Origin of the sequence: Roseovarius sp. A-2 (genome assembly GCF_002072155.1) — a bacterium.
Classification (GTDB): Bacteria; Pseudomonadota; Alphaproteobacteria; order Rhodobacterales; family Rhodobacteraceae; genus Roseovarius.
Window position 1 is genome coordinate 335,909 of the sequence record NZ_BDIY01000002.1, and the last position, 54,052, is coordinate 389,960.

The following is a 54,052-nucleotide window of genomic DNA, read 5'->3' on the forward strand; positions in this document are numbered from 1 at the left end:
AGTTTTCTCGAGCGGCACATTGCCCGCCACGCAGGTCAGCCCCAACACGTCCAGGGTGTCGCGCGCAGCCAGTGCCAGCAGGATCGCCACGGCATCATCCTGCCCAGGATCGGTGTCGATGAGGATCGGTCTGGGGGCCACGCGTCGCTCCGCTTCAATGTGCGCAGACAATGCGGTCTGCGCCCGGCAATGTCCACCGCTTCAGTACCCCGGAACGGCCTCTGCCGAGGGGCGCGAATCATCCCGGTCCTTGCGTGCGTGGCATTGATGCCGCGCCGCAGCACCGGCCTGAGAGCGGGCAGGCCGCCCTGTTTCTGCGCGCCAGGGCGAAATATTACATAGTTTTCCGTCTCTTGGCCCCGGCTTTCTGTTTGGGTTTCGCGCCATTCTGGCTATAGTCGCCCGCAACTGCCAAGCACTCACAAAAATGGCCGGGGGAGACCACCGATGATCCGATCGGAACTGATCCAGAAAATCGCGGACGAAAATCCGCACCTCTATCAGCGCGACGTGGAGCGTATTGTGAACACCATCTTCAGCGAGATCACCGATGCGCTGGCCGGTGGCAACCGGGTCGAGTTGCGCGGCTTCGGCGCGTTCTCGGTAAAGAAGCGTGACGCCCGGGTCGGTCGCAATCCGCGCACCGGCGAAAGCGTGCATGTTGAGGAAAAATTCGTCCCCTTCTTCAAGACCGGCAAGCTGTTGCGTGACCGGCTCAACGGAAACTGATCCATGCGCTATATTCGCTACGCCTCCATCGCTGTCTTCGCCCTTGCCCTCGTGCTCATCGCATTGGCCAATCGCGGGGTGGTCACCCTTCGGGTGCTGCCGGATGAACTGGCAGGCTTTGCCGCGCTCAATCCGACCTATGACGTGCCGCTTTTCGTGGTGATTTTCGGCGGCATCCTCGCGGGGCTGATCGTGGGCTTCATCTGGGAATGGATCCGCGAGGCGGGCGAACGTGCCGCCGCTGCGCGGCAGGCGCGCGAACTGGCCAGTCTGCGCGCCGAGGTCAAGCGGCTGAAGGGCGAGAAGCACAAGGACAAGGACGAGGTTCTGGCGCTTCTCGACCAGGCGAGCTAAACCCCCGCCCATGAGCACAGACATTCGCGTCAAGATCTGCGGGCTGACCACTGCGGCCGACGTGGCCGCTGCCGTTGCGGCGGGTGCGGCCTATGTGGGATTCGTGTTCTTCGAGAAATCACCGCGCCATGTGATGCCAGATGCGGCACGCGCGCTGGCGCTCGACGTGCCGCCGGGCGTGGCCAAGGTGGCGCTGACGGTCAATGCCGACAACGCGGCGCTCGATGCGCTGACGGATCGCGTGCCGCTCGATTTCTTGCAACTGCATGGCGAGGAGAGCCCCACCCGGGTGGCCGAGATCAAGGCGCGCTACGGATTGCCGGTGATGAAGGCTATTGGCGTGGCCGAGGCGGCGGATCTTGGGAAGGTCGACGTCTATGCCGGGGTAGCAGATCAACTGCTGATCGACGCCAAGCCACCACCGGAGGCGACGCGCCCGGGCGGCAATGCGCTGGCATTCGACTGGCGGTTGATCGAGGGGCGGGACTGGCCGCTGCCCTGGCTGCTGGCGGGCGGGCTGACGCCCGATAACGTGGCGCAGGCGGTGGCGTGCACTGGCGCGCGGCAGCTTGACGTGTCCTCGGGTGTGGAGCGCGCGCCGGGGATCAAGGACGCGACACTGATCCGCGATTTCATAGATAATGCGCGCGGTTTAACCACCGCTTAACCAACATCGGGTCTGATGGCAGCCATGATGCGGCAGCCCGATCACCTGAGCCCCGAGACGTGGCTCGCGCAGTTCCTCGACTCACCCGAGGCGCGGCGCGGTGGCGTCGTGAAACGCCAGATTCGCGATGTAGAGCGCATTGCCGGGCGCGACAAGTTCCTGCACGAAGTCGAGAGGCGCGGCTTTCAGGTGATCGAGAACGGGCGGCACTTTGTCGTGTTCTGCAATTCCACGCCCCTGCGCCGGGTGCAGGGGCCAAGGGATTTGCAAATCCCTTGGCCAAGCCGCTTGCAAGCGGCTTGGAACGCGGTTTCCAAACCGCGTTGAAAGGCGTTTGCAAACGCCTTTCCCTTGCCCTCGCCCTGTCCTCGCACTAGGACATGCGGAAGCAAACAAGGGGCGTATCTCATGGCCAACGATCTATTCAACTCCTTCATGACCGGCCCCGACGAGAAAGGCCGGTTCGGCGATTTCGGCGGGCGGTTCGTGTCGGAAACCCTCATGCCGCTTATCCTGGAACTGGAGGAGCAGTACGAGTATGCCAAGACCGACCAGAGCTTCTGGGACGAGATGCATGATCTTTGGACCCATTACGTGGGCCGACCCTCGCCGCTCTATTATGCCGACCGGTTGACGCAGCATCTGGGCGGGGCCAAAATCTACCTCAAGCGCGACGAGCTGAACCATACCGGCGCGCATAAGATCAACAACGTGCTGGGTCAGATCATCCTTGCCCGCCGCATGGGCAAGAGCCGGATTATCGCCGAGACGGGGGCAGGGCAGCACGGCGTCGCGACCGCAACGGTCTGCGCCAAGTTCGGGTTGCAATGCGTGGTCTACATGGGGGCGCATGATGTCGAGAGGCAGGCGCCCAACGTGTTCCGCATGCGCCTGCTCGGGGCCGAGGTGATCCCCGTCACTTCCGGGCGCGGCACGCTTAAGGATGCGATGAACGACGCGCTGCGCGACTGGGTGACCAATGTGCGCGACACGTTCTATTGCATCGGCACGGTGGCGGGTCCGCACCCCTATCCGGCGATGGTGCGCGATTTTCAGTCGATCATCGGCAAGGAAACGCGCGAGCAGATGCAGGCCGCCGAGGGCCGTCTTCCCGACACGCTCGTGGCCGCCATCGGCGGCGGGTCGAACGCCATGGGGCTGTTTTATCCCTTCCTTGACGACAAGGAGGTGAACATCATCGGGGTGGAAGCCGGGGGCCACGGCGTCGACGACCGGATGGAGCATTGTGCAAGCCTGACCGGCGGCCGCCCCGGCGTGCTGCATGGCAACCGCACCTATTTGTTGCAGGATGGCGACGGGCAAATCCTCGAAGGGCATTCGATCTCGGCCGGTCTCGATTACCCGGGTATTGGCCCCGAACATAGCTGGCTGCACGAGACGGGCCGCGCGCAGTATGTCTCGATCACCGACAAGGAGGCATTGGAGGCGTTTCAACTGAGCTGTGCGATGGAGGGGATCATCCCGGCGCTGGAGCCTTCTCATGCGCTTGCCCATGTGATGAAGATCGCCCCCGATCTGCCCCGTGATCACCTGCTGGTGATGAACATGTGCGGGCGTGGCGACAAGGACATCTTCACCGTGGCCAAGCATCTGGGCTTTGACATCGAGACCGGCGGATAAGGCAGGGGTAGGGGTACGGCACCTCAGCGGCCACGCACCCGGCGAAAGCACAGGATGCGCCCGCGTGAGGGGCCGGGATCATAGGTCAGCCCCGAGCCGGACATGCAATCGACGATGCGCTGGATCACCGTGTCGGGATAGCGCCCCGGGTGCAGTTCCATCATCACCGACGTGACATGATCCGGCCAGGGAGCGTCAAAGAGATACGCCTCGGCCCCTTCGATATCCATAATCACCAGATGCGGGCGCGCCCGTTCCAGCAGCGCATCGAGTCCGAGCACTGGCACCTTGACAAGCCGGTCGGGGGCGCTGTCCTCATCCGCGATATGCCCAGCCCAAAAACTGCGCGCGCCGTCAAAGGCGATGGCGGCCTCGGTGCCTGCACGGCCCGTCACCGCGCCGTGCAACAGCGTCGCCGCCTCAGCCCCGTTGCGGTCCAGATTGGCGCGGATCACTGGCAGCATTGCCGGGTTCGCCTCGATCGTGGTGACGTTTTCAGCCCCCGCCACCCGCGCGCAGAGCGTTGCGATATAGCCGATCCCCGCGCCCAGTTCCAGCACCCGCTGGCCCTCGCGCAGGCGCATGCGGGCGGCCGCTGCCTCCTGCCCTTCGTATTTGCCCGAGGCGAGCTTGGCCGCGATCCGGTCATTGAGCAACTTCTCGGGCACATCAAGCGTGAGCCCGTCGATCTCATACTCTGCCATGCCATCCTGTCCCTTGGTTGATTCCGTCAGGCCAAGGCCCTAGACCATCCTAAAGTGACGCAGGAGAAATGGGCAATGCAGCTCTTCGTGGGCCTTGGAAATCCAGGGGCGAAATATGCGGGCAACCGCCACAATATCGGCTTCATGGCCGTCGACCGGATCGCCGAGGATCACGGGTTTGGCCCGTGGCGCGCCAAGTTTCAGGGCCATGTCAGCGAGGGCGTGTTGGAGGGCGAGAAGGTGATCCTTCTCAAGCCCGGGACCTTCATGAATCTCAGTGGGCAATCGGTGGGCGAGGCGATGCGCTTTTACAAGCTGATGCCGGGCGATGTAACGGTGTTTCACGACGAGCTCGACCTCGCCCCCGGCAAGCTGCGGGTCAAGACGGGCGGCGGGCATGCGGGCCATAACGGTCTGCGCTCGATCCACGCCCATATCGGCGACGCCTATGCCCGCGTGCGGCTTGGCATCGGGCATCCGGGGCACAAGGACCGGGTGGCGGGTTATGTCTTGCAGGATTTCGCCAAGGCCGATCAGGATTGGATCGACGACATGATGCGCGGCATTGCCGACGGCGCGCCGTGGTTGGCACAGGGCAAGGCCGATCGGTTTCAGAACGCAGTCGCGCAGCGCATGGCCCCGGCGCGGCCCAAAGCGGAGCGCAGGGCAAAGCCTGCGCCCGCGCCAGAAGCCGAAAGAACGCAAGGTACGCAACAAGACGAGCGCAGCCCATTGCAAAAGCTTGTGGACCGGTTTCGCTAGGTGGCGGGGGCGGGCGGCACTTTTGCGGCGGGTGAAGTGCCTCTTGCCTCTTGAGCCGTTTTGGAACGGCGGATTTGTAATCCGAGAAAACGGGCGCTTTACAACACATTAGGCCCCCAACCTTGCGACATAGTCGGTGATTGCGCGCCTGCTCCGGGGTTGGTAAAACAGTTTTACCAATTTCCGGAGTGCCCCCATGCCCGTCATCACCAATATCGACGATCTCAAGCGGATCTACCGCCGCCGCGTGCCCAAGATGTTCTACGATTATGCGGAGTCGGGCAGTTGGACCGAGCAGACCTTTCGCGATAACACCACCGATTTCGACCGGATCTACCTGAAACAGCGCGTCGCCATCGACATGACCGGGCGCAACCTGTCGACAAAGATGATCGGGCAGGACGTGGCGATGCCGGTGGGGCTCGCCCCCGTGGGCCTCACCGGCATGCAACATGCCGATGGCGAGATCAAGGCGGCGCGCGCCGCCGAAAAATTCGGCGTGCCCTTCACCCTCTCGACCATGTCGATTTGTTCCATCGAGGATGTGGCAGAGAACACCGAAAAGCCGTTCTGGTTTCAGGTCTACACCCTCAAGGACGACGATTTCATGCAGCGGCTGTTCGACCGCGCGCGCGACGCCAAGTGCTCGGCGGCAATGATCACGGTCGATTTGCAAATGTTGGGTCAGCGGCATAAGGACCTCAAGAACGGCCTTTCGGCCCCGCCCAAGCTGACGCCCGCCAGCGTGGCGAATATGATGACCAAGGTCCAGTGGGGGCTGGGAATGCTGGGCACCCGGCGGCGCAGCTTCGGCAATATCGTGGGGCACGCCAAGGGTGTCTCGGATCCCTCTTCGCTCACCACATGGACGGCGGAGGCGTTCGATCAGGCGCTCGACTGGGACCGGATCCGGGTGTTTCGCAAGATGTGGGATGGCCCGCTCATCATCAAGGGCATCATGGACCCGCGCGACGCGCTCGAGGCGCTGAACGTGGGTGCGGATGCGATCATCGTTTCGAACCACGGCGGGCGGCAGCTTGACGGTGCCCTCTCGGCCATTCGCGCCCTGCCCGCGATCATGGATGCCGTGGGCGACAAGATCGAGGTGCATCTCGACAGCGGCATCCGCTCGGGTCAGGACGTGCTCAAGGCGCTCAGCCTCGGCGCGAAAGGCACCTATATCGGGCGTGCCTTCGTCTACGGGTTGGGTGCCATGGGCGAGGCGGGCGTCACCAAGACGCTGGAGGTGATCCAAAAGGAGTTGGACACCACCATGGGCCTCTGCGGGCGGCGCGATGTGAATGAACTCGACCGCGATATTCTAATGGTGCCGAAGGGATTTTCAGGCGAGTGGGAGTGATACCCTCGTGGCAAGCGGCGGAATTTGAGTATTTTGCGAGAAGAAGCCGCAGACCTTGCCGTTTGACCCTTTTCAAGCAAGCCAGCGTGCTCTATAGGCGCAATTTCACGCGGGGCTACAGCCTTGGAGGAGCCCCGCTCTAACCTATGGAGAATTCAAAATGGCTGGAGAAATTCCTGATCTTCACGCCCAGGAACGCACGGGGACGGGCAAGGGCGCCGCTCGTGCGGTGCGCCGTGCGCATCTGGTTCCGGGTATCGTATTTGGTGGCGACAAAGAGCCGCTGCCCATCCAACTGCCCTATAATGCGCTGATCAAGCGCCTGAAGGCGGGACGGTTCAAGTCCACGCTCTTCAACCTCAAGGTTGAGGGCCAGGAGGATGTGCGCGTGATCTGCCGCGACGTGCAGCGCGATATCGTCAAGGACCTGCCGACGCATGTCGATTTCATGCGCCTGCGCCGGACCACCAAGATCAATCTCTTCATCCATGTCGAATTCGAGGGCGAGGAAGAGTGCAAGGCGCTGCGCAAGGGCGGCGTGTTGACCATCGTACGCCCCGAGGTCGAGCTTGTGGTGACAGCAGGGGACATCCCCGAGAAGATCACCGTGGACCTGACAAAGATGGAAAATATCGGTGACACGCTGACCATTTCCATGGTCGACCTGCCGGCCGGTGCCAAGCCGACGATCGACCGCGACTTTGTGATCTGCAACATCTCCGCGCCCTCTGCGCTGCGCAGCCAGGAGGATGATGAGGAAGAGGATCAGGTCGAAGAGACCGGCGAAGAGGCCACCGAAGAGGCGTGACCTCTGGCTCACCTTTTCGAGAACACGGAAACGCGGCCGCCGGAAACGGGGCCGCGTTTTTTCATGGCCACGCAGATCAGGCCGGCGCGTGCTGTTTCAAGACCTTCAGCGGCACGAGATCGAGCGCGCGCTGATGCGTCGCTTCGAGCCGCACCTGTGGCGCGCAACCCTCGTCATGGGCCTGCAGGAAGCGTGCTGCGCACAGGCACCACTGATCGCCGGGCTTGAGCCCGGCAAAGCCGAATTCGGGGCGCGGCGTGCTCAGGTCGTTGCCGACATATTTCGAATAGGCGAGGAATTCGGCGGTCATCAGCGCGCAGACCGTGTGGCTGCCGTGATCCTGCGTGCAGGTGTTGCAATGCCCGTCGCGAAAAAAACCCGTGACCGGGTCGGCAGAACATTGTGCGAGCGTCCCGCCCAGCACATTGACCGATTTCTCCATCTCCATTGCGCGCCCTTCCTGTCTGTCAGTGTTCCTTGAGTACCGTCTCGAAGCCCTCGAACTGTGGCGGTCCCATCAGTGCATCGCGCGTCGTCCGGTTGCCTGCGTCCTTATGCGCCGCACGGAATGCCTCGGATCTGGTCCATGCGTCGAAGGCGTCGCGGCTCTCCCAGATGACGTGGCTGGAATAGAGCCTGTGCCCCTCGCTCTCTGGCCCCTTGAGCAGGCGAAACTCGCGAAAGCCCGGAACCTCGTCGAGATGGCTCTCGCGCTCGGCCCACATGCGCTCAAACTCGGCCTCGTGGCCGGGTTTTACCTGAAAGCGGTTCATCGCGATGAATGTCATGTCGTGCCCTTCTGTCCTGTCTGCGTGAAAGGCTGGCTTTGGTCCTTTGGGCCCAATCGCTTGCAAGGGCACTATAGCGCCATGGGCACGCGCGGCAAGCCGGTCAGAGCGCGGCGGCGATGCGGCGCAGCATGGCGATGTTGCCGGTCTTGACGCCCGGTTCGCGAAAGCCGCGGTCGGCGGAGGTGACCACGATCACCGCGTCGCGTGCCCGGTCGATATAGATGTATTGCCCGTAGATGCCATGGCCGAAGACCTCGCCCGCCTGCGCATCCTCCGGCATCCACCATTGATAGCCATATTGCAACGCGCCCTCTGGCGTGGGCGCGCTCGGGGTGGTCGAGGCTTTGATCCAGTCCTCTGGCACTATCTGTTGTCCCCGGTAGCGGCCCATCTGTTCCACCATCAGGCCGAAGCGGGCATAGTCGCGCGTGGTCACGTTCAGCCCGCCAAGGCTAAAGGCCACCCCCTCGCCATCGCTGAGGTAATAGGGCTCCGCCTCGAAGCCCATAGGCTGGATGATGTGCTCCGACAGAAGCGCGGGCAAGTCGCGACCGGTCGCCCCGCGCAGCACCATGGCGAGAGCATGGGTGTCGATCGAGATGTATTTCCAGCGGGTGCCGGGCGGGGCTGCGCGGGCCGTCAGATCGGCGGCGAACCCGTCCATCGTACCGCCGAGCGCCAGTACCCGGCCCATGCGATTGATGTCGGAATCGTAATCCAGGTAATCTTCGTCGAACTCCAACCCGCTGGTCATCTGCAAAAGCTGGCGAACGGTGGTGCCGTCATAGGCGCTACCCTGCAATTGCTGGGCGTAGCGGGTCACCGGATCTTCAAGCGACCCGATCTGCCCCTCGGCCAGCGCAATGCCGATGAGCGTCGACAGAAAGCTCTTGGCGACCGACCAACTGATCCGCCGGTCCTGCGCCTTGGTGCCCTGAAAGTAGCGTTCATGCACGATGCGACCTTTATGGAGCACCAGAAGCGAGGTGACGCTGCGTTCACTGATCCATGTCTCGACGTCCTCAGGCAGGGTCATCTGGGGGCCCTCGGGCAAGGGCGAGACCGGCAAGTCGCCGCGCGGCACCGGCAGGGTCAGAAAGGCGCGGTTCATGTTAGAGAAATTCGCGACGATCCGGTCCGCGTCAAAGAGCGTGTTGACCGCCCATAACCGCGTGATCGCCTCGCGTTTCCACAGGCCCACGACCGCCATCGCGACGACCAGCGCGAGCAAGATCCGGATCGCCCATTTCACGAATGCGCGCATGACGGGGGCCTCCTTTGGATGAAAACAGAGCCGATCAGAGAACGGAAATCAAGTCTGATGCAGCGGCTAGGTTGATCGGTTGACGCCGCTCGTCCTCAGGACATATGCGCGGCTCATCTCTGAAACCGGCACGGTCCGCATCAGGTTACGTCACGCCCGGTGCGCACCCTCTGCCAGACCGCGCACGAAATCGAGCACGCCCGAGACCGGCGCGCCCTTGGCGATTTCGCCGACAATGGCAGAGCCCACGACACAGCCGTCGGCAACGCTGGCAATCGTTTGTGCGGTTTCGGGGCTGCGGATGCCGAAGCCGACGATCACCGGCAGATCGGTTTGCGCCTTGATGCGGGTCACCTCGGGGCCGACATCCGCCGCCTCTGCTGCCGCCGCCCCGGTGATCCCGGTGATCGAGACGTAATAGACAAAACCGGAGGTGTTCTCGAGCACCTTGGGCAGGCGCCTGTCATCGGTGGTGGGGGTGGCGAGGCGGATGAAGTTGAGCCCGGCCCGTGATGCCGGAATGCACAGCTCGTCGTCTTCCTCGGGGGGCAGGTCGACTACGATCAGGCCGTCGATACCGGCGGTTTTGGCATCGGTCAGGAACCGCTCCACCCCGCGATTGTAGATCGGATTGTAATAGCCCATCAGCACGATCGGTGTCGTGTCGTCCGCCTCGCGGAACTCGCGCGCCATGTGCAGCGTTTTCTCCAGCGTCATGCCGCCTGCAAGCGCGCGCTGACCGGCCAGCTGAATGGTCGGCCCGTCGGCCATCGGATCGGTGAAGGGCACGCCCAGTTCGATGATATCGACACCCGCCTCCGGCAGCCCCTTCATCACCTCGAGCGAGCGTTTGTAATCCGGATCGCCCGCCATGATGTAGGAGACGAACGCCTTTTTACCGGCGGCTTTCAGCTCTGCGAATTTCGCGTCGATACGTGTCATGCGGGCCTGTCCTTCGAATGGGTCCGTGCGGGTTTGGCGCAAAGCGGGGGGGAAATCAATGCCCGGCTTGACCTTGCCCCGCGTAAACCCGTAGATGCGCGCAATTCACCGCAGGAAAGGGGCTGTCATGGGTTTTAAGATGGGAATCGTGGGCCTGCCCAATGTCGGAAAATCCACGCTCTTCAACGCGCTCACCCGGACTGCTGCGGCGCAGGCGGCAAATTTTCCGTTCTGCACGATCGAGCCGAATGTCGGCGAGGTAGCGGTGCCGGATGCGCGGCTCGACAAGCTGGCGGCGATTGCCGGATCGAAGCAGACCATCCCGACGCGAATGACCTTTGTCGATATCGCGGGGCTGGTCAAAGGGGCCTCCAGGGGCGAGGGGCTGGGCAACCAGTTTCTGGCCAATATCCGCGAGGTCGATGCCATCGCCCATGTGCTGCGCTGCTTTGAGGATGGTGACGTGACCCATGTCGAGGGCCGCGTCGATCCGGTAGCGGATGCCGAGGTGATCGAGACGGAGCTGATGCTGGCGGATCTCGATTCTATTGAGAAAAGGCGGGCCGGACTGGTGCGCAAGCTGAAGGGCGGCGACAAGGACGCGGTGCAGGCGGACCGGCTTCTTGCGCTTGCGCAGGCGGTGCTGGAAGAGGGCAAGCCCGCGCGGACCGTCGAGATCGACGACGAGGATCTCAAGGCGTGGAAGATGCTGCAATTGCTGACATCCAAGCCGGTGCTCTATGTCTGCAATGTCGAGGAAAGCAATGCCGCCGAGGGCAACGCCCATAGTCAAGCTGTGGCGGAGATGGCCGCCGCGCAGGGGGCGGGCAGCGTTGTGATTTCTGCCCAGATCGAGGAAGAGATCAGCCAGCTTGAACCGGATGAAGCTTTTGTTTTTCTTGAGGAAATGGGGTTGAAAGAGGCCGGTCTAGACCGGCTGATCCGGGCCGGATACGAGCTGTTGCACCTGGAGACGTACTTTACCGTCGGCCCCAAGGAAGCGCGGGCCTGGACCATTCCCACCGGCACGCCGGCGCCCAAGGCGGCGGGGGTCATTCACGGCGATTTCGAGAAGGGATTTATCCGCGCCGAAACAATCGCTTACGAGGATTTCGTCACCCTTGGCGGCGAGCAGAAGGCCAAGGATGCGGGCAAGATGCGGGCCGAGGGCAAGGCCTATGTCGTCAAGGATGGCGACGTTCTGCACTTCCTCTTTAACACCTGAGCGGGGCGAATTTCGGCGGTCTGTATCACGTCGGTGGGGTGAGCGGGCCTGAAGCGGAGCTTGCATACCTCCCGAAGGTGCCGCGTGATCGCCAGGCCGCGGGACGGTGTCATGCCAGAGGCCTGCCTCTGGCATGACGATCACGCGGCACCTTTGGTGCGTTTCGCGCGGGGTGCCATGCCTCACGCCGGGAGATGGATCCGGAACCGCTCTCGGATCGCACTATCCGTCACCGGGTCGAACCGGGCTGCCGAGCGTTCCGAGAGGATCTTCATCTTTTTCTCGGTGGCTTTCTCGATCAGGTCGGGCTTGCCCAGTTCGTCCCATTCCTTGGGCGAGAAGCGGTTGGCGAGGCTGGGATAGACGTAATCGGTCTGCATCCTTTCAAGGGTTTGCGCCGCCCCAAGATAGTGCCCCGGGCCGCCAATGCAGGCGTTGCGGATCACATCGAGGCTGAGTGTGTCCTCGTCCACCTCGATGCCGCGCGTGCAACGCAGGGCCTGGCCGATCAGGTCATCGCCGAGAATGAGCGATTCGAGGCAGAAACCGAGCAGCGAGGCATGCATGCCCGCCGCCTCGTAGACCATGTTGAGGCCCGAGAGGCCGGCCATGACATTTGACATCGCCTGTTCCCATCCGGCCTGCATGTCGGGCAGCTTGGCATCGGCGATGCCCGCAGCCGCCCCGCCGGGCAGGCCGTAGAATTTGTGCATCTGTGCGCAGCCCGCAGACAGCAGCGCCTGTTCGCCCGACCCGCCCGACATCGCGCCGGTGCGCAGGTCGCTTACGAAGGGCCATGTGCCGAAGATCGCCGGATGCCCCGGCTGGATCGCGTTCACATAGACGAGCCCCGCGAGGCATTCGGCCATGGCCTGCACGATGGCCCCGGCGATGGGGGCGGGGGCGGTGGCCCCGGCCTGGCCCGCCGATAGAAGCAGGACCGGCATGCCGCCGCGAATACATTCCTCCATCACGAGGCAGGATTCGGTGGCGAATTTCATCGGCGGGACAACGAAGCAGTTGGAGTTGCTGACGAAGGGGCGGTCGCGCCATTTATCCTCGCCGCCCGCGATCAGGTGCAGCATCTCCATCGCGTCGCGCACGAAGCCCGGCTCTGTAAAGGACACGCCGACATGTTTCGTGGTGCCCGCGCAGCAGCCATAGAGCGTGTTGAGGTCCATCTCGCGGTTGTCTGGGATGTCGCGGCAGACCATCGGGCGTTGCAGGAAGTGGATATTGTCGAGTTGGTCGACGATGCGGGCGGCATCGTGCAGATCCTGCAGGGTGCTCTCGCGGTAGGTGCGGCCATGGGGCTCGACCAGATGCACGGCGGCACCGGCGGTGCCGTAATGTACGCGGTGGCCCGAGAGGTCGAGATCATGCCGCGCCTCGCGGCCGTGCAGGGTGAGGCTGCGGTTGGCGCGGGCGATCGTGTCCTCGATCAGGGCGCGGGGAAAGCGGATGCGCCCGTCCGCGCCCTCGATGGCACCGGCACCGGTCAGGTAGGCCACGCCCGAGGGGGGCGCATCGGCCAGGCCGATCTGTTCGAGCGCGTCGAGCACGGAAGCGTGAATGCGCTGCATCTGCGTGTCAGAGAGCGGGCGGTAGGTGCCGCCCTCAAGTCCGGCGCGGATCGGGCGCAGGGTGTCGGCGAGCGGGTTGGCACGGGCCGTGCGGCGGGCCTCGCGCCCACCGGCGCGGCGCGTCTTGGTCTGGGTTGTCATGTCGGACACCTTTGAAAGAGATCGGGAAAGGGGGCGGGGTCAGCCCCGGCCCGGTCGCCCGCGTGCCGCAAGGCCACGCACCGCCCCAATCGTGCGAGTGATCAGCGCGATCTTACTGCGTGGATGCATGGGCCGTCCTCCAAGGTCGCTTCAGAAAATGTGATTCCCGTTGGCCTGTCTGTCCTGTTTCCGACGCGTGTCGCAAACGGACCCTTCCCCCGAAACCGGATCAGGGGATCAGGCGCATTGGCGCAGGAAGGCGCGCAACTCGTTGGGATCTAGCGGCTTGTGCAGCACGTCGAGACCGGCCGACGCGCAATGCTCGCGCAACTCGCGCGAGCGGTCGGCGCTGACGATACAGGCCGGGATCGGGCCGTGGATCGCGCGCAGGTCGCGCACCGCGTCGGTGCCGAGGCTGCCATTGTCGAGCTGGTAATCGGCGATGATCGCATCCGGCGCGACGCCGATCTCCTGCAACAGCGCAATCGCCTCGGCCCCGCTGGCGCAGTCGAGCACATGCACACCCCATGTCTCCAGCGTGACGGTGATCGCGTTGCGTAGCGGCGCGTCGTTCTCGATCAGCAGCGCGATGATCGCGCCGAGGTCGGCTTGCGGCGCGGTACCCGGTGGCTCGGGGGCGGGGGCCTTGAGATCGCTTTGCGCAACAAGCGGCAATTCGACCGAAAAACAGGTGCCGAGACCGGGCTCGGACCAGAGCCGCAGCGGGTGCATCAGCAACGAACAGGCGCGTTCGACGATGGCGAGGCCGAGGCCCATCCCCTCGGCGGCGCTGGCGTCAGCGTCGAGGCGGTGGAATTCGCGAAAGATCACATCCTGCTTGTCGGCCGGGATGCCCGGCCCGGTGTCGCGGATCTCGAGCCGGACCTTGCGCGCCTGTCGGCGGAGACCGATCAGCACCCGGCCCGACCCGGTGTAGCGGATCGCGTTCGACAACAAGTTCTGCACGATGCGGCGCAGATAGGTCATGTCGCTGCACACGATGGCCGAGGTGCCGACGACCCGCAGATCGAGCCCCTTTTGCGCGGCTACGGGGCCCAATTCGTCGTGCAGTTGCGCCAGGATAAGCCCGAGCGGGACCGGGGCGACATGCACGGCCGCGTTGCCGGAATCGAGCTTGGAGATGTCGAGCAGCGCCTCGAGGATGTGCTCGACGCTGCCAAGGGCGTTCTGCGCCTTTTCGAGGATGGTTTGGGCGGCGGCATCCGGCACTGCGCCTTGCAGCGCCGCCATGTAGAGCTTTGCCGCCGACAGGGGTTGCAGCAGGTCGTGGCTGGCGGCGGCGACGAAGCGGGACTTGCCGGCATTGGCGCGCTCGGCCTCCTGCAGGGCGGCTTCGAGTGCGCGGGTGCGCTCGGCGACGCGCGCTTCCAGGGTTGCGTTGGCCTCATAGATCGCCTGCACCGCGCGGCGTTCGGCGGTGACATCGGTGAGCGAGATCACGAAGCCATGATCGGGCATGTCCTGACCGAAGAGCGACAGGATCCGGTCGCGCCCGCGCCGGATCTCGAAGGAAAGCGGCGGGCGGGTGCCGTTGCGGGCGACCCAGGTTGCGATGTCTCGCGCGCCGAGGGTGGGATCGCGCAGGGCATCCTCGCGCAGCCGCCCGAACAGGGTCTCAAACTCCGCGCCCGTTCGGAACCGGTGCGCCGGGACGGCCAGCAATTCGCTGGCCAGGCTGTTCCAGCCCACCAGCCGACCGGCGCTGTCGAAGATGCATAGCCCCTGATTGAGGTGTTCGAGCGTGGCGCGGATCAGCCGGGCCTGATCGTCGAGCAGCCGGTCGCGGGCCTGCCGCTCCAGCCGCATGATATCGGTGATGTCGGTTTGCAGCACGACGGTGCCGCCATCGCCGGTGCGATGCTCGGAGACCTGCACCCAACGGTTCTGCGTCATGCCCACGTTAAAGATCACGTGATCGTCGGCATGGCGCTGCATCCGTCGGGCGGCCCATTGCGCGGGTGAGAGCGTCTCGGTCAGCGCGAGATGGCGCGAGCGGCTGACCAGATGGACATAATCGGTAAAGCTCAGACCGGGTTTTAGCCGCTCGCGGATGTCGGGCATGTGCATGCCGAAGCGCGAATTGCACATCACCAGCGCGCCCGCCGGATCGAAGAGCGCAAAGCCTTCCTGCACCGTCTCGATCGCATTGGCGAGGTTCGAGCGCGCGGCCTCGGTCTCGGCATGCGCCTGCGAGAGGCGGGCGTTCGAGTCGTTCAGCAGGTCGAGCGCGCGTTCGAGATCGCGGGTCCGGGCCTGCACCTCCTGTTCGAGCATCGCGGCGCGTTGGAACTGGGCATAGGCGGCGCCCGAGGCATTGGTCGAGTCCTCGACCCGCCGCATCAGCGCGGCGGCGATCTTGAGCAGTTTTTCGATCTGGCGTTCCGGCGGATCGCGCGGGTCGAGCAGCGAGCCGATCATGGCGCGGCCTCTTGCGGGGCCTCGGGGTCGGGCGGGTAGATCGCGACGCCGGTCAGCGTGTGGTTGACATGCATCGAGTTGAGCTGTTCGCCATAGGTCGAAAAGCCGATCACACGATTGGCCGACAGGAGCCGTGACAGCGCGCCGGTCACCTGCTTTTCCTGCGCCTCGAGCCGTCGCAGGATGCAATCGCAGCCCAGGATGATGTCGGGCGGCCCGGGGGCCGCGAGCGTGGCCATCTCTTCGCGCAGATGCGCCACCATCGGGCGCGGCTCGGCCAGGGTCAGCACGAGCCCCTCGTCGATCGCCGAGAAGAACACCAGATCGCCGTTCCCGGCCACTTGCCGGATCGCGCGCACGTGGTGCTGCCCGCCGATCTGCACCACGAGCGGATGGGCGGCGAAGGTGAACGGGGTCAATTGCTCGGGGTCCTTGCCGAGGATGCGGGCATATTCGCGCGCCGCCGGTTCGGCGTTTATCTCGTGGACGATGCGGCGCGCGGGGTCGGCTCCGGTGACGACCATGCGTTTTTCGGTGGGCACGAGGTGATCGGATTTGAACACCCGGACCGGGCAGCGGCTGCGCACCTGGGTCAGGATCGCGGCATGGTCATGGGCGCGCCCGTCATGCAGGATCCGGGTGCGGGCAAAGCGCGTGCCGTCGCCCGCAGAGCCGCCAAAGAGCGGCACAGGCCCCAGCCCGACGGCGAGTTCGGCGGTCAGCGCGTCCTCGCGCGTGGACAGCCCGTCGATCATCAGGAAGGTGAATTCATGCTCCCATCCCGGCGCGTCTTGGGCCATCGCGCTGCGGTTCTGGATCATTCGGTCAATCAGTGCCTGCGCGTCGAGATGCGACAGGTCGGGCACCAGCAGCGTTTCGGCGCGGAAATGCGAGCGGGGCAGGGCGATGGCGACGATCCCGCCCTCGCGATAGCCGGTGTCGGTCAGCTCTCCGGCGGTGGTGCAGCCGATGACCCGGGCGGGCGCGAAGACGCGCTTTGCCTCGGCGATGAGGGGCGCGGCCTCGGCCTCGGGGGTCACGAAGAGGATGATCAGCTCAAAGCCGCGCGCATCGCCCCCAAGCGCCGCGTGAAGCCGCGCGAGCGGGGCCGCGTCTGCGGCCGCCGCGAAAGCGGTGCGCACGATGCCCTGGTGCCAGATCCGGTCGTTGCTCTCAATGGCCACCTGATCCATCGCGCGACCCTCCTCCCGGGATAAGCGATACGGCGTGAGCCTATGCTCTTTCTCCCTCGGCGTGCAAGACGCTCGCAAAGCTGATCTGCCTGGCCAGAAGCACCGCCTGCGTGCGGTTCTGCACGCCGAGCTTGCGCATGATTGCGGTGACATGCGCCTTGACCGTGGTTTCGGCGATCGAGAGGTCATAGGCGATCTGTTTGTTTAACTTGCCCTTGCAGACCAGTTGCAGGATGCGGCTCTGCTGGGTGGTCAGCATGGCGAGCCGTTGCAGGGCATCGGCGGTGTCGGCGGCGATGCCGTCCTCCTGCGGGGCGTGCCCCTCGGGCAGGAACCGCTCGCCCCGGCGCAGCGCGTCGAAGGCGGCGCGGAACACCTCGCGCTGGCTGTGTTTGGGCACGTAGCCCGCAGCGCCCGCGCCGATCACCTGCGCCACCAGACGGCTGTCGGTCATCGAGGAAATCACGATCACCGGCGCGCGTGTCGCGGCCATCAGGCGCACCAACCCGTCTAGCCCGTCGACATCCGGCAGGTTGAGGTCGAGCACCACGATATCGGGGTCGTGACCCTGGCCGAGCAGGGCAAGCGCCCGGTCGAGCCGGGCGGCGGTGGTGATCTCGCCGATATGCGCGACCGCCCGCAGCGTCATGGCGAGCGCATCGCAAAACAGCGGATGATCGTCAACGATGAGCACGGAGGAAAAGTTGCAGCCGTTTTGCTCGGTTCCGGACATTCTACACCGCCTCCCTGATGTCTCCGGTGTCGAGCTTAGCAAATGCGTCCGGCTGCGCCTACTGGCCTTTCGTCGTGCAAGGCTGCGAGGTCGCGGCGCGGATCATGTCCGCGCGTCACCCCGCCTGCTTGATGAAACTGCCGTCGCGCAACTCGCGCATCGCCTGCCGCAACTCGGCCTGCGTGTTCATCACGATCGGGCCGTGCCAGGCCACCGGCTCTTGTAGCGGCGCGCCCGAGATCAGAAGAAAGCGCAGGCCGTTTTCGCCCGCCTGCACGGTAATCTCGTCGCCGGTGCCGAAGCGCACCAGCGTGCGGTCGCCCGACGGGTCGCGCAGGTGCAGTTCGCGGCCCGCCAGTTCCTTTTCCAGCAGCACGCCGGTTGGTTGCGAGGCATCGGCAAAGGCCCCCGACCCGGCGAAGACATAGGCAAAGCTGCGCCGGTAGGTATCGATCCGAAAGGTCTTTCGCACCCCCGGCGGCACCGAGATATCGAGATATTGCGGATCAGCGGCGATGCCATCCACCGGGCCGCGCCTGCCCCAGAACTCGCCCACGATCACCCGCACGCGGGTGCCGTCATCGTCGATGATCTCGGGGATGTCGGGGGATTTCACATCCTGATAGCGAGGCGCGGTCATCTTGAGCGAGGCGGGCAGGTTGGCCCAGAGCTGGAACCCGTGCATCTGTCCGGCAGCATTGCCGCGCGGCATTTCCTGATGCAGGATGCCCGACCCGGCGGTCATCCACTGCACATCGCCCGCGCCAAGCGTGCCCGTGTTGCCGAGGCTGTCGCCATGCGCGACGTCGCCTTCGAGCACATAGGTGATCGTCTCGATGCCGCGATGCGGATGCCAGGGGAAACCCTTGGCATAGCGCGCCGGATCGTCATTGCGGAAATCGTCGAACAGCAGGAACGGGTCAAGCTCCGCCGGGTCGTGAAAGCCGAAGGCACGGTGCAGGTGCACGCCGGCACCCTCCATCGTGGGCTGCGCGAGGCGGGTTTCGAGAACGGGTCTGATCGACATGAGCGGTCTCCTTTCACCGTCTAGATAGGCATGCTCGCCGCGCGGGGGCAGGGGACGGTCTGTTCGCAGGCAAAGGGGCACTGTGCGTTTTTGACGATGCCTCTCGCCAAGTTCGGTCAACCGGGGTAAACGCCCGGGGCAAAGGGAGATGCGCGATGCTGGATGAAGATGTGGAGGTGGTGCTCGCCGCCTCGTCGGGGCGACGGGTGATCGGCGTGGGGTCTGTGGCGATGCTCGGCCTGATCCTGCTCTATCTCGCGCTGGTGCAATCGCCGGGCCTGGGCTGGCAGGTGTTCATGGTGGGGTTCGGCACGCTCGCGCTGTGGCTGGCGCTGCGGATGTGGCGTGCGACGACGCTGCGGCTGGAGCTGTCGCCCGCCGGTCTGCGTTGCAGCGACGGGCGGGTGGTGGCCCCGATGGACGACATCATCGGAGTGGCGCGGGGGGCCTTCGCGTTCAAGCCCTCGAACGGCTTCATGATCAAGATGAGCCGCGCTGCGCCGTTCGCCTGGGAGCCGGGGCTCTGGTGGCGAATCGGGCGGCGCGTGGGGGTCGGTGGCGTGACGCCGGCGACACCGGCCAAGGTGATGGCAGAGATCTTGCAGGACCGGATCAACCTGCGTGGTGTCGACTGATCCGGCCTGCCGGCATGTGCCACCGCGCCAAAGCCGCACGGGTCGAACGTCAGCCCGGCGTGCAGACGCCGACGAAACAGAGCTGCGAGGCGAATCGCAGGGTCATGAACATCCGCGTATTGATCGGCACGTTTTCGGTTATACCATTCGTGACAACCGGCTGGTAGGTCGCGAAATTCTCGACGAAGATCAGATCCTGCCCGTTGACCATGACCGGAAACACGTCATGTGCCTCGCGTACATCGTCGGCGGTTAGCGGAAGCAGGCCGCCACTGCCTCGGGTTTCGGACCAGCGCAGCTCGAACTCGTCGGTCCCGTTGTCCTCGTCGAGGTGATAGCGCACGACCGTGATCCGAAGGTCGTTGGGGCTCTGGTTATCGGTCATCGAGTCAAACAGCCGTTTGGCATTGTCGATATAGGTGTCATCGACGACGGCCGTCTCACGCGAGAGGATGTCGGCCATGGTATAGGTGGCCTTGTCGCGCACGCTTTGGGCGCGAGACATGTCGAAATATTCGTATGCGTAAACGAGGCCCATGATCATGAAGGGCGCGATGATGACCGTCTCGACGGCGACCGTTCCGCGCGGGTCGCGCAGGAACCGGCGCAGCCATCCGAGGGGGTGAAGCATGCGTTGAGAAATGTGTTTCATGTCAGATCGGCTCCTGCACGAAAGCGGTGGAGGCGACAAGCGCAGCCTCGCCACTGTTATCCGTGGAAAATGCGTCCCCCAGAATTGCCCGTGGGAAGAGCGGCTGGAACTTGACGCAGGCGCGCAGCACCATGAGCTCGTTCTGCGCACCTGGAATGAAGGCCCGCAACGGCTTGGTCGGCTCTTCATTGTCGGTGCAGTCGGGCGTCGGGTCGAGCGCTGAGTAGGCGCGCAAGTTATTGGGGCGCATCTCGAGCCGCAGCTTGTTGAGACAGTTGGGAATGATCGCGGCATTGTCGCAGATCGTGGCCTTGGTCGCGTCGTGATCGGGCACGTTGCCGGTGCCGAGCCGGATATCGCGAACCGCGATATCAAGTCCGCGTTCCAGCATCGCGGCACGCAGCGTGACCACGCCCAGTTCGACCGAGAACAGCATCAGTCCGATCAGGAAGGGTGCGAGAATGACGAATTCCACGGAGGCGGTGCCGGACTCGTCGCGCCGGAACCTGCGAACTCCCTTGCTGAATGCGCGGTTCATTGGGTCAGCCTCAGATGCTTGACATTCGCCGCGATCGAGCTGAACGCGCTGCTGATATCGGTGCCCGACGCGCGGTAGTAATGCGAGGGCGAGGTGGCGCATTTGATCAGTTCGCGTTCGGCGGTGCCGTTTCTGGAAACCTCGAAGCCGATGGTGTAGACCACCACATGCTCGTCCTTGGTCGCCTTGCACACCTGCTGCATCAGAACGTTCTTCTGACTGCCGTTGATATATTCGGAGCCGGTGTAATCGTTCCATGCCGACCAGTTCTGCGTTTTGCTGGAATAGTAGTCGACCGACATCAGGCCCCAAGCCGTTTCCCAGGACAGCTGGTTGGTGGAGACGTAGCCTTCGATGGTGTCTTCGAGATTGTTGAACTCCGACGGCGATAGCCAATCGTTTTCCGCGATGCTGTAGTACTGACCGTAGACCGGGCTGTAGAGGTAGTAGACGGATTCCTCCGGGCCGCTTTCCTCGTATTCACATTCCCAGTTGCTATAGTCGCATCGACGCTCTCCGTCCCAGCCGTATTTCTTCCAATCGACATTGTACACGTTATAGGCGTATTTGAACTCGCGATCCTGATAGATGACCTCGTAGAGATCGGAATTCGAACCGCGGAACCTCGCCGGGCTGCGATCGAAGAAATAGGAGGTGGTGTTCGCGCCGTCGCCCATGAAGATGATCACCTTCAGGGTTTCGGGATCGTTGTAGTTCGCCGGCACATGCGCGAGAGAATCGTCGAGACGATCGTTGTCGATCATGTGCGCGGTGACCTCGCGAAAGGTCGGGTCGAGCAGGGCCGCGCCCCAGTTCATGCCCTCGTTGCCGGAGGTGTTGCCATCGGGTTGCAGCGCGTCGATCTTGGCATGCAGGTCTGCCACGCTGGTCGAATAGGGCAGGATGCGCATGTAGTCGTTATTGTAGCACGACCGCCAGCTCTGGGTGAGGTCGTCGAACCCGCCATAGACCGAGGTATAGACCATCTGCTGCGCCGGGATGCCGCTGCTGAGGGACGAGCTGCCGCTGGTCAGCGTCGCGTGATCGTAATCGTTGTCCTTGAACTCCAGGCAGGTGGAGTAGTTATGCGTTTCATCGACCGCGAGCGCCTCAAAGATCGACTCGGGCGGAGAAACCGAAAAGCTGAACGGTACGATCGACAGAACCGCGCTGCCGGGATCGGAATTGCCGACCACGGTGCTCACGAATTGCTTGGCGGCGACCTTGAGGTTGTCGATCTTGGAATTGCTGCCCATCGACCCCGACACGTCGAGCACGAGGATGCCTTCGAGATTGGGGATCCGTACCTCGGCGGTGGAGGCGGCGGCAACGCCGAGCGTGTCAACGCCGCTAAGCTTCATCAGGTAGGTAGAGATGTTTCGCTGGGCGCGTGCGGTGATCGTGGCGCTGTTGAGCGAAGTGGCGATATCGCCCTCTCGTTCGGCGAGAAGGTAGTCGGCCTTGCCCGCCTTGGCGAAATAATCCTCGACGATCTGGCGCGCCTCGGCGTCGCTGCTCGCCGAAGCCCCGGCGAGAACCGCCCGGTCGAGCGTGGCTTGCAGGCTGGCACGTTCGCGTTCGTGGTGCATGGTGTCGAGAGCAAAGCCACCGACCATCAGCATGATGAGGACCATGAAAAACGCGAGCGCCGTTACGGTGCCGTCTTCTTCATGCAGGAATTGCCGGAATGGGCGCGAGGCCAATGCGGTGCCGGCCTTCAGCATGGCAATTGCCCCCGATCTCTTCGGTGTTTCGTTAACGCACATTCCTGATCACCTCTTAATGATAACGCCCCCCCGAGCCTGGCGTCGATCACACTACGCCATCGCTGTTTATCCCCGGGCTTTATGGTGAAATTATGGCGAAACAGGGAGAATAATCAAAGGTTAACTAATTTAAATCAACAATATAGGCCTTTCTCGTGCATCGTCTTGCTGAAGGCGACAATACCCGTCCTCGGAGGATGCAAAATGCAGCCGCCGGACTTATGCAAGTTCCGGGGTGGACAAACGCGGCTCAGACTTTAACCATCGCCGCAGCGGCGTCTGCGCGAACCGGAACGCGCCCATCCCCGTGAGCGCCGCGCAACAGGGAGAGAGAATGCATGACCGCCAAGAGAGAGCCGACATTCCGCGAAAGCGTGGATCTGATGTTCAATCGCGCCGTGGCACTGATGGAGCTGCCGCCGGGGCTGGAGGAGAAGATCCGCGTCTGTAACGCCACATATACCGTGCGGTTCGGGGTGCGGCTGCGCGGGCAGATCCATACCTTCACCGGTTATCGCAGCGTCCATTCCGAGCATATGGAACCCGTCAAGGGCGGCATCCGCTATGCCATGGGGGTCAATCAGGACGAGGTCGAGGCGCTGGCGGCGCTGATGACCTATAAATGCGCGCTGGTCGAAGCCCCGTTCGGCGGCTCCAAGGGGGGATTGCGGATCGACCCGCGCGAATGGGAAGAGCATGAGCTGGAGATGATCACCCGGCGTTTCGCCTATGAGCTGATCAAGCGTGACCTGATCCATCCCGCCCAGAACGTGCCCGCCCCCGACATGGGCACCGGCGAGCGCGAGATGGCCTGGATTGCCGATCAGTACAAGCGCATGGCCACCACCGATATCAACTACCGCGCCTGCGTCACCGGCAAGCCCATTCATGGCGGCGGCATCCAGGGCCGGACCGAGGCGACCGGGCGCGGCGTGCAATACGCGCTGCGCGAGTTCTTTCGTCACCCCGAGGATGTCGCGGCGGCGGGCATGTCGGGCAAGCTCGATGGCAAGCGGGTGGTGGTGCAGGGCCTTGGCAATGTGGGCTATCACGCGGCCAAGTTCCTCAGCGAGGAGGATGGCTGCAAGATCACCGCGATCATCGAGCGTGACGGTGCGCTGATCGACGAGAGCGGCCTTGACGTGGAGGCGGTGCGCAACTGGATTGCCAGACATGGCGGCGTGGATGGCTTTCCGGACGGCACTTATATCGCGGATGGCAGCAAGGCGCTGGAAAACGCGTGCGAAATCCTAATCCCGGCGGCGATGGAAGGGGTGATCAACCTTGAAAATGCCGACCGCATCAAGGCGCCGCTGATCATCGAGGCGGCGAACGGCCCGGTCACCGCCGGGGCCGACGATATCCTGCGCCAGAAGGGCACCGTGATCATTCCCGACATGTATGCCAATGCGGGCGGTGTGACGGTGTCGTATTTCGAATGGGTCAAGAACCTCAGCCATATCCGCTTTGGCCGGATCGGGCGGCGTCAGGAAGAGGCGCGGCATCAGCTGATCGTCGACGAGTTGGAGCGGCTCGACGCGCATCTGGGCGAAAACTGGCAGATGAGCCCACATTTCAAGCAGCAATACCTGCGCGGTGCGGGTGAGCTGGAGCTGGTGCGTTCGGGACTCGACGATACGATGCGCAGCGCCTACCAGGCGATGCGCGAGGTCTGGCACAACCGGCAGGACGTGACCGATCTGCGCACGGCGGCGTATCTTGTGTCTATCGCCAAGGTCGCGGCCAGCTATCGCGCCATGGGTCTGTAACGGGGCTCCGAGGCGCGCAGGTCGCGCATGGGCCGGGAAATGGCGGGAAAGATGGCAGAGCTTTGGCTCTGCCATTGCTATTGAAGATGAGACTTGGTTCAGTCGCATCACATCACGGGCAAGGAGGCAGGCATGCGGTTTTCGGGACTGCGGGTTCTGAAGGAAGGGCTGACCGGCAACACCGGCTGGCAGGCGCATTGGCGCGATGCCGCGCCCAAATCCGACTATGACGTGGTGATCATCGGCGGTGGCGGGCATGGCCTGTCGACCGCGTATTACCTGGCCCGGGATCACGGCATCACCAATGTGGCAGTTCTGGAAAAGGGCTATCTGGGGGGCGGCAATGTGGGCCGCAACACCACCATTGTGCGGGCCAATTATTTTCTGCCGGGCAATTCGGAATTCTACAGCCATTCCCTGAAACTGTGGGAGGGGCTGGAAGAGGATCTGAATTACAACGTCATGCACAGCCAGCGTGGGCAGATCGTGCTGTTTCACTCTGACGGGCAGCGCGACGCCGCAGCACGGCGCGGCAACGCGATGCGCAATCAGGGCGACGACGCGGAGTTGCTGAGCGTGGCGGAGCTCAAACGCATGGTGCCCTATCTCGATTACGAGCAGGCGCGGTTTCCGATCTATGGCGGCCTCTTGCAGCGCCGCGCGGGCACCGCGCGCCATGACGCGGTGGCCTGGGGCTATGCGCGCGGCGCAAGCGACCGGGGTGTGGACCTGATCCAGAATTGCGAGGTCACGGGCATCGACATCGAAAACGGCCGGGTGCGCGGCGTGCAGACCACGCGCGGGGCCATTCGCGCCAGGAAACTGGCGGTCGTGGTGGCCGGGCGCTCGTCTCAGGTGGCGGCGATGGCGGGGATGCGCCTGCCGATCGAGAGCCATGTGTTGCAGGCCTTTGTCACCGAGGGGCTGAAACCCTGCATCGACCATGTGATCAGCTTCGGCATGGGGCATTTCTATATCAGCCAGTCCGACAAGGGCGGGCTGGTTTTTGGTGGCGATCTGGACATGTATGCCTCTTACGCCGCGCGCGGAAACCTGCCGCTGGCCGAGCATGTGATGGAGGCGGGCATGACGCTGATGCCGATGATCGGCAATGCCCGCGTGCTGCGCAGCTGGGGCGGGATCATGGACATGTCGCCCGATGGCTCACCTGTGATCGACCATGCCGGGATTGACGGCCTCTATCTCAATTGCGGCTGGTGCTATGGCGGGTTCAAGGCGGTGCCGGGCTCGGGGAATGCGATGGCGCATCTGATCGCCACCGATCGACTGCATCCGGCGGCCACCGGGTTTCGGCTGGACCGGTTTCGCACCGGTCGGGGGCTGATGGATGAGGAAGGCACCGGCGCGCAGCACAACCTGCATTGAGCCAGGCAGAGAGGGCGGGATTTTGAGTACTTATGGAACGATGAAAGTGCGGGTGCGATGAGACTGGGCTGTCCGGTTTGCGGTGAGCGGGATCGTCGCGAGTTCTATTATCAGGGCGCGGCAGTGGCGCGGCCCGAGGGGGACGCGTGGGGGCTGGATTGGGACGACTACCTGCATAACCGCGATAACCCGGCGGGGGTGACGCGCGATCTGTGGCAGCATGAGCAGGGCTGCGGGGCCTGGCTGATCGTGACGCGCGATACGGTTAGCCATGAGGTTCTGGACGTGGCGCTGGCGGCGGAGGCGGGCGCATGAGGGTTGCGGGCAAGGGGCTGATCGACCGCGCGTGCCCGGTTGCGTTCCATTTCGACGGGCGGGCGTATGAAGGGTTTGCGGGCGATACGCTGGCCTCGGCGCTGTTGGCCAATGGCGTGCGGATGGTGGCGCGGTCGTTCAAGTATCACCGCCCGCGCGGCGTGATGACCGCAGGCAGCGAGGAGCCGAATGCGCTGGTGACATTGGGGCTGGGGGCGGCGCAGGAGCCCAACCTGCGCGCGACCACGGTCGAGTTGCATGAGGGGCTTTGGGCACGCAGTCAGAACCGGTGGCCGACTCTGGGCTTCGATCTGCTGGCGGCGAATGACCTTCTTGCGCCCTTTCTAGGGGCGGGGTTCTATTACAAGACCTTCATGTGGCCGCGCGCGTTCTGGGAGCGGGTCTATGAGCCGGTGATCCGTCGCGCCGCCGGGCTGGGCGCGCTGTCGGGCGAGGCCGCGCAGGACCGTTATGAGCGCGCCTTTGCCCATTGCGATCTGCTGGTGATTGGCGGCGGGCCTGCCGGGCTGATGGCGGCGCGCGCGGCGGCGGAGGCAGGGGCGGATGTGATCCTTGCCGAAGAGGACATGCGGCTTGGCGGGCGGTTGCTGGCCGAGAGCGAGGAGGTGGGCGGAGTGCCTGCCGTGGAGTGGGTGGCGGAGATCGCGTCCGAGTTGGCCGCGATGCCCAACGTGCGGATCATGACGCGCATGGCCGTGACCGGGGCCTATGATCAGGGCACGTATGGGGCGTTGGAACGGTTGGCCCCGGATGTGGCGGATCGCGCCCACGCGCCAAAGGGCGCGTTCTGGCGGATCGTGGCGCGGCGCACGGTGCTGGCGGCGGGGGCGCTGGAGCGGCCGGTGGCATTCGCGGGCAACGACCGGCCCGGGGTGATGATGGCGGGCGCGGTGCGCGCCTATCTCAATCGCTGGGGTGTTGCGCCAGGGCAGAGCACGGTGGTCTTTGGCAATAATGACAGCGCGCATCGCACCGTGGCCGATTTGCAGAAGGCGGGGGTGCATGTGGCGGCGCTGGTCGATTCGCGGCATTATGCGCGCTGCGATCTCGACGTGGCGTTCTATGCGGGCGCGCAGGTTTGCGGGACGGCGGGGCGGCGCGGGCTGGAAGCGGTGACGATTGCCACGACCAAGGGAGAGGAAAGGATTGCCGCCGACTGTCTGGCGGTGTCGGGTGGGTGGAACCCGTCGGTGCATCTGGCCTGTCACATGGGCGCGCGGCCGGTCTGGGACGCGGACCGGCTGGCCTTTCTGCCGCCCGAGGGGGCGGTGCCGGGGCAGCGCGCGGCGGGCGCTGCGGCGGGGGAGTTTTCGACCCGCGCCTGTCTGGAAAGCGGGTTGGCCGAGGGGCTGCGCGTGGTGGCCGAATTGGGGTTGAAAGCGCCGGAGATCAGCGTGCCATCGGCGGGTGATGCCGCCTATGACATCTTTCCGCTGTGGCAGGTGCCGGGCAAGGGTCGTGCCTGGCTCGATTTCCAGAACGATGTGACGGTCAAGGATGTGCAGCTTTCCGCGCGGGAGAACTTTCGCTCGGTCGAGCATATGAAGCGCTACACGACGCAGGGCATGGCCCCCGATCAAGGCAAGAATTCGAACGTCAACGCGCTTGCCGTGCTGGCGGATGCGACCGGGCGCGGCATTCCCGAGACCGGCACCACCACGTTTCGCCCGCCCTATGTGCCGGTGCCGATTGCGGCGATGGGGGCGGGGGCCATTGGCAAGGGCTTTGCGCCCGAGCGGCTGACCACCTCGCATGACGAGAGCGTGGTGCGGGGTGCGCCGATGATCGAGGCGGGGCTGTGGTACCGGCCCAGCTATTTTCCGCGCAAGGGGGAGAGCCATTGGCGTCAATCCTGCGACCGCGAGGTGACGATGGTGCGCGGTTGCGTGGGGGTCTGCGATGTCTCGACCCTCGGCAAGATCGACATTCAGGGGCCGGATGCGGCGCGGTTTCTGGATTTCGTCTATACCAATATGTTCTCCACGCTGCGCGAGGGCCGCGTGCGCTACGGGTTGATGCTGCGCGAGGATGGCCATGTCATGGATGACGGCACCTGTGCGCGACTGGGGGAGCGTCATTACCTGATGACCACCACCACTGCGGCGGCGGGGCAGGTGATGCGGCATCTGGAGTTTGTGGCGCAGGTGCTGCGGCCCGGTTGGGACGTCCGGATGGTGTCGGTGACGGAACAGTGGGCGCAGTTCGCCGTGGCCGGGCCGCAGGCGCGTGATCTGCTCAACGGTCTCTTGGATGCGCCGATTGACGACGCGGGGTTTCCCTTCATGGCCTGCGGTCCGGTGCGCGTGGGCGGTGTTGCGGGTCGGTTGTTCCGCATCTCCTTCTCGGGCGAGCATGCCTATGAGATCGCGGTACCCGCGCGTTATGGCGCGGCGCTGTTCCGCGAGTTGGTGGCGCGCGCCGAGGCCATGGGCGGCGGGGCCTACGGGATGGAGGCGCTGAATGTGTTGCGGATCGAGAAGGGCTTTATCACTCATGCCGAGATCCACGGGCGGGTGACGGCCTATGACATCGGGATGCAGGGGATGATGAGCGCCAAGAAGGATTTTGTCGGCAAACCGGCGGCGTCGCGGGTCGGGTTGATGGACCCGGAGCGGGAGCGTCTGGTGGGGTTGAAACCAGTGGGTGCGGTCAAGGAATTGTTGCCCGGCGCGCATCTGTTTGATGAAAGTGCCGAGACCGTGAGCGCCAACGATCAGGGCTATATCACCAGCGCCTGCTATTCGCCGACGCTGGGTCATGTGATAGGGCAGGCGTTTCTGCGGCGCGGGCCGGAGCGGATTGGCGAGCGGGTGCGGATGGTCGATCACCTGCGCGGCACCGAGACGCTGTGCGAGGTGACCGGTGTGGTGCAATACGATGCGGATGGAGGGCGGTTGCGTGGTTGAGGTGCAAGCCGAGAGCCCCGGCAAGGGGCGGTTGCCGGTGACGGCGGGCGCGCTGCGGCTGAGCGCGGCTGCGCCAGAGCGGATGACCAGCCTTGCGCCTTACAAGGGGCAGGCCGCCGCGCTGTCGGGGGCGATGCAGGCGGCACATGGCATGGGCTGGCCCAAGCCCGGGCGGATGACCGGGCGCAAGGGCGCGCGGGCGATGTGGTTCGGGCGCGAAATGGCGCTTTTGATCGGGCCGGAGCCTGATCCGGGGCTGGCCGCGCATGCCGCCATCGTCGATCAAAGCGACGCCTGGGCGGTGCTGGTGCTGGAGGGGCCGGAAGCGGCGCAAGTGCTGGCGCGGCTCTGCCCGCTCGATCTGCGCGATCAGGTGTTCAAGCGTGGCCATGTCGCCCGCACCGAGGTGGCGCATATGGCCGGGGCGATTGCGCGCATGGGCGCGGACAACTGGCGGATCATGGTGTTTCGCTCGATGACCGGGACATTGATCCACGAGGCGGAGACCGCGATGCGACGGGTCGCGGCGCGGCGAAATTCCCCGGTGTGAGGCGCTGACAGCGCGCGCGATTTGCCCTAGAACGCGACAATCGTTGAAGGAGAGACCGCCATGCGCCTGATGTTGATTGCCGCCCTGAGCACCCTGCCGTTGAGCGCCACGGCGCAGAACCCGATCTGTGCCCCCACCGGCGAGATCGTGGCGCGGGCCGTCGAGGCGCGCAAGGACGGGCAAGAGGCCCCCCAGGCGATCAAGGTGATCAGCGCCGACATGACCGGAGAGATGGCCCCCTATGAACCTGCCGTGCAGCCGTTGGTGGATTGGGTCTATACGCTCGACGAGGGGCAATTGGCCGAGGACGTGGCGGGCAGCTATGTCACCCAATGCGAGGCGCAGTAGGGCACTGGACTCTGCGCGCCGCGCGCCCAATATAGGGGTATGAGCCTGCCCCCCGGATTCCTCGATGAGTTGCAAAGCCGCCTGTCGCTGTCTCAGGTCGTCGGGCGCAAGGTTATGTGGGACACCCGAAAATCCAATCAGGCCAAGGGCGACATGTGGGCACCGTGCCCGTTCCACCAGGAAAAAACCGCGTCTTTTCATGTGGATGACCGCAAGGGATTCTATTACTGCTTTGGCTGTCACGCCAAGGGCGATGCGATTTCATTCGTGCGCGAGACCGAGAATGTCGAGTTCATCGAGGCGGTGAAGATCCTCGCCGCCGAGGCGGGCATGAGTGTGCCCGAACGCGACCCGCAGGCGCAGAAGAAAGCCGACCGGCGCGGGCAGCTTGTCGAGGTGATGGAGCAGGCGGTCAAGTATTTCGGCCTGCAATTGCGCAGCGGTGCGGGAACGGCGGCGCATGACTACCTCAAGGGGCGCAGGCTGGATGAAGCGACGCAGGCGCGGTTCGATCTTGGGTTTGCCCCCGACGGCTGGCAGGGGCTGTGGGATCACCTGACCGGCAAGGGCGTGCCGCCCGAGATGATCCTCGCCTGCGGTCTGGCCCGGGAAAGCCAAAAGGGTGGCAAGCCCTATGACACGTTCCGCAACCGGATAATGTTTCCGATTCGCGATGCGCGCGGGCGCTGCATCGCCTTTGGCGGGCGGGCGATGGACCCGAATGACAACGCCAAGTATCTCAACTCGCCCGAGACCGAGATTTTCGACAAGTCGCACACGCTCTATAATCACGGACCCGCGCGAGAGGCGGCGGGCAAGGGCCAGCCGCTGATCGTGGCGGAGGGCTATATGGACGTGATCGCGCTGGTGGCGGCGGGCTTTGGCGCGGCGGTGGCCCCGCTTGGCACGGCGGTGACCGAACATCAGATGCAACTGCTGTGGCGGATCGCACCCGAGCCGGTGATCATGCTCGACGGCGACCGGGCCGGGCTTCAGGCCGCCTACCGGGTGATCGACCTTGCCCTGCCTCTCTTGGAGGCGGGCAAATCGCTGCGCTTTGCGCTGATGCCGGAGGGGCAGGACCCCGATGATCTGCTCAGGGCCGAGGGCGCGGGCGCGGTGCAGGCGCGGATTGATGCGGCGCTACCAATGGTGCGCCTGTTGTGGCAGCGCGAGACCGAGGGGCGCGATTTCGACAGCCCCGAGCGCAAGGCGGCGCTGGAGCACGTTTGCCGCGAGAAAACCGGACTGATTCGCGACCCGTCGCTGCGCAGGTACTATGAGCAGGAACTCAAGGACCTGCGCTGGCAACTGTTCAACCCGCGCCGTGCGAGCGCCGCGGGCGGCGCCTTTGCGCCGCGCCCGCGCGGCGGCAAGGGCGGTAAATGGCCCCCGCCGGAACCCGCGCGCGCGACCACGAAATCCTCGCTGCTGGTCACGGCTGCGGGGGATACGCATCTGCGCGAGGCGGTGATTCTGGCGACGCTGATCTGCTGCCCCGAGGTGATGGAGAGTTTCGAGAGCCAGATCGAGCGCATGGAGTGTCAGGACCCGGATCACGCGTGGCTGCGCGCGCTGATCCTGCGTCACGCGCCTGCGGGGGCCGACACCCTGCGCGCGCAGATCGAGGGCGAGATGGGTGCAGCCCCCCTTGAAAAGCTGCTGTCGCTGCCCCATGTCGCGCTTGCCCCACCCGTGCGGTATCCGGGCGACGCCGAGCTTGCCAGCCTGACGCTGAGCGAGGAACTCGCCAAGCTGATGGCGCAGCGGGGCGTGCAGGCCGAGATGCACGAGGCCGCCGAGGACATGGCCGGACTGGCCGATGAGGCGATAACATGGCGGCTCGCACAGGCGGCGGAGGCGCGCAACAAGGCGCAGCGCAGCCAGCAGGAGGACAGAGCCGAATACGAGCTGGGTGAGAACGGAGCGGCGATCAAACGTGACGAGAAAGAGCAGTTTGCCGCGCTCCTGGACAAGATAACCTTTTCCAAACGCAAGCGATGACCGCATTTTTGGGAAGAATGGACAATAAATTCGGGGTAAACGGGTGTGCGAATCACATGATCGCGCTAATGATTCGGAACAGCCGAATCACCTGGACCGCCCCTAACTGAGGAGTCTTTCATGGCCGCCAAGGATACCGAGGACCAAAAGCCCGACGACGCCGAGACCGAAGTTTCGCTCGACATGTCGCAGGCGGCGGTCAAGAGGATGATTGCCGAGGCGCGTGAGAAAGGGTTCATCACCTACGATCAGCTAAACGAGGTTCTGCCGCCGGATCAGGTGTCGTCGGAGCAGATCGAGGACGTGATGTCGATGCTCTCGGAGATGGGCATCAACATCATCGAGGCCGAGGACGCCGAAGAGGAAGAGAACCGGACCACCGCCGTCGCCGAAGTGGGCAAGCGCGGCGAGATCACGCTTGGCTCGGGCAAGGAAGAAAAGCTCGACCGCACCGATGATCCGGTGCGCATGTACCTGCGCGAGATGGGCTCTGTCGAACTCTTGAGCCGCGAGGGCGAGATCGCCATCGCCAAGCGCATCGAGGCCGGGCGCAACACGATGATTGCGGGGCTTTGCGAGAGCCCGCTGACCTTTCAGGCGATCACCATCTGGCGCGACGAACTTCTGGGCGAAGACATCCTGCTGCGCGATGTGATCGACCTTGAGGCCACGTTCGGCAACCAGCCGGGCGAAGAGGGGGCGGAACCGGTCGTCGAGGCTGCGAATGTCACCAGCGCGCCCGCCAATCGCACCGATGGGGCTAACGAGCCGGAACTCGACGCCGATGGCAACCCGATCCAGAGCGAGGATGACGACGACGAGGAAGACGAGCAGGCCAATATGAGCCTTGCCGCGATGGAGGCCGCGCTCAAGCCGCGCGTGCTCGAAACGCTCGACCGCATCGCCGAGGATTTCGAGCAGTTAAGCGCGATGCAGGACAGCCGGATCTCGGCGACGCTGAATGAAGACGCCTCGTTCTCTTCCGATCAGGAAGCGAAATATCAGACGTTGCGCTCAGAGATCGTCAAGCTTGTCAACGAGTTGCACCTGCATAACAACCGCATCGAGGCGCTGATCGACCAGCTCTACGGGATCAACCGCCGGATCATGCAGATCGACACGGCGATGGTCAAACTCGCCGATCAGGCGCGGATCAACCGCAGGGAATTCGTCGAGGAATATCGCGGGCGCGAGCTTGACCCGAACTGGCTCGACGACATGGCGGCCAAGCCGGGGCGCGGCTGGCAGATGTTTATGGAGCGTCAGCCCGAAAAGGTGGCCGAACTGCGCGCCGATATGGCACAGGTCGGACAGTATGTCGGCCTCGATATCTCTGAATTCCGCCGCATCGTCGGGCAGGTTCAGAAGGGCGAGAAAGAGGCGCGTCAGGCCAAGAAGGAAATGGTCGAGGCAAACCTGCGTCTGGTCATCTCGATTGCCAAGAAATACACCAATCGGGGCCTGCAATTTCTTGATCTCATTCAGGAAGGCAATATCGGCCTGATGAAGGCTGTGGACAAGTTCGAGTATCGCCGGGGCTACAAGTTCAGCACCTATGCGACGTGGTGGATCCGACAGGCGATCACCCGCAGCATCGCCGATCAGGCGCGCACCATCCGCATTCCGGTGCATATGATCGAGACGATCAACAAGCTGGTGCGCACCGGGCGCCAGATGCTTCACGAGATCGGTCGCGAGCCAACGCCGGAAGAACTGGCCGAGAAGCTGCAAATGCCGCTTGAAAAGGTCCGCAAGGTGATGAAGATCGCCAAGGAGCCGATTTCCCTGGAGACGCCCATCGGCGACGAGGAAGACAGCCAGCTTGGCGATTTCATCGAGGACAAGAACGTTATTCTGCCGCTGGACAGCGCCATTCAGGATAACCTGAAAGAAACGACCACGCGGGTGCTGTCCTCGCTCACGCCGCGTGAAGAGCGGGTGCTGCGGATGCGCTTCGGCATCGGGATGAACACCGATCACACGCTGGAAGAGGTGGGGCAACAGTTCAGTGTCACCCGCGAGCGTATCCGTCAGATCGAGGCCAAGGCGCTGCGCAAGCTGAAGCATCCCTCGCGGAGCCGGAAGCTGCGGAGTTTCCTAGATCAGTGAGCGGGGCTTTACGCGATACGGCGCACCTTTTGAGGATTTTCGAACGGCTTCAAACCGATGATGTTAAGCTGGCGTTCTTCGAACTCTTGCATCGCCTTTATAGCGAACAAGGACTAGCGTTTCGTTTTCTTTCGAGAGGGAATTTTTCAGCCGCGCACCTTCTTTTTGACCCTAATGGAAAACCGTACAGAGATGCCGAGTTTGCCTTCAAAGGAGCAAGGGACCACATGCGTTGGTGGTTTCGTCCACCTTGTTTTGCGCGTGGTTTGTTGCGGCCTGAAGAAATCGCCGAGCGAATTCCACTCATCCAAGATCGGCAGGATGAACATCTGATCATCGATATCCGGAATCTCCACGATGTAGATGCCGTAATTGAGTGTGTGAGCACTGCACGCAAACGGCGCTATTGATTTCCCGTACGCCATGACGTACATTCCGTGCGATGAAACACACCACCTCCACAGACCTGCGCAAGAATCTCTCGGCGATGATGGATCGGGTGAACGACGATCATGAGCCGGTCATCGTCACCCGTGCCAAGGGCAAGCCGGTGGTGATGATCTCGCTTGAGGATTATCAGGCGATGGACGAGACGGCCTATCTGCTGGCCTCGCCCGCCAATGCGCATGCGTTACGTGATGCCATCGCGCGGGTAGAGCGCGGGGAGGGCATCTCCCGCACGCTGGCCGATCTCGAGGCGATGGAGGGAGAATGACCCTCACCTTTGATCCCGAGGCGTGGGATCAGTATCTGTACTGGCAGCGGACAGACCCAAAAATTGCACGCAAAATCAACAGGCTGATAAAGGAATGTCTGCGCCATCCCTTCGAGGGCACGGGCAAGCCAGAGCCGTTGCGCGGGGATCTCGCGGGCTATTGGTCACGACGGATAGACCGTGAGCATCGTTTGGTTTACCGCGTGACGCAGGAGACGCTGGTGATCGTGCAGTGCCGGTATCATTACTGACGCGCTTGGGTCTTGTCGGGCGGCGCCCGCGTCCAAAGCGCCTCGTAGACACGGCCGATCGCCTGCGCCTCCTGCGTCACGTCGAAATGCGCGTGCGCGGTTGCGCGTGCGGTCAGTGACATGGCCGATAGCCTGTCGGGGTCGCGCAGCAGCGTCGCGAGCGTGGTCTCTGGGTCGGCGGTGATGCAGCCCGCACGATCCCCGCGCGCAAATTCCCGAAAATGCCCGGTATCGCTGGCGACGAAGGGCACCCCCGAGGCCATCGCCTCAAGCGCGGTCATGCCGTAGCCTTCGTAGCGCGGCAGTTGCACCACCAGTGTGAGCGCGCGCAGGAGGGCGGGCAGCGCATCGGGGGCAATCTCACCGGGAAAGAGGAGGCGGTCGGAGAGGCCCGCCTCGGCTGTTTGTCTCTTGAGCCTGTCGAGAAATCCCCGGTGGGAGGACCCCGCACGACCGATCACGAGGGCGGTGGTGCCGGGATGGTCGGGCAGCAGGCGCAGCATCGCCGCGACAAAGCGGTCAGTGCCCTTTTCGGGGCGGATGCGCCCGATGGTGGCGATGCCGCGCGTGCCGGGATAGCCCGAGGCCTCCCACGCGGCGGCGCGGTTTATGGCCGGTGCAAAGCGCGCGCAGTCCACGCCATGTGGTATCACTGCGCGGACATGCGGCACATGTGCGGCGGCGGCTTGGGTGGTGGCGATTACCGCGTCCATCCGGGATATCAGCCAGCGGGGCAAGGCCGAATGGCGGCGCTGCGCGGCGGAGGTGAAGACGATGCGAATCGGCAGGCGCAACACGTCGCGTGCCCAGAGGGCGGCGCGCATCTCGCTGTTGCGGCGCACGTGCCAGATGGTGAAGGGGCGGCCCGGTGCCGGGCTGCGCGACAGGTGCCGCGCCTCGGCGCGCGATATCGGGGCCGGGCAGCTGGGCAGGGGCACATCGCTCAGGCGGAGGTCGTACTGGCCCTGCTGCACGCGGATCACCCCTGCCGCCGTGGCCGAGACGCCGGTGAAGTTGCGGTTGAAACTGGTGACGATCAGCTCGGGCATCTGGTGTGGGATTTGAGTATTTGAAGAACAGTGAAAGGCGCGGTCATGGCGTGAGATCGAGCGCGCGGGTGAGGTCGGCGATGATGTCGTCGAGCGCGTCTCTTTGCGGGAGGGCGAACGCGCGGGCAGCGGCACGCATGGTGGCGAGCCGGTCGGGTGAGGTGAGGAGCGTAATGAGGGTTTGGGCGAGGCCGACGGCATCCGTTATCTCTGTCGCCCCGCCTGCGGCATCGAGCGCCGGGTAGATCTCGGCGAAATTTGCGTAACGTGGCCCGTGCAGGATCGCCGCACCGGCATGGGCGGGCTCATACGGGGTATGGCCGCCCGCCGGGGTAAAGGAGCCACCGAGGCAGGTGACGGGGGCGAGCGCGTACCACAGCCCCATCTCGCCCATTGTGTCGGCGAGATAGACCTGGGTCTGCCCGGTGATCGGCCCGCCGATGGCGCGGCGCGCGCCGCTGAGACCGCGTTCGGCGATCATAACTTCGAGGGCGGTGCCGCGTTCCGGATGGCGGGGCACGAGGATGAGCAGCGCATCGGGGTCGTGTCGCAGGAGACGTGCATGGGCGTCGAGCATGATCTCGTCCTCGCCCCGATGGGTGGAGGCGGCGCACCAGACCACGCGCCCACCGATCCTGCGCTTCAGATGCGCGCGCGCCTCAGGGTCGACGGGCAGGGGGCCGGTGAGGGATTTGAGGTTCGGCCCCTGCCGCGCGTGTGCGAGGCCGAGCGCGCGCAGATGGCTCTCGCTGCGCGCGTCCTGGCAGTGGATCAGCCGGAACTGTCCCATCACGTGCCGTGCCGTGCGCTCCGCGTGTTGCCAGTTGCGGGCCGATCTGTCCGACAGACGGGCGTTCAGAAGGGCCAGGGGAATCCCGGCCTGATCGGTCTCGCGCAGCATCTGCGGCCAAAGCTCGCTTTCGATGAAGATCGCGGCCGTGGGCTGCCAATGGGTGAGGAAGCGGCGCATCGCGCGGCTGGTGTCGAGCGGGGCGAATTGATGCCGGGTGCGGGGCGGCAGGCGGCTGGACAGCAGCTGCGCCGAGGTGGCGGTGCCTGAGGTGAGCAGGAATTGCAGATCGGGGCGCGATGCCGCCCAATGGGCGATGAGCGTCAGGACCGACATGCTTTCGCCGACGCTGGCGGCGTGAAACCAGATCAGCGTGCCGTCTGGACGGGGCAGGGTGGCGCGGCCCAGACGTTCGGGCCAGCGGGCGCGGTCGGTGCCGTGGGCCTCGAGTTTACGGCAGGCACCGCGATAGGCGACGGACCCCAGCATGTTTGCCGCAAGGCTGTAGAGGCGCAGCGGCAGGGGCGCGCCGGCGCGGCGCATCAGCCGCCGGTATGGCTCATGTGGCGCGACACGCGACCATCGACCGACTGGCGCGAATAGTCGAAGTCATGGCCCTTGGGCTTGCGCGTTATGGCGGTGCGGATTGCGGCCTCAAGCGGTGCGTCGTTGGCCGGATTGTTGCGCAGGGGCGCGCGCAGATCGGCCATGTCTTCCTGGCCGAGGCACATGTAAAGCTCGCCGGTGCAGGTCAGGCGCACGCGGTTGCAGCTTTCGCAGAAATTATGGGTGAGCGGCGTGATGAAGCCGATCTTTTGCCCGGTCTCTTCCAGCCGCACATAGCGCGCCGGGCCGCCGGTGCTTTCGGGCAGGTCGGTGAGGGTGAAGGTTTCAGCCAGACGCGCGCGCAGGTCCGACAGTTTCCAGTATTGGCCCAACCGGTCCTCGTTGCCGATATCGCCCATCGGCATGACCTCAATGAAGGTCAGATCCATGTCGCGCGATTTGCACCACTCGAGCAACGTGAAAAGCTCGTCCTCGTTGAAGCCCTTGAGCGCGACGGTGTTGATCTTGATCCGCAGCCCGGCTTTTTGCGCCGCGTCGATCCCCTTGATCACCTGCGGCAGACGGCCCCAGCGGGTGATGTCGGCGAATTTCTGCTCGTCCAGCGTGTCGAGCGAGACATTCACCCGGCGCACGCCTGCCGCATAAAGGTCATCCGCGAAACGCTCAAGCTGGCTGCCATTGGTGGTCAACGTCAGCTCCTTGAGATCGCCCGCCTCGAGATGCCGGGTCATGGCGTCGAAAAAGGCCATGATCCCCTTGCGCACCAGGGGCTCGCCGCCGGTGATGCGCAGTTTTTCCACGCCCATGCGCACGAAGGTCGAGCACATGCGATCAAGCTCCTCGAGCGTCAACAGCTCTTTCTTCGGCAGGAAGGTCATGTTCTCCGACATGCAATAGACGCAGCGAAAATCGCAGCGGTCGGTCACGGAGACGCGCAGGTAGGAGATGGCGCGCTGGAACGGGTCTATGAGAGGTGCTGTCATGGCGGAAACCTAAGCCGCGCCGTGGGGCGGGGCAAGGGCGATGTTGCGGATTGTCCGGGCCGCAGCGGCGCGATAGGGTGACGGCATGACACGGGCCCTGACATTGATCGCGATGCTCGCCCTCCTTGGTGCCTGTGCGCAGGTCGAGGGGATTTTCCAGCCTGTGCCGGAGCCTGCCACCGAACCGCCGCCTGCCACGACCGAAACCGCGCCGGAGGACGAGGACGCCACGACGCTCGCGCCCGCGACGGGTGATCTGGGGCTGACGGTGGCGTCATTGGGCACGGCGACAGAGCCGGGACTGTGGCTCAAGACGCCGCTGGTGGATGCACCGGGGCGGGGGCGCGTGACCTATTCGGCGAATGGCAGGACGGTGGAGGTGGCGCTCATCCCGCTGGATGCGCCGCGCGGCGCGGGCAGCCGCTTGTCGTTGGCCGCATTTCAGGCGCTCGGTGCGCCGCTCACGGGCCTGCCGGAGGTACGGGTTACCGGCCTTGGCGGGTGAGGCGCGGCTTTCGCTTTGTCTTTCGTGACGTTGAGGGCTATCTGCTCCGGACATCATAGGGGCGGATGAGGAGACGCGCGATGCGCACGGTGGTTTTCGATCTTGATGGCACGCTGGCCGACACGAGCGGCGATCTTGTCGCTGCCGCAAATGCCTGTTTCCGGGGGCTTGGCGTGGGCGACATGCTCGATCCCGTAGCCGATGCCGGTGTCGCCTTGCGCGGCGGGCGGGCGATGCTGACGCTTGGGATGGAACGTCTGGGGCGCGGCGCGGACCTGGCCGAGATCGACCGGCAATATCCCATCCTGCTGGAGGCCTATGCCGAGGCGATCGACGTGCACACCACGCTCTATCCCGGTGCGATGGAGGCGGTCGCAGGGCTGAGCGATGCGGGCTACAAGGTGGCCATCTGCACCAACAAGCCCGAGCGTCTGGCGCGCCTGCTGATGGAGCGGTTGGGCGTGTTGGGGGCCTTTGCCGCGCTGACCGGGGCCGACACGCTGGCGGTGCGCAAGCCCGATCCGGAGCACCTGCGCGAGACTGTGCGGCGCGCGGGGGGCGATCCCGTGCGCTCGCTTCTGGTGGGCGATACCGTGACCGATTTTGACACGGCGCGCGCGGCGGGCGTGCCCTCGGTGCTGGTGGGGTTTGGCCCCAACGGCGCGGCGGTAGCGGATCTGGGGCCGGAGGCCGTGATCGGCCATTATGACGAATTGCCCGGCGTGGTGACGCGGCTTATCGGCTAAGGTGCAGGGCGGTTTCGGATTTCGTGAAATTGCCGGCGGCGCGCGCAGGAAAGCATTGACGCAGCCCGGATCGGCAATCAAAACAATGCCATGACCGAGGTGTTCAAAGGCAATTTCACCCAGCAGGAGCCGATCCCCGAGGAGGGGATCGAGGCGGCGATGGGCGTGCTGCGCTCTGGCCGGTTGCATCGCTACAACCTTGTCGGCGACGAGCCGGGCGAGGTGGCGCTGCTGGAGCGGGAGTTTGCGGAGTATACCGGGGCCAAATACGCGCTTGCCGTGGCCTCGGGCGGCTACGCGATGGCCACCGCGCTGCGCGCGCTTGGGGTTGGCCCCGGCGACCGGGTCCTGACCAATGCCTTCACGCTCGCCCCGGTGCCCGGTGCGATTGCCAGTGTCGGCGCGGTGCCGGTCTTTGTGGGCGTGACCGAGGCGCTGACCATCGACCTCGACGATCTGGCGGCCAAGACGCAAGACGCCGATGTGCTGATGCTGAGCCATATGCGCGGCCATCTGGCGGACATGGACCGGCTGATGGAAATCTGCGACGCGGGTGGCGTCACCGTGGTCGAGGATTGCGCGCATACGATGGGCGCGGCCTGGCGCGGCGTGCCCTCGGGCCGGTGGGGCCGTGTGGGCTGTTATTCGACCCAGACCTACAAGCACATGAATTCCGGCGAGGGCGGGTTTCTGGTCACCGATGATGACGAGGTGATGGCCCGCGCGATCATGCTGTCGGGGTCATACATGCTTTATGGTCGGCACGGGACGGTGCCGCCAGACGCGGTGTTCGAGCGGGTTAAATACGACACGCCCAATGTGTCGGGCCGTATGGACCATCTGCGCGCGGCGATCCTGCGGCCGCAATTGCGCGCGCTGGAGGGCCAGGTCGAGAAGTGGAACGCGCGCTACCGTGTGGTCGAGGAGGGATTGCGTGGCACGCCGGGCCTGACCCTGCCGGAGCGGGCGGAGCGGGAGAGCTATGTCGGCTCTTCCATCCAGTTCCTGCTGCTCGATTGGGAGGGCGCGCGCATTGGCGAGGTGCTCAAACGCTGTGTCGCGCGGGGGGTAGAGCTCAAATGGTTCGGCGCGGCTGAGCCTGCGGGGTTCACCAGCCGCTATGACAGTTGGCGCTATGCGCCCTCCGCGCCGATGCCCGCGAGCGACCGCATTCTGCGCGGCATCGTCGACATGCGTCTGCCGCTGACCTTCAGCCTTGAGGATTGCGCGCAGATCGCCCGGATCATCCGGGCCGAGGTGGGGGCGGTCTATCAGGCGGCATCTTGACGAAATGGCTCAAATGACCTATGTAAAAGGCTCAATTGAGCCATGCATCGGAGCCGACCCATGCCGTTCGATATCGCCAATCAGCAAGAGCTCGAACAATCCTGGAAATACCTGAGCCGAAAAGGCCCGGTGCCCGAATCGCCCTACGAGGTGCATGCGGCGATCGAGAAGGGGCTGCCTGCGGCGGCGCTGAAGCGGTTTCGCGCGGCGGTCGAGGAATTGCCGGACAAGACCTGGGCCGAAATCCTTGCGATCAGTGTCTCGCAGCTCAAGCGGTTGCGCGGCGCGGACCGGCCGCTGTCGAGCGGGGTCAGCTCGCAACTGGTGCTGTTCGCGCTGCTGCTGACCCGGGCCGAGGATATCTTTGGCGGGCGTGCGGCGGCGCTTGACTGGATGCGCAGCGAGCAGATGGCGCTTGGCGGGCGGCGGCCCATCGACCTTCTGGATACCTTTATCGGCGCGGCCCTTGTGGATCGGACCCTGCGGCAGATCGATTACGGCGTCTATCTGTGACGCCACTGCCCGCAGCCCTGGGCGGCGGGGCGGTGACCGCGCACCGTCTGGACCGGGCGCGTCATGCGGACAGCTGGAGCAGCGGCGAGGGCGCGTTTCAGGCCGGGGGGCGGTGGAATTCGGTCGGTACGCGGGCGGTTTACTGCGCGCTCGACCCATCTACGGCGATATTGGAGGTGGCCGTGCACAAGGGCTTTCGCGTGCTCGACACGCAGCCGCATGTGCTGACCTCCTTTACCGTGGCCACCCCCGAGCGGGTGCGGGTGATAATGCCCGAGGAGATCCCCGACGCTCGTTGGCTCGATCCCAACAACGCCGTGCCGGACCGGCGGGCCTGGGGCGATCAGCAGCTGCGCGTGCATGGCATGATCGTGATCCCCTCGGTGGTGTCGCGGCAGAGCTGGAACCTCGTGTTTCTCGCGCCCTTGCCCGATGGGCGTATCAGCGATGTTTTTCAGGACGCGTTCGTGCTCGACCCGAGGCTGAACGCGAGCCGCTGACCTGCGCGCGCGGGATTGACGTGTATGCGGGTTTGTGTCTATAAATGAACAAGTGTTCAATAAATCCGTTCCGGAGGAGGAAGCGCGATGTTCAATGCCGTGATGCAGTTTGATCTGGGCGAGGATGTGAACGCCCTGCGCGAAATGGTGCACCGGTGGGCACAGGAGCGGGTCAAGCCGATGGCGGCGGATGTGGATCGCGACAACGTCTTTCCGAATGAGCTGTGGCGCGAGATGGGCGACCTTGGCCTGTTGGGAATTACCGTGCCCGAGGAATATGGCGGCTCGGGGATGACTTACCTTGCCCATGTGATCGCGGTGGAGGAGATCGCACGCGCCTCTGCCTCGGTGTCGCTCAGCTATGGCGCGCATTCCAATCTGTGCGTCAACCAGATCAAGCTGAACGGAACGGACGCGCAGAGGGCGAAATACCTGCCCGGTCTGCTCAGCGGCGATCATGTGGGCGCGCTCGCCATGTCCGAGGCGGGGGCGGGTAGCGACGTGGTTTCGATGAAGCTGCGCGCCGAGAAGCGTAACGATCACTACAAGCTCAATGGTAACAAGTACTGGATCACCAACGGGCCGGATGCCGACACGCTGGTGGTCTATGCCAAGACCGACCCGGAGGCGGGCGCGAAGGGCATCACGGCGTTTTTGATCGAGAAGACGATGACCGGGTTCAGCACGTCCCCGCATTTCGACAAGCTGGGGATGCGGGGCTCCAACACCGCCGAACTGATTTTCGACGATGTCGAGGTGCCGTTCGAGAACGTGCTGGGCGAAGAGGGCAAGGGCGTGCGCGTGCTGATGTCTGGCCTCGATTATGAGCGCGTCGTGCTGGCCGGGATTGGCACCGGCATCATGGCCGCCTGCCTGGACGAGATCATGCCCTACATGGCTGAGCGCAAGCAGTTCGGGCAGGCGATTGGGTCATTTCAGCTGATGCAGGGCAAGATCGCGGATATGTACACGGCGATGAATTCGGCGCGCGCCTATGTCTATGAGGTGGCCAAGGCGTGTGATCGCGGGGATGTCACCCGGCAGGACGCCGCCGCCTGCTGTCTTTATGCGAGCGAGCAGGCGATGGTGCAGGCGCATCAGGCGGTGCAGGCCATGGGCGGGGCGGGCTTTCTTAGCGACGCGCCGGTTGCGCGGCTCTTTCGCGATGCCAAGCTGATGGAGATCGGGGCAGGGACCAGCGAGATCCGGCGCATGCTGGTGGGCCGCGAGTTGATGGGGGCGATGGCGTGAGGAGGCTGATTGCCGCGCTGATGCTGCTGCCTGCGCCGGGGATGGCGCAGGATCTTGTCTTTGATATCGCCCCGGTTGAGGCCTGCATTCGTGCGGGCGGTGGCGAGACGTGCGCGGGCAAGGCGGCTGAGCGCTGTATCGAGGCCACCCCCGGCGGATATACCACCATCGGCATGAGAGGCTGCACGGATCGCGAGCGGGCGCATTGGGATGGCTGGCTCAATACCGTCTATCAGCAGCTATATGCGAAGCTGGCGGCACAGGATGCGCAGATACAGTCTCATGCCCCGAAGCAGGCCCAGGCACTGCGCGAGATGCAGCGCGCCTGGATCGGATATCGCGACACCAAATGCGGCTATGAGGCCTCGCAATGGGGTGGCGGCACGGGGGCGGGACCGGCCGCGGTGAGCTGCCATTTGCATGAGACGGCACGCCAGATGCACTACCTGCAATCCAGCCGGTTGGGGGAGTGACATGCCGCGCCGCCTGATCTTTCTTCCGGTTTTGGCGCTGGTTGCCGTGGTAGCGGGCATCGGCCTGATGCTGGGCGGGCGCGCGGTCACGACGACCGAGACACAGGCAATCGAGCGTATGGCGGCGCGCTATCTGGCCGAGGCGGGCGCGGAGGCGGCCCGTTCGGACTGTGCGGCGCGCCCGGCGATGAGCGACAACCTGTGGCTGGTGGTGGCCTGCGGCGATTACGAGTATTTCGTCGATGCCTATGGGCGGCTGGTGCATCGCAACGCGCCCGGGGCGACGTCATGAAGGGCACGCGCCCCCTGCTGCGGCCCGCGCCCTATGAGGTGCTGCGCGACGAATTCCAGTGGGATATCCCCGCGCGGCTGAACATGGCGGCGCAGGTGTGCGACGACTGGGCCGAGGCGGTGCCGGAGCGCGTGTCGATCATCGACCTTTCCGGTGATGGCCCGCGCGACGTTAGCTATGGCACGTTGCGTGTCATGGCCGATGGGCTGGCGCATGCATTGCTGGCGCGGGGTGTGATGCAGGGCGACCGGGTGGGCGTGTTGCGCAGCCAGGGCGCATGGTGTGCCGCAGCGCATATCGCGATCTGGAAAATCGGCGCTATTTCAATACCTTTGTTCAAACTCTTCAAGCATGATGCGCTGTCGAGCCGGGTGCGGGATGCGGGCGCGCGGGTGGTTGTGACCGATGCCGAGGGCGCGGGGATGCTGGCCGGGTTTGGTGAGGTGGACGCGCTCACGCCTGAGCGCGAGGCGCTGCCCGAGGGGCGATTTGAGACCGTGCAAACCGAGGCCGAGACGCCTGCCGTGCTGATCTACACGAGCGGCACCACGGGTAGCCCCAAGGGCGCGCTGCACGCGCATCGGGTGCTGACCGGGCATTTGCCGGGGGTGGAGGTGAGCCATGATTTCCTCGGGCAGCCCGGCGATTGCCTCTGGACGCCGGCCGATTGGGCGTGGATCGGCGGGCTGTTTGATGTGCTGATGCCGGGGTTGGCCATCGGGGTGCCGGTGGTGGCCGCGCGCATGGCCAAGTTCAGCGTTTCTGAGTGCGTGAGAATCGTCTCGGAAGGTGCGGTAAAAAACGTATTTTTTCCACCAACTGCCCTCCGCATGCTGAAAGCCGAAGATGCGCAAATCGGCGGTCTGCGCAGCGTGGCGAGCGGGGGTGAGCCGCTGGGAGACGAGATGCTCGACTGGGGGCGGCGCGCCTTTGGCCTGACGATCAACGAGTTTTACGGGCAGACCGAATGCAACATGGTGGGATCGTCCTGCGGCGCGCTGTTCGATCCGCGCGCAGGTGCGCTTGGTCGCGCCGTGCCGGGGCATGAGGTGGCGGTGATCGACGGCGAGGGTCGTGAAACGGTCGGCGAGGGCGATATCGCGATCAAGCGAGGTTCGGCCTCTATGATGTTGGAATATTTCAAAAAACCGCAAGAGACGGCGGAGAAGTTCCGGGGTGATTGGTTGCTGACCGGCGACCGGGGTGTGATCGAGGACGGGTTCATCCGCTTTGTCGGGCGGGAGGATGACGTGATCACTTCGGCGGGCTACCGGATTGGCCCGGCGGAGATCGAGGATTGTCTGTTGACCCACGACGCGGTGGCGACGGTGGGGGTGGTTGGCAAGCCCGACCGTCTGCGCACCGAGATCGTCAAGGCCTATGTGGTTCTGCGCGCAGGCCGGGAGGCGTCGCAGGATCTGGCCGAGGCGTTGCAGGCTCATGTGAAGGAGCGTCTTGCAACCTATTCATACCCAAGGGAAATCGAGTTTCTGAAAGCGCTACCGATGACGGTGACAGGCAAGGTGATCCGAAAGGATCTGAAGGCGCGCGCAGCGGCGGAGGGCAATGAATGAGGCTCCTCGGGCATGACGAAAGGGCTGGCGCGACGGCCAGCCCTCCGGGTTCGGTTCCGACGGGAAGATTGTCAGAACTTGTGAACATAGGCCACGCCAAAGACCCACGGGTCAAGCTCGACCGAGCCTGCGGGTGCGCCGCCAATTGTGGCGTCAGTGTCGATGTCGATATAGCGGACATCGGCGCGCAGGGAGCCTTGGGCGCTGATCGCCACATCAAGACCTGCATGCAAGGCAACACCCCAGGAATCATCAAGTTTGATCGGAGTGCCGTTGTCGAGTTTTTCATCCCAGAAATGCGTATAGTTCAGACCAACACCGACAAAAGGTGTCATGATAGAGTTGTTGGTGAAGTGGTACTGAATCGAGATGGTGGGCGGCAGGTGTTTTGTCGAGCCGATATCACCGGCCCCTTGCGCCTGAAGGTCATGTTTGAACGGCCAAGCCGCGAGAACCTCAATGCCGACATTGTCCATGACGAAGTATTCAAAGGTCAGCGACGGGCGGATGTTTTCGCCGACGCGGGCCGTGGACGGGGCACTAAAGCTGTCGGTCGGATCGATGTAGTGCGCGCCGAGGCCGATGGTCATGTCGCCCTGCTCCTGCGCGAGCGCGGCGGTCGAGGCCAGAAGGGCAGCGAGGGTGAGCGATGTGATGTGTTTCATGGTCTTTCCACTCTTGTTCTTACAGGGGTGGGTATGCGTGCGTTTTGGGTAAAGCACTTTGATGTGTATCAAGTCGCGGAGCCGTTGCCGCACCGTGGTGAAATTGCAACAGGCGGGGCGTGCCCTGCCCAGATGCGGGAGACTGCGACATGCAACTGAAATCGGCGGTTTTGCCGTCCTCGGAGGCGTTCAAGGCCAATGAGGCGGGCCATCTGGAGGCGCTGCATCTGGTCGAGGAGGCCGCCTTACAGGCGGCGGCGGGGGGCGGTGAGCGCGCCCGCGAGCGGCATCTGTCGCGCGGCAAGATGCTGCCGCGCGACCGGGTGGCGGGGCTGCTCGATCCGGGCAGTCCGTTTCTGGAGGTGGGGGCGACGGCGGCGCATGGTCTTTATGACGGGGCGGCACCGGGGGCAGGGGTGATTGCCGGGGTCGGCCGGGTGCAGGGGCGCGACTGCATGGTGGTGTGCAACGACGCCACCGTGAAGGGCGGCACCTATTACCCGATGACCGTCAAGAAGCATCTGCGCGCGCAGGAGATCGCAGAGGAATGCCATCTGCCCTGCATCTACCTGGTGGACAGTGGTGGCGCGAACCTGCCCAATCAGGATGAGGTGTTCCCCGACCGCGATCATTTCGGGCGGATTTTCTACAATCAGGCACGGATGAGCGCCAAGGGCATCGCGCAGATCGCCGTGGTGATGGGAAGCTGCACGGCGGGTGGGGCCTATGTTCCCGCCATGTCTGACGTGACGATCATCGTGCGGGATCAGGGCACGATCTTCCTGGCCGGGCCGCCCCTGGTCAAGGCGGCGACCGGCGAGGTGGTCAGCGCCGAGGATCTGGGCGGCGGCGATGTGCACACGCGCCTGTCAGGCGTGGCGGATTATCTGGCCGAGGATGACGCGCATGCGCTGGCCTTGGCGCGGCGCGCGGTGGGCAATCTGGGGGGTGGGCTCGCCCCCGTCCGGGGCTGGCAGACACCAGAGGAGCCCGTCTATGATCCGGCGGAAATGCTTGGTGTGGTGCCTGCCGATCTGCGCACGCCCTATGACATCCGCGAGGTCATCGCGCGGTTGGTGGACGCAAGCCGCTTTGACGAATTCAAGGCGCGGTTCGGCGAGACCTTGGTGTGCGGGTTCGCCCATGTGAAGGGCTGCCCGGTGGGGATCATCGCCAATAACGGCGTGTTGTTCTCCGAGGCGGCCTCCAAGGGCGCGCATTTCGTGGAACTGTGCAGTCAGCGCAAGATCCCGTTGGTGTTCTTGCAGAATATCACCGGCTTCATGGTGGGACGCAAATACGAGAATGAGGGGATTGCGCGGCACGGGGCCAAGATGGTCACGGCGGTGGCGACGACGAGCGTGCCGAAGATCACCATGCTGGTCGGTGGCTCTTTCGGGGCGGGCAATTATGGCATGGCGGGGCGGGCCTACAGCCCGCGATTCCTGTGGACATGGCCCAATTCACGGATTTCGGTGATGGGCGGTGCGCAGGCGGCGGGGGTGTTGGCGACGGTAAAGCGCGACGCGATGGAGAAACGCGGCGAGACATGGTCAGCGGAGGACGAAGAAGCGTTCAAGCGCCCGACGGTGGAGATGTTCGAGCGGCAGGCGCATCCGCTTTATGCCAGCGCCCGGCTGTGGGACGATGGCTGCATCGACCCGCGCAAGAGCCGCGACGTGCTGGCGCTCTCCTTGCGGGCGGCGCTGAACGCGCCGGTGGAGGAGACGCGCTTTGGCGTCTTCCGGATGTGAGGGTGATGATGTCGGGATTTGAGTATTTTCGGAACGGTGAATGTGGGGGCGTGCGCGATGTTTGAGCGGATTCTGGTCGCCAACCGGGGCGAGATCGCGTGCCGGGTGATGCGCACGGCGCAGGCCATGGGCGTCGAGGTGGTGGCGGTCTATTCCGATGCCGACCGCGCCGCGGCGCATGTGGCGATGGCGGACCGCGCGGTGCATATCGGCGGATCGGCGCCCTCGGACAGCTATCTGAGGGGCGAGGCGATCATCGCGGCGGCGCTGGAGACCGGGGCGGAGGCGATCCATCCCGGCTATGGGTTTCTGAGCGAGAATCCCGATTTCGTCGAGGCGGTGGCAGCGGCGGGGCTGGTCTTTATCGGCCCGTCGGCGCGGGCGATTCGGGCGATGGGGCTCAAGGATGCCGCCAAGGCGCTGATGGAAGAGGCGGGCGTGCCGGTGGTGCCGGGTTATCACGGCAGAAATCAGGACCCCGGGCACCTGTCGGGGGCGGCCGATACCATCGGTTATCCGGTGCTGATAAAGGCTGTGGCGGGGGGTGGTGGCAAGGGGATGCGGCTGGTGGAGCGCCCGGAGGAGTTTTTCGATGCGCTTGAAAGCGCGCGCGGCGAGGCACACACGGCCTTTGGCAATGCCGATGTATTGATCGAGAAATTCGTCGAGAAGCCGCGCCATATCGAGGTGCAGGTATTTGGTGACGGCACGCGCGCGGTGCATCTTTTCGAGCGGGATTGCTCGTTGCAGCGCCGCCATCAGAAGGTGATCGAGGAGGCCCCCGCGCCGGGGATGACGCCCGAGATGCGTGACGCCATGGGGCAGGCTGCGGTGCGGGCGGCGCAAGCGATCGGCTACAGCGGGGCGGGCACGGTGGAGTTCATCGTCGATGGCTCGGACGGGCTGCGCCCGGATCGCTTCTGGTTCATGGAGATGAACACGCGGTTGCAGGTGGAGCATCCGGTGACCGAGGCGATCACCGGCGTTGATCTGGTTGAATGGCAGTTGCGTGTCGCCGCCGGGGAGGCGCTACCCGTGCGGCAGGGGGATCTGACGATCACCGGCCATGCTTTTGAGGCGCGGCTCTATGCCGAGGATGTGCCCAAGGGGTTCCTGCCCGCCACCGGGCGTCTGTCGCATCTGGTCTTTCCCGACGGCACCCGCGCCGATAGCGGTGTGCGGGCGGGCGATGAGATCAGCCCGTTCTATGATCCGATGATCGCCAAGGTGATCACCCATGGACCGACGCGCGATGTGGCGCTGCGGCGGCTGGCGCGGGCGCTGGAGCGGTGCGAGGTGGCCGGGACGGTGACCAATCTCGGCTTTCTGGGGGCGCTCGCGCGGCATCAGGGGTTTGCACGCGGCGATGTCGATACCGGGCTGATCGCGCGGGATATCGAAGCTCTGGTGGTGTCCCCATCGGCGGGGCCGGGGGAGGTCGCGCTGGCGGCCCTGGCCGGGCTGGGGCTGTTGGAGGAGACACCGGAGGCGGCTGGTTTTGTCCTCTGGCAGCCGTTGGAGCGTGACGTGCTGCTGGTGCACGACGGAGAAGAGGTGACGGTGCGGCTGCGCACGCTGTCGGCGACGGCCCATGATCTGTGCGTGGGTAAGACATGGGTTGCGGCGCGGCGCGTGGACGGGCAATGGCGGCTGGACGGTCAGCTTGCGCCCGGGGTGGCGGTGGACGGCGCGCGGATCACGGTGTTCGCGCGATATGGCATTGCGTTCGATCTGGTCGATCCGCTGGCGCGGGACAGCGAGGCGGGCGGCGATGCGGCGCTCATCGAGGCGCCGATGCCGGGGCTGGTTAAGGCGGTCTTTGCCAGGGCTGGGCAAGCAGTGGCGAAGGGCGACCGGCTGGCGGTGCTGGAGGCGATGAAGATGGAGCATAGCCTGCTGGCCGCACGCGACGGGGTTGTGGCCGAGGTGTTGGTGGCCGAAGGCGATCAGGTGAGCGCGGGGGCGGCGCTGGTGCGGTTGGAGGAGGACGCATGATTGTCCTACACCACGTTCCGCTGGCGCGCTCGCTGCGGGTGCTGTGGCTGCTCGAGGAGTTGGGGCTGGAGTATGAGCTGCGCTATTACTCGATCCGCGACGGCTCCATGCGCAGCCCGGCGTTTCTGGCGCTTTCCCCGGCAGGGCGGGTTCCGGTGCTGGAGCATCATGGTGCTGTCTGGGTGGAAAGTGCGGCCATCGTGCAGATGTTGTGCGAGACCTGTCCCGAGGCGCGGCTGATGCCGCCGCCGTGCCATCCGGAGCGCGCACGGTTCCTGGAAATGCTGAGCCTGTCGGAGACGGTGGGCTGTCTGCTGGAAAATCTCAACCTCAACCAGGTGTTCCTGCGCCCACCCGCACGCCCGTCGCCCACGGTCGTGAAGCTGCTCAATGCGCGGCTGCGCGCGGTGCTGGCGGCGATGGAGGCGCGCCTGGAGGGCGATTATCTATTGCCCTCGGGGTTTTCGGCGGCGGATATCATGTTTGCCTACGGATTCGAGCTGGCGCGGTATTATGTTGATCTGAACGCCTATCCGCGTCTCATGGCGTATTGGGACGGGTTGCGCGCGCGGCCTGGGTATCAAAGGGCCAAGGCGCGGGACGGCGCGCAGGATATCTATGCGCAGGAGTTCTATCCTGTGCCGGAGGAGTGAATATGGCTGAGCGCGTTGAAATCTTCGAGGTCGGCCCGCGCGACGGGTTGCAGAACGAGGCGGCGCGGATCGCCACGCGCGACAAGATTGCCTTTGTGAACCTGCTGAGCGAGGCGGGGTTCTCGCGCATCGAGGTGGCGAGTTTCGTCAGCCCGAAATGGGTGCCGCAGATGGCCGACTCGGGCGAGGTTTTGCGCGGGATCAGGCGCGCGCCGGGGGTGCGTTATGCAGCACTTACGCCGAACATGCGGGGCCTGTCGGATGCGCTCGAGGCCGGGGCGGATGAGGTGGCGATTTTCGGCTCGGCCTCGGAAGGGTTCTCGAAGGCCAATATTAACGCCACGATCGACGAGAGCCTCGCGCGGTTCGCCCCGGTGCTGGAGGCGGCGGGGGCCGAGGGGCTGCGGGTGCGAGGCTATGTCTCCTGCGTGGTGGAGTGCCCCTATGACGGGCCGGTCGCCCCGACGGCGGTGGTGCGCGTGGCCGAGGCGCTGTGGCAGATGGGATGCTACGAGGTCAGCCTTGGCGACACTATCGGGCAGGGCAGGCCCGAGGCGGTCGATGCGATGCTAGCGGCGGTCTGTGATGCGCTGCCGGCCGAGCGGCTGGCCGGGCATTTCCACGACACGGGCGGGCGCGCGCTTGACAATATCGAGGTGGCACTGGCGCGTGGATTGCGGGTATTCGATGCGGCGGTCGGTGGGCTGGGGGGCTGTCCCTATGCGCCCGGCGCGGCGGGCAATGTGGCGACGGAAAAGGTGCATGAGCGTCTGACGGAGCTTGGATACGAGACCGGGCTCGATCCCAACATATTGTCCGAGGCGGTGGATATGGCGCGAGCCATGCGGGGTGCCGCGCAAAAATCTTGAAAAGATTTTTGGCAAATTTCTTTTGAAGAAATTTGGGGTGAAGAGGAGAGGGCATGACCGAAACGATCAGTATCGAGCAGGACGCGCGTGGCGTGGCCACACTTTGGCTTGAGCGGGCCGAGAAGCACAACGCCATGTCGGCGCAGATGATCGCGGAGTTGCATCAGGCGGCCAGGGATCTGGGGGCTGACGATGCTGTGCGGGTCGTGGTGCTGGCGGCGAGGGGCAAGACATTCTGCGCCGGGGGCGATCTGGGCTGGATGCGGGATCAGTTCGAGGCGGAGCCGGAGGCGCGCGGGCGCGAGGCGGCCAAGTTGGCGTATATGCTTCAGGCGCTCAACACCCTGCCCAAGCCCCTGATCGGCCGGGTGCAGGGCAATGCCTTTGGCGGCGGTATCGGGCTGATGAGCGTCTGCGATGTGGTGATCGGGGTGGAGGATGCGCTGTTTGCCCTGACCGAGACGCGGCTGGGGCTGATCCCTGCCACGATCGGGCCTTATGTGGCGGCGCGCATGGGCGAGGCGCGGGCGCGGCGCGTCTTCATGTCGGGGCGGCGATTCGACGCGGGTGAGGCCGTCGAACTGGGCTTGCTGGCGCGGGCGGTGCCCGAGGCTGAACTTGAAGCCGCCGTCGAGGCCGAGGTCGTGCCCTATCTCGATTGCGCGCCAGGCGCGGTGGCCCGGGCCAAGGCGCTGTTGCGGGATCTGGGGCCGAGGATCGACGCGGCGGTGATTGCGCGGACTGCCGAGGCGCTGACCGAGTGCTGGGCCGGGGACGAGGCACCCGAGGGCATCGGCGCCTTCTTTGACAAGCGCGCGCCCCGCTGGCGGGGCTGAGTCGCGCGGATTTGCCGCGATGCGGCGACGGGCGGTCAGGTTTTCGGTCCAATTCGACCGATTTGCGGCATACTATCGCATACATAAATGCAGAATCCGTCTCGCCTGGTGGTCAAACCCGCGCACGCTTGGTTGACCCCATCAAGGGGCGGGTTTAAACCCGGCATAGTCATGCAGCCATCTTGATGCGCCCGCGCTCGCGCATGAAAGGAGCCACCTCGTGGAAGAGATGCTGAGGGAATACCTCCCCATCCTGATTTTGCTGGCCATTGCCACAGGGCTCGGGCTCGTCCTGATCCTGGCGGCCGTGGTGCTGGCGGTTCGCAACCCCGACCCGGAAAAGCTGAGCGCCTATGAATGCGGTTTCAACGCCTTTGATGATGCGCGGATGAAGTTTGACGTGCGCTTTTATCTGGTGTCGATCCTGTTCATCATCTTTGACCTTGAGATTGCCATGCTATTTCCATGGGCAGTCGCCTTTCAGGATCTGAGCATGGCGGCATTTTGGTCGATGATGGTGTTTCTGGCCGTTCTGACCGCCGGATTCGCCTATGAATGGCGCAAGGGAGCGATGGAATGGCAGTGAACGATCAGGATGACGCGGTCGTGACTGAAACGCAGGGCCAGGGTGTCCAGAGTCCGCGCGTGAAATCCGCGCCGTCGAGCCTTGCACCGGTCGAGGCCTACGAGCCGGGCGAGACCCGCGAACCTGCGATGCAGGCGCTGAATGCCGAGTTGCAGGACAAGGGCTTTCTGGTGACCTCGACCGAGGATATCATCAACTGGGCCCGCACCGGCAGCCTGCACTGGATGACCTTTGGTCTGGCCTGTTGCGCGGTCGAGATGATGCACACCGCGATGCCGCGCTATGATGTGGAGCGGTTCGGCTTTGCGCCGCGCGCCAGCCCGCGCCAATCGGACGTAATGATCGTGGCGGGCACATTGACCAACAAGATGGCCCCGGCGCTGCGCAAGGTTTATGACCAGATGCCGGAGCCGCGCTACGTGATTTCGATGGGGTCCTGCGCCAATGGCGGCGGCTATTACCACTACAGCTATTCCGTGGTGCGTGGCTGTGACCGGATCGTGCCCGTGGATATCTACGTGCCGGGCTGCCCGCCGACCGCCGAGGCACTGGTCTATGGCATCCTGCAATTGCAGCGCAAAATTCGCCGGACGGGGACGATCGTGAGATGAGCAAGGCACTCAAGGAACTGGGCGCATATATCGAGGTGAAGCGCGGCGATTGCGTGCTGGGCTGGGACGTGACGCATGACGAACTCAACGTCGATGTGGCACTGCCGAACATCAACGGTCTGATGGAATTTCTCAAGACTGATCAGACCTGCGCTTTCTCGACTCTGGTCGACATCACGGCGGTGGACTATCCCGAGCGGCCCAAGCGGTTCGACGTGGTCTATCACCTGTTGAGCATGTATCAAAATCACCGCATCCGGCTGCGCGTTGCCGCGCGCGAAGAGGATATGGTGCCCTCGATCACCGAGATTTTCCCGTCGGCCAACTGGTTCGAGCGCGAGGTGTTCGACATGTATGGCATCCTTTTCTCGGGCCATCCCGACCTACGCCGCATCCTGACCGATTACGGCTTTCGCGGCCATCCGCTGCGCAAGGATTTCCCGACCACGGGCTATACCGAGGTGCGCTATGACGAGGTGCAGAAGCGCGTCGTCTATGAGCCGGTGAAACTGGTGCAGGAATACCGGCAGTTTGATTTCATGTCGCCCTGGGAAGGGGCGGAATACATCCTTCCGGGCGATGAGAAGAAAGAGGGCACGAAATGATGGGCGCGGGCTATGGCATGGGCGGTGGCGGCGTGATCTTCATGCTGATCTTCGCGGTGTTGGTCATCATTCCGTTCTGGAAGCTGCTGCCTAAATTCGGCATCAACAGCTGGTTCAGCCTCGTGTCGATCATCCCGCTCGGGGCGCTGGTCCTTCTGTGGGTCATGGCGTTCCGTGACAAGCTTGGCGGAGGACGCAGATAATGGACGGCTCCAAATTCGAAGACACGCTCACGGGCGAGCAGAAGATCCGCAACTTCAACCTTAACTTTGGCCCGCAACACCCTGCGGCGCATGGGGTTTTGCGTCTGGTTCTGGAACTGGACGGCGAGTTGGTGGAACGTTGCGACCCGCATATCGGCCTGCTGCATCGCGGCACCGAAAAGCTGATGGAGAGCCGCACCTACCTGCAGAACCTACCCTATTTCGACCGGCTGGATTACGTGGCGCCGATGAATCAGGAGCATGCCTGGTGTCTGGCCATCGAAAAGCTGACCGGGGTCGAGGTGCCGCGCCGCGCAAGCCTGATCCGGGTGCTTTATTCGGAAATCGGGCGTGTGCTGAACCATTTGTTGAACGTGACCACGCAGGCCATGGATGTGGGCGCGCTCACGCCGCCGC

At 64.5% G+C, this 54,052-nt stretch carries 58 protein-coding genes (2 of these 58 cut by a window edge); 39 read left to right on the plus strand and 19 right to left on the minus strand.

Annotation, left to right across the window (positions count from 1 at the left end):
- Positions 1-141, minus strand: the 5' portion of a protein-coding gene (locus BHD06_RS04965) for a nucleoside hydrolase (RefSeq protein ID WP_080455876.1). It extends 801 nt beyond the left edge of the window; only the first 141 of its 942 coding nucleotides appear in the window; the start codon lies at positions 139-141; its stop codon lies beyond the left edge, outside the window.
- 306 nt (positions 142-447) lie between these two features.
- Between BHD06_RS04965 and ihfB the strand changes: the two genes are divergently transcribed.
- The 5 genes from ihfB (at position 448) to trpB (ending at position 3,391) form a co-directional block, all read left to right on the plus strand.
- Positions 448-729: an integration host factor subunit beta gene (ihfB, locus tag BHD06_RS04970; protein ID WP_080455877.1), complete on the plus strand. Its 282-nt coding sequence runs from the start codon at positions 448-450 to the stop codon at positions 727-729.
- 3 nt (positions 730-732) lie between these two features.
- Entirely contained in the window at positions 733-1,083 is a 351-nt protein-coding gene (locus BHD06_RS04975; RefSeq protein ID WP_080455878.1) for a lipopolysaccharide assembly protein LapA domain-containing protein, read from the plus strand.
- A 10-nt stretch (positions 1,084-1,093) separates the two neighbouring features.
- Positions 1,094-1,750 carry a phosphoribosylanthranilate isomerase gene (locus BHD06_RS04980; RefSeq protein ID WP_080455879.1) on the plus strand — a complete coding sequence of 219 codons (657 nt, stop codon included), beginning with the start codon at positions 1,094-1,096 and terminating at the stop codon, positions 1,748-1,750.
- Positions 1,751-1,765: 15 nt separating this feature from the next.
- Positions 1,766-2,077: an N-(5'-phosphoribosyl)anthranilate isomerase gene (locus BHD06_RS04985; protein ID WP_254892315.1), complete on the plus strand. Its 312-nt coding sequence runs from the start codon at positions 1,766-1,768 to the stop codon at positions 2,075-2,077.
- A gap of 81 nt (positions 2,078-2,158) precedes the next feature.
- Positions 2,159-3,391, plus strand: a complete 1,233-nt coding sequence (gene trpB, locus BHD06_RS04990; protein WP_080455880.1) for a tryptophan synthase subunit beta — start codon at positions 2,159-2,161, stop codon at positions 3,389-3,391.
- A gap of 23 nt (positions 3,392-3,414) precedes the next feature.
- Here trpB and BHD06_RS04995 read toward each other — a convergent pair whose 3' ends face one another.
- Positions 3,415-4,095: an FkbM family methyltransferase gene (locus tag BHD06_RS04995; protein ID WP_080455881.1), complete on the minus strand. Its 681-nt coding sequence runs from the start codon at positions 4,093-4,095 to the stop codon at positions 3,415-3,417.
- 75 nt (positions 4,096-4,170) lie between these two features.
- Here BHD06_RS04995 and pth point away from each other — a divergent pair, with 75 nt between their 5' ends.
- The 3 genes from pth (at position 4,171) to BHD06_RS05010 (ending at position 7,025) form a co-directional block, all read left to right on the plus strand.
- A complete protein-coding gene (gene pth / locus BHD06_RS05000) occupies positions 4,171-4,857 on the plus strand; it encodes an aminoacyl-tRNA hydrolase (RefSeq protein WP_080455882.1) in 687 nt (228 codons plus the stop codon).
- A gap of 196 nt (positions 4,858-5,053) precedes the next feature.
- On the plus strand, positions 5,054-6,217 hold the full coding sequence (locus tag BHD06_RS05005; RefSeq protein ID WP_080455883.1) for an alpha-hydroxy acid oxidase: 1,164 nt from the start codon (positions 5,054-5,056) through the stop codon (positions 6,215-6,217).
- Between the two features lie 160 nt (positions 6,218-6,377).
- On the plus strand, positions 6,378-7,025 hold the full coding sequence (locus BHD06_RS05010; protein WP_080455884.1) for a 50S ribosomal protein L25/general stress protein Ctc: 648 nt from the start codon (positions 6,378-6,380) through the stop codon (positions 7,023-7,025).
- 76 nt (positions 7,026-7,101) lie between these two features.
- Here BHD06_RS05010 and BHD06_RS05015 read toward each other — a convergent pair whose 3' ends face one another.
- From BHD06_RS05015 to trpA, 4 genes are all read right to left on the minus strand, one after another.
- The gene (locus tag BHD06_RS05015; RefSeq protein ID WP_080455885.1) at positions 7,102-7,473 is read right to left on the minus strand and encodes a DUF2237 family protein; all 372 of its coding nucleotides are present in this window, start codon (positions 7,471-7,473) and stop codon (positions 7,102-7,104) included.
- A 19-nt stretch (positions 7,474-7,492) separates the two neighbouring features.
- Positions 7,493-7,813, minus strand: coding sequence for an antibiotic biosynthesis monooxygenase (locus BHD06_RS05020; protein ID WP_080455886.1), 321 nt, complete (start codon positions 7,811-7,813; stop codon positions 7,493-7,495).
- A 103-nt stretch (positions 7,814-7,916) separates the two neighbouring features.
- Positions 7,917-9,080, minus strand: a complete 1,164-nt coding sequence (locus BHD06_RS05025; RefSeq protein WP_080455887.1) for a serine hydrolase — start codon at positions 9,078-9,080, stop codon at positions 7,917-7,919.
- 150 nt (positions 9,081-9,230) lie between these two features.
- Positions 9,231-10,022: a tryptophan synthase subunit alpha gene (gene trpA, locus BHD06_RS05030; RefSeq protein ID WP_080455888.1), complete on the minus strand. Its 792-nt coding sequence runs from the start codon at positions 10,020-10,022 to the stop codon at positions 9,231-9,233.
- 127 nt (positions 10,023-10,149) lie between these two features.
- Here trpA and ychF point away from each other — a divergent pair, with 127 nt between their 5' ends.
- Entirely contained in the window at positions 10,150-11,247 is a 1,098-nt protein-coding gene (gene ychF / locus BHD06_RS05035) for a redox-regulated ATPase YchF (protein WP_080455889.1), read from the plus strand.
- 182 nt (positions 11,248-11,429) lie between these two features.
- Here the strand turns inward: ychF and BHD06_RS05040 are convergent, their stop codons facing one another.
- The 5 genes from BHD06_RS05040 to BHD06_RS05060 all read right to left on the minus strand — a co-directional run bounded on the left by BHD06_RS05040 (position 11,430) and on the right by BHD06_RS05060 (position 18,363).
- The gene (locus BHD06_RS05040; RefSeq protein ID WP_176214280.1) at positions 11,430-12,971 is read right to left on the minus strand and encodes a trimethylamine methyltransferase family protein; all 1,542 of its coding nucleotides are present in this window, start codon (positions 12,969-12,971) and stop codon (positions 11,430-11,432) included.
- A 237-nt stretch (positions 12,972-13,208) separates the two neighbouring features.
- Entirely contained in the window at positions 13,209-15,410 is a 2,202-nt protein-coding gene (locus tag BHD06_RS05045) for a PAS-domain containing protein (RefSeq protein ID WP_080455891.1), read from the minus strand.
- Complete coding sequence (locus BHD06_RS05050; RefSeq protein WP_080455892.1) at positions 15,407-16,603, minus strand: FIST N-terminal domain-containing protein; 1,197 nt, start codon at positions 16,601-16,603, stop codon at positions 15,407-15,409. The genes BHD06_RS05045 and BHD06_RS05050 overlap by 4 nt, the downstream gene beginning before the upstream one ends.
- A 40-nt stretch (positions 16,604-16,643) precedes the next feature.
- On the minus strand, positions 16,644-17,336 hold the full coding sequence (locus BHD06_RS05055) for a response regulator transcription factor (RefSeq protein WP_080455893.1): 693 nt from the start codon (positions 17,334-17,336) through the stop codon (positions 16,644-16,646).
- Between the two features lie 115 nt (positions 17,337-17,451).
- Positions 17,452-18,363, minus strand: coding sequence for a pirin family protein (locus tag BHD06_RS05060; protein WP_080455894.1), 912 nt, complete (start codon positions 18,361-18,363; stop codon positions 17,452-17,454).
- Positions 18,364-18,518: 155 nt separating this feature from the next.
- On the opposite strand from BHD06_RS05060, the gene BHD06_RS05065 reads away from it, so the two are divergent.
- Complete coding sequence (locus tag BHD06_RS05065) at positions 18,519-18,998, plus strand: hypothetical protein (protein ID WP_080455895.1); 480 nt, start codon at positions 18,519-18,521, stop codon at positions 18,996-18,998.
- A gap of 49 nt (positions 18,999-19,047) precedes the next feature.
- Here the strand turns inward: BHD06_RS05065 and BHD06_RS05070 are convergent, their stop codons facing one another.
- Genes BHD06_RS05070 through BHD06_RS05080 form a run of 3 tightly spaced genes read right to left on the minus strand, consistent with a single transcriptional unit; the run spans position 19,048 to position 21,912 of the window.
- Positions 19,048-19,650: a TadE/TadG family type IV pilus assembly protein gene (locus tag BHD06_RS05070; protein WP_254892316.1), complete on the minus strand. Its 603-nt coding sequence runs from the start codon at positions 19,648-19,650 to the stop codon at positions 19,048-19,050.
- Position 19,651: 1 nt separating this feature from the next.
- Positions 19,652-20,188 (minus strand): TadE/TadG family type IV pilus assembly protein, encoded by a 537-nt coding sequence (locus BHD06_RS05075; protein ID WP_080455897.1) that lies wholly within the window; start codon positions 20,186-20,188, stop codon positions 19,652-19,654.
- Positions 20,185-21,912 (minus strand): Tad domain-containing protein, encoded by a 1,728-nt coding sequence (locus BHD06_RS05080; RefSeq protein ID WP_080455898.1) that lies wholly within the window; start codon positions 21,910-21,912, stop codon positions 20,185-20,187. The genes BHD06_RS05075 and BHD06_RS05080 overlap by 4 nt, the downstream gene beginning before the upstream one ends.
- Before the next feature lie 380 nt (positions 21,913-22,292).
- Between BHD06_RS05080 and BHD06_RS05085 the strand changes: the two genes are divergently transcribed.
- The 8 genes from BHD06_RS05085 (at position 22,293) to rpoD (ending at position 33,362) form a co-directional block, all read left to right on the plus strand.
- On the plus strand, positions 22,293-23,723 hold the full coding sequence (locus BHD06_RS05085; RefSeq protein WP_080455899.1) for a Glu/Leu/Phe/Val dehydrogenase: 1,431 nt from the start codon (positions 22,293-22,295) through the stop codon (positions 23,721-23,723).
- Positions 23,724-23,855: 132 nt separating this feature from the next.
- The gene (locus tag BHD06_RS05090; protein ID WP_080455967.1) at positions 23,856-25,109 is read left to right on the plus strand and encodes a sarcosine oxidase subunit beta family protein; all 1,254 of its coding nucleotides are present in this window, start codon (positions 23,856-23,858) and stop codon (positions 25,107-25,109) included.
- Positions 25,110-25,166: 57 nt separating this feature from the next.
- Complete coding sequence (locus tag BHD06_RS05095; protein WP_080455900.1) at positions 25,167-25,424, plus strand: sarcosine oxidase subunit delta; 258 nt, start codon at positions 25,167-25,169, stop codon at positions 25,422-25,424.
- Complete coding sequence (locus BHD06_RS05100; RefSeq protein ID WP_080455901.1) at positions 25,421-28,351, plus strand: sarcosine oxidase subunit alpha family protein; 2,931 nt, start codon at positions 25,421-25,423, stop codon at positions 28,349-28,351. Before BHD06_RS05095 ends, BHD06_RS05100 begins: the two co-directional genes overlap by 4 nt.
- Positions 28,344-28,901: a sarcosine oxidase subunit gamma gene (locus tag BHD06_RS05105; RefSeq protein ID WP_080455968.1), complete on the plus strand. Its 558-nt coding sequence runs from the start codon at positions 28,344-28,346 to the stop codon at positions 28,899-28,901. Before BHD06_RS05100 ends, BHD06_RS05105 begins: the two co-directional genes overlap by 8 nt.
- A gap of 60 nt (positions 28,902-28,961) precedes the next feature.
- Complete coding sequence (locus BHD06_RS05110) at positions 28,962-29,249, plus strand: DNA primase (protein WP_080455902.1); 288 nt, start codon at positions 28,962-28,964, stop codon at positions 29,247-29,249.
- Positions 29,250-29,288: 39 nt separating this feature from the next.
- The gene (dnaG, locus tag BHD06_RS05115; RefSeq protein WP_080455903.1) at positions 29,289-31,253 is read left to right on the plus strand and encodes a DNA primase; all 1,965 of its coding nucleotides are present in this window, start codon (positions 29,289-29,291) and stop codon (positions 31,251-31,253) included.
- 120 nt (positions 31,254-31,373) lie between these two features.
- Positions 31,374-33,362 carry an RNA polymerase sigma factor RpoD gene (gene rpoD / locus BHD06_RS05120; protein ID WP_080455904.1) on the plus strand — a complete coding sequence of 663 codons (1,989 nt, stop codon included), beginning with the start codon at positions 31,374-31,376 and terminating at the stop codon, positions 33,360-33,362.
- A gap of 146 nt (positions 33,363-33,508) precedes the next feature.
- Here rpoD and BHD06_RS05125 read toward each other — a convergent pair whose 3' ends face one another.
- Positions 33,509-33,787: a hypothetical protein gene (locus BHD06_RS05125; RefSeq protein WP_139784635.1), complete on the minus strand. Its 279-nt coding sequence runs from the start codon at positions 33,785-33,787 to the stop codon at positions 33,509-33,511.
- Between the two features lie 17 nt (positions 33,788-33,804).
- On the opposite strand from BHD06_RS05125, the gene BHD06_RS05130 reads away from it, so the two are divergent.
- Both BHD06_RS05130 and BHD06_RS05135 read left to right on the plus strand, forming a co-directional pair.
- Positions 33,805-34,077, plus strand: coding sequence for a type II toxin-antitoxin system Phd/YefM family antitoxin (locus tag BHD06_RS05130; protein WP_080455906.1), 273 nt, complete (start codon positions 33,805-33,807; stop codon positions 34,075-34,077).
- Complete coding sequence (locus BHD06_RS05135; protein ID WP_080455907.1) at positions 34,074-34,328, plus strand: Txe/YoeB family addiction module toxin; 255 nt, start codon at positions 34,074-34,076, stop codon at positions 34,326-34,328. The genes BHD06_RS05130 and BHD06_RS05135 overlap by 4 nt, the downstream gene beginning before the upstream one ends.
- Here the strand turns inward: BHD06_RS05135 and BHD06_RS05140 are convergent.
- From BHD06_RS05140 to moaA, 3 genes are read right to left on the minus strand one after another with little or no spacing between them, the layout of a single operon-like run.
- A complete protein-coding gene (locus tag BHD06_RS05140) occupies positions 34,322-35,377 on the minus strand; it encodes a glycosyltransferase family 4 protein (RefSeq protein WP_080455908.1) in 1,056 nt (351 codons plus the stop codon). The two genes, BHD06_RS05135 and BHD06_RS05140, sit on opposite strands and share 7 nt — an antisense overlap.
- 43 nt (positions 35,378-35,420) lie before the next feature.
- The gene (locus BHD06_RS05145; RefSeq protein ID WP_080455909.1) at positions 35,421-36,710 is read right to left on the minus strand and encodes a 3-deoxy-D-manno-octulosonic acid transferase; all 1,290 of its coding nucleotides are present in this window, start codon (positions 36,708-36,710) and stop codon (positions 35,421-35,423) included.
- Entirely contained in the window at positions 36,710-37,717 is a 1,008-nt protein-coding gene (moaA, locus tag BHD06_RS05150; protein ID WP_080455910.1) for a GTP 3',8-cyclase MoaA, read from the minus strand. Before moaA ends, BHD06_RS05145 begins: the two co-directional genes overlap by 1 nt.
- Positions 37,718-37,802: 85 nt before the next feature.
- Here moaA and BHD06_RS05155 point away from each other — a divergent pair, with 85 nt between their 5' ends.
- From BHD06_RS05155 to BHD06_RS05195, 9 genes are all read left to right on the plus strand, one after another.
- Positions 37,803-38,222, plus strand: a complete 420-nt coding sequence (locus tag BHD06_RS05155; protein ID WP_080455911.1) for a hypothetical protein — start codon at positions 37,803-37,805, stop codon at positions 38,220-38,222.
- Positions 38,223-38,302: 80 nt separating this feature from the next.
- A complete protein-coding gene (locus BHD06_RS05160) occupies positions 38,303-38,968 on the plus strand; it encodes an HAD-IA family hydrolase (protein ID WP_080455912.1) in 666 nt (221 codons plus the stop codon).
- A 90-nt stretch (positions 38,969-39,058) separates the two neighbouring features.
- Positions 39,059-40,255 (plus strand): DegT/DnrJ/EryC1/StrS aminotransferase family protein, encoded by a 1,197-nt coding sequence (locus BHD06_RS05165; RefSeq protein WP_080455913.1) that lies wholly within the window; start codon positions 39,059-39,061, stop codon positions 40,253-40,255.
- A gap of 60 nt (positions 40,256-40,315) precedes the next feature.
- Positions 40,316-40,768: an antitoxin Xre/MbcA/ParS toxin-binding domain-containing protein gene (locus tag BHD06_RS05170; RefSeq protein ID WP_176214281.1), complete on the plus strand. Its 453-nt coding sequence runs from the start codon at positions 40,316-40,318 to the stop codon at positions 40,766-40,768.
- Entirely contained in the window at positions 40,765-41,268 is a 504-nt protein-coding gene (locus tag BHD06_RS05175; protein ID WP_080455915.1) for an RES family NAD+ phosphorylase, read from the plus strand. Before BHD06_RS05170 ends, BHD06_RS05175 begins: the two co-directional genes overlap by 4 nt.
- Positions 41,269-41,355: 87 nt before the next feature.
- The gene (locus BHD06_RS05180) at positions 41,356-42,519 is read left to right on the plus strand and encodes an isovaleryl-CoA dehydrogenase (protein ID WP_080455916.1); all 1,164 of its coding nucleotides are present in this window, start codon (positions 41,356-41,358) and stop codon (positions 42,517-42,519) included.
- Positions 42,516-42,992, plus strand: a complete 477-nt coding sequence (locus BHD06_RS05185) for a lysozyme inhibitor LprI family protein (RefSeq protein WP_254892317.1) — start codon at positions 42,516-42,518, stop codon at positions 42,990-42,992. Before BHD06_RS05180 ends, BHD06_RS05185 begins: the two co-directional genes overlap by 4 nt.
- 1 nt (position 42,993) lies before the next feature.
- Complete coding sequence (locus BHD06_RS05190) at positions 42,994-43,284, plus strand: hypothetical protein (RefSeq protein ID WP_080455918.1); 291 nt, start codon at positions 42,994-42,996, stop codon at positions 43,282-43,284.
- The gene (locus BHD06_RS05195) at positions 43,281-44,858 is read left to right on the plus strand and encodes an AMP-binding protein (protein ID WP_080455919.1); all 1,578 of its coding nucleotides are present in this window, start codon (positions 43,281-43,283) and stop codon (positions 44,856-44,858) included. Before BHD06_RS05190 ends, BHD06_RS05195 begins: the two co-directional genes overlap by 4 nt.
- Positions 44,859-44,929: 71 nt before the next feature.
- Here the strand turns inward: BHD06_RS05195 and BHD06_RS05200 are convergent, their stop codons facing one another.
- Positions 44,930-45,595, minus strand: coding sequence for an OmpW family protein (locus BHD06_RS05200; protein ID WP_254892318.1), 666 nt, complete (start codon positions 45,593-45,595; stop codon positions 44,930-44,932).
- A gap of 77 nt (positions 45,596-45,672) precedes the next feature.
- Here BHD06_RS05200 and BHD06_RS05205 point away from each other — a divergent pair, with 77 nt between their 5' ends.
- The 10 genes from BHD06_RS05205 to BHD06_RS05250 form a co-directional block, all read left to right on the plus strand.
- Positions 45,673-47,277, plus strand: a complete 1,605-nt coding sequence (locus BHD06_RS05205; RefSeq protein WP_080455921.1) for a carboxyl transferase domain-containing protein — start codon at positions 45,673-45,675, stop codon at positions 47,275-47,277.
- A 57-nt stretch (positions 47,278-47,334) separates the two neighbouring features.
- A complete protein-coding gene (locus BHD06_RS05210) occupies positions 47,335-49,272 on the plus strand; it encodes an acetyl/propionyl/methylcrotonyl-CoA carboxylase subunit alpha (protein WP_080455922.1) in 1,938 nt (645 codons plus the stop codon).
- Positions 49,269-49,925, plus strand: a complete 657-nt coding sequence (locus BHD06_RS05215) for a glutathione S-transferase family protein (protein WP_080455923.1) — start codon at positions 49,269-49,271, stop codon at positions 49,923-49,925. The genes BHD06_RS05210 and BHD06_RS05215 overlap by 4 nt, the downstream gene beginning before the upstream one ends.
- A gap of 2 nt (positions 49,926-49,927) precedes the next feature.
- On the plus strand, positions 49,928-50,794 hold the full coding sequence (locus BHD06_RS05220) for a hydroxymethylglutaryl-CoA lyase (RefSeq protein ID WP_080455924.1): 867 nt from the start codon (positions 49,928-49,930) through the stop codon (positions 50,792-50,794).
- Positions 50,795-50,847: 53 nt separating this feature from the next.
- A complete protein-coding gene (locus BHD06_RS05225) occupies positions 50,848-51,630 on the plus strand; it encodes a crotonase/enoyl-CoA hydratase family protein (RefSeq protein WP_080455925.1) in 783 nt (260 codons plus the stop codon).
- Between the two features lie 220 nt (positions 51,631-51,850).
- Positions 51,851-52,216: an NADH-quinone oxidoreductase subunit A gene (locus tag BHD06_RS05230; protein ID WP_176214282.1), complete on the plus strand. Its 366-nt coding sequence runs from the start codon at positions 51,851-51,853 to the stop codon at positions 52,214-52,216.
- 128 nt (positions 52,217-52,344) lie between these two features.
- The gene (locus tag BHD06_RS05235; RefSeq protein ID WP_050663944.1) at positions 52,345-52,827 is read left to right on the plus strand and encodes an NADH-quinone oxidoreductase subunit B family protein; all 483 of its coding nucleotides are present in this window, start codon (positions 52,345-52,347) and stop codon (positions 52,825-52,827) included.
- A complete protein-coding gene (locus tag BHD06_RS05240; protein ID WP_080455926.1) occupies positions 52,824-53,432 on the plus strand; it encodes an NADH-quinone oxidoreductase subunit C in 609 nt (202 codons plus the stop codon). Before BHD06_RS05235 ends, BHD06_RS05240 begins: the two co-directional genes overlap by 4 nt.
- Complete coding sequence (locus BHD06_RS05245) at positions 53,429-53,635, plus strand: hypothetical protein (RefSeq protein WP_254892319.1); 207 nt, start codon at positions 53,429-53,431, stop codon at positions 53,633-53,635. The genes BHD06_RS05240 and BHD06_RS05245 overlap by 4 nt, the downstream gene beginning before the upstream one ends.
- Positions 53,635-54,052, plus strand: partial view of an NADH-quinone oxidoreductase subunit D gene (locus BHD06_RS05250; RefSeq protein WP_080455927.1) — the 5' portion only. The gene runs 800 nt beyond the window's last position; the window shows 418 of its 1,218 coding nt (coding positions 1-418); its start codon is at positions 53,635-53,637; its stop codon lies beyond the right edge, outside the window. The genes BHD06_RS05245 and BHD06_RS05250 overlap by 1 nt, the downstream gene beginning before the upstream one ends.

What these genes read in the sequence shown, in the direction of transcription:
- ihfB (WP_080455877.1), top strand. Translation starts at nt 448, where the DNA reads ATGATCCGATCGGAACTGATCCAGAAAATCGCGGACGAAAATCCGCAC.
- BHD06_RS04975 (WP_080455878.1), top strand. Translation starts at nt 733, where the DNA reads ATGCGCTATATTCGCTACGCCTCCATCGCTGTCTTCGCCCTTGCCCTC.
- BHD06_RS04980 (WP_080455879.1), top strand. Translation starts at nt 1,094, where the DNA reads ATGAGCACAGACATTCGCGTCAAGATCTGCGGGCTGACCACTGCGGCC.
- BHD06_RS04985 (WP_254892315.1), top strand. Translation starts at nt 1,766, where the DNA reads ATGGCAGCCATGATGCGGCAGCCCGATCACCTGAGCCCCGAGACGTGG.
- trpB (WP_080455880.1), top strand. Translation starts at nt 2,159, where the DNA reads ATGGCCAACGATCTATTCAACTCCTTCATGACCGGCCCCGACGAGAAA.
- BHD06_RS04995 (WP_080455881.1), bottom strand. Translation starts at nt 4,095, where the DNA reads ATGGCAGAGTATGAGATCGACGGGCTCACGCTTGATGTGCCCGAGAAG.
- pth (WP_080455882.1), top strand. Translation starts at nt 4,171, where the DNA reads ATGCAGCTCTTCGTGGGCCTTGGAAATCCAGGGGCGAAATATGCGGGC.
- BHD06_RS05005 (WP_080455883.1), top strand. Translation starts at nt 5,054, where the DNA reads ATGCCCGTCATCACCAATATCGACGATCTCAAGCGGATCTACCGCCGC.
- BHD06_RS05010 (WP_080455884.1), top strand. Translation starts at nt 6,378, where the DNA reads ATGGCTGGAGAAATTCCTGATCTTCACGCCCAGGAACGCACGGGGACG.
- BHD06_RS05015 (WP_080455885.1), bottom strand. Translation starts at nt 7,473, where the DNA reads ATGGAGATGGAGAAATCGGTCAATGTGCTGGGCGGGACGCTCGCACAA.
- BHD06_RS05020 (WP_080455886.1), bottom strand. Translation starts at nt 7,813, where the DNA reads ATGACATTCATCGCGATGAACCGCTTTCAGGTAAAACCCGGCCACGAG.
- BHD06_RS05025 (WP_080455887.1), bottom strand. Translation starts at nt 9,080, where the DNA reads ATGCGCGCATTCGTGAAATGGGCGATCCGGATCTTGCTCGCGCTGGTC.
- trpA (WP_080455888.1), bottom strand. Translation starts at nt 10,022, where the DNA reads ATGACACGTATCGACGCGAAATTCGCAGAGCTGAAAGCCGCCGGTAAA.
- ychF (WP_080455889.1), top strand. Translation starts at nt 10,150, where the DNA reads ATGGGTTTTAAGATGGGAATCGTGGGCCTGCCCAATGTCGGAAAATCC.
- BHD06_RS05040 (WP_176214280.1), bottom strand. Translation starts at nt 12,971, where the DNA reads ATGACAACCCAGACCAAGACGCGCCGCGCCGGTGGGCGCGAGGCCCGC.
- BHD06_RS05045 (WP_080455891.1), bottom strand. Translation starts at nt 15,410, where the DNA reads ATGATCGGCTCGCTGCTCGACCCGCGCGATCCGCCGGAACGCCAGATC.
- BHD06_RS05050 (WP_080455892.1), bottom strand. Translation starts at nt 16,603, where the DNA reads ATGGATCAGGTGGCCATTGAGAGCAACGACCGGATCTGGCACCAGGGC.
- BHD06_RS05055 (WP_080455893.1), bottom strand. Translation starts at nt 17,336, where the DNA reads ATGTCCGGAACCGAGCAAAACGGCTGCAACTTTTCCTCCGTGCTCATC.
- BHD06_RS05060 (WP_080455894.1), bottom strand. Translation starts at nt 18,363, where the DNA reads ATGTCGATCAGACCCGTTCTCGAAACCCGCCTCGCGCAGCCCACGATG.
- BHD06_RS05065 (WP_080455895.1), top strand. Translation starts at nt 18,519, where the DNA reads ATGCTGGATGAAGATGTGGAGGTGGTGCTCGCCGCCTCGTCGGGGCGA.
- BHD06_RS05070 (WP_254892316.1), bottom strand. Translation starts at nt 19,650, where the DNA reads ATGAAACACATTTCTCAACGCATGCTTCACCCCCTCGGATGGCTGCGC.
- BHD06_RS05075 (WP_080455897.1), bottom strand. Translation starts at nt 20,188, where the DNA reads ATGAACCGCGCATTCAGCAAGGGAGTTCGCAGGTTCCGGCGCGACGAG.
- BHD06_RS05080 (WP_080455898.1), bottom strand. Translation starts at nt 21,912, where the DNA reads ATGCTGAAGGCCGGCACCGCATTGGCCTCGCGCCCATTCCGGCAATTC.
- BHD06_RS05085 (WP_080455899.1), top strand. Translation starts at nt 22,293, where the DNA reads ATGACCGCCAAGAGAGAGCCGACATTCCGCGAAAGCGTGGATCTGATG.
- BHD06_RS05090 (WP_080455967.1), top strand. Translation starts at nt 23,856, where the DNA reads ATGCGGTTTTCGGGACTGCGGGTTCTGAAGGAAGGGCTGACCGGCAAC.
- BHD06_RS05095 (WP_080455900.1), top strand. Translation starts at nt 25,167, where the DNA reads ATGAGACTGGGCTGTCCGGTTTGCGGTGAGCGGGATCGTCGCGAGTTC.
- BHD06_RS05100 (WP_080455901.1), top strand. Translation starts at nt 25,421, where the DNA reads ATGAGGGTTGCGGGCAAGGGGCTGATCGACCGCGCGTGCCCGGTTGCG.
- BHD06_RS05110 (WP_080455902.1), top strand. Translation starts at nt 28,962, where the DNA reads ATGCGCCTGATGTTGATTGCCGCCCTGAGCACCCTGCCGTTGAGCGCC.
- dnaG (WP_080455903.1), top strand. Translation starts at nt 29,289, where the DNA reads ATGAGCCTGCCCCCCGGATTCCTCGATGAGTTGCAAAGCCGCCTGTCG.
- rpoD (WP_080455904.1), top strand. Translation starts at nt 31,374, where the DNA reads ATGGCCGCCAAGGATACCGAGGACCAAAAGCCCGACGACGCCGAGACC.
- BHD06_RS05125 (WP_139784635.1), bottom strand. Translation starts at nt 33,787, where the DNA reads ATGGCGTACGGGAAATCAATAGCGCCGTTTGCGTGCAGTGCTCACACA.
- BHD06_RS05130 (WP_080455906.1), top strand. Translation starts at nt 33,805, where the DNA reads ATGAAACACACCACCTCCACAGACCTGCGCAAGAATCTCTCGGCGATG.
- BHD06_RS05135 (WP_080455907.1), top strand. Translation starts at nt 34,074, where the DNA reads ATGACCCTCACCTTTGATCCCGAGGCGTGGGATCAGTATCTGTACTGG.
- BHD06_RS05140 (WP_080455908.1), bottom strand. Translation starts at nt 35,377, where the DNA reads ATGCCCGAGCTGATCGTCACCAGTTTCAACCGCAACTTCACCGGCGTC.
- BHD06_RS05145 (WP_080455909.1), bottom strand. Translation starts at nt 36,710, where the DNA reads ATGCGCCGCGCCGGCGCGCCCCTGCCGCTGCGCCTCTACAGCCTTGCG.
- moaA (WP_080455910.1), bottom strand. Translation starts at nt 37,717, where the DNA reads ATGACAGCACCTCTCATAGACCCGTTCCAGCGCGCCATCTCCTACCTG.
- BHD06_RS05155 (WP_080455911.1), top strand. Translation starts at nt 37,803, where the DNA reads ATGACACGGGCCCTGACATTGATCGCGATGCTCGCCCTCCTTGGTGCC.
- BHD06_RS05160 (WP_080455912.1), top strand. Translation starts at nt 38,303, where the DNA reads ATGCGCACGGTGGTTTTCGATCTTGATGGCACGCTGGCCGACACGAGC.
- BHD06_RS05165 (WP_080455913.1), top strand. Translation starts at nt 39,059, where the DNA reads ATGACCGAGGTGTTCAAAGGCAATTTCACCCAGCAGGAGCCGATCCCC.
- BHD06_RS05170 (WP_176214281.1), top strand. Translation starts at nt 40,316, where the DNA reads ATGCCGTTCGATATCGCCAATCAGCAAGAGCTCGAACAATCCTGGAAA.
- BHD06_RS05180 (WP_080455916.1), top strand. Translation starts at nt 41,356, where the DNA reads ATGTTCAATGCCGTGATGCAGTTTGATCTGGGCGAGGATGTGAACGCC.
- BHD06_RS05190 (WP_080455918.1), top strand. Translation starts at nt 42,994, where the DNA reads ATGCCGCGCCGCCTGATCTTTCTTCCGGTTTTGGCGCTGGTTGCCGTG.
- BHD06_RS05195 (WP_080455919.1), top strand. Translation starts at nt 43,281, where the DNA reads ATGAAGGGCACGCGCCCCCTGCTGCGGCCCGCGCCCTATGAGGTGCTG.
- BHD06_RS05205 (WP_080455921.1), top strand. Translation starts at nt 45,673, where the DNA reads ATGCAACTGAAATCGGCGGTTTTGCCGTCCTCGGAGGCGTTCAAGGCC.
- BHD06_RS05210 (WP_080455922.1), top strand. Translation starts at nt 47,335, where the DNA reads ATGTTTGAGCGGATTCTGGTCGCCAACCGGGGCGAGATCGCGTGCCGG.
- BHD06_RS05215 (WP_080455923.1), top strand. Translation starts at nt 49,269, where the DNA reads ATGATTGTCCTACACCACGTTCCGCTGGCGCGCTCGCTGCGGGTGCTG.
- BHD06_RS05220 (WP_080455924.1), top strand. Translation starts at nt 49,928, where the DNA reads ATGGCTGAGCGCGTTGAAATCTTCGAGGTCGGCCCGCGCGACGGGTTG.
- BHD06_RS05225 (WP_080455925.1), top strand. Translation starts at nt 50,848, where the DNA reads ATGACCGAAACGATCAGTATCGAGCAGGACGCGCGTGGCGTGGCCACA.
- BHD06_RS05235 (WP_050663944.1), top strand. Translation starts at nt 52,345, where the DNA reads ATGCAGGCGCTGAATGCCGAGTTGCAGGACAAGGGCTTTCTGGTGACC.
- BHD06_RS05240 (WP_080455926.1), top strand. Translation starts at nt 52,824, where the DNA reads ATGAGCAAGGCACTCAAGGAACTGGGCGCATATATCGAGGTGAAGCGC.
- BHD06_RS05245 (WP_254892319.1), top strand. Translation starts at nt 53,429, where the DNA reads ATGATGGGCGCGGGCTATGGCATGGGCGGTGGCGGCGTGATCTTCATG.